Source organism: Methylosinus sporium, assembly GCF_003113265.1.
Classification (GTDB): Bacteria; Pseudomonadota; Alphaproteobacteria; order Rhizobiales; family Beijerinckiaceae; genus Methylosinus; species Methylosinus sporium.
Genome location: NZ_PUIV01000002.1, coordinates 57114 through 113868 on the forward strand (window position 1 = coordinate 57114; position 56755 = coordinate 113868).

Genomic DNA, 56755 nt, shown 5'->3' on the forward strand with positions numbered 1-56755 from the left:
TCGCCGCGCTCTTCGCCGCCTCCACGCGATGGCTGACGCGCAATATCGGAAGGAGCTCGAGATGAGAATTGCGTCACTCGCCGTCGCCGCTCTCGGCCTCGCCGTCGCTCTCGGCCTCGCCGTCGCTCTCGCGCCGGCGGTCACGCGCGCCGAGCCGATCGCGGAAATCTCCGCCGCGATCGGCGTTCCGCTCTCGCTCGACGCGCATAAGATCAAGCTCGGCGGCGCGCTGAAATCGCCCGAGGCGTGGATGGCGTATAAAAAGCGCTTCATCGCCGAGCAGGGCCGCGTCATCGACACGGCCAATGACCATGTGAGCCACAGCGAGGGGCAGGGCTACGCCATGCTGCTCGCCGTCGCCGCCAATGATCGCGCCACATTCGATCGCCTGTGGGGCTGGACGCGCGCCAATCTCATGGTGCGCAACGACGAACTCGTCGCCTGGCGCTTCGATCCGCAGCATCGTCCCGCCGTCGGCGACATGAACAACGCGTCGGACGGCGATCTCCTGATCGCCTGGGCGCTCGCGGAGGCGGCGGAATATTGGGACGATTTGCCGCTGCGCATGGCGGCGCGGCGCATCGCCGTCGAGCTGTCGCGCAAAGTGGTGCTGTTCAAGACCAAGATGGGCGCGCTGCTGCTGCCGGCGGTCGCCGGCTTCAACGCCTCGGATCGCTCCGACGGGCCTGTGGTCAATCTCTCCTATTATGTTTTCCCGGCCTTGGCGCGGCTCGACAGCGTCGCGCCGGAGGTCGATTGGGCGGGCCTCACGCAGACCGGTCTCGATCTGCTCGAGGCGTCGCGGCCGACGCCGCAGACTCTGCCCGCCGATTGGATCGCGCTCGAGGGCTGGCGCGCGCGGCCGGCGGAAGGCTTCGCGCCGGAGTTCGCCTATAACGCCGTGCGCATTCCGCTCTATCTCGCCTGGGCCGGCGTCGGCGAGCGCGCCCATTATGCGCCCTTTCTCGCCTGGGCGCAGCGCGCCAAGGAGGCGCCGCCGATCGTCGACGTCGCCTCCGGCAAGGATGTCGGCCAGTTCGGCGGCGGCGGCATAGCGTCGATCGCCGCGCTCGTCTCCTGCGTCGTCGACGGCGGCAAGCTGCCCGCCGATTTCGCCGCGCCGAGAGCCAATGAAGACTATTACCCCGCCACTCTGCATCTGCTGGCGCTGCTCGCTGCGCAAATGAGGTATTCGTCGTGTCTCGCCAATTGAGAGCCCTCCTTCTCACGGCCTGCGCCGCCACTTCGTCGGCGGCCCCTTCGGCGCTCCACGCCGAGGGCGCCGCTCGGCAATCCATCGTCGTCGCATCGGCCGCGGCCGGCGCGACATCCGAGCGCGAAAAGCCCGACGATCTCGCATTGCGCTATTACGCTTCGCTCGATCAGCGCGCCCGCGTGCGCGCCGAATTCTCGCGGCTGCGTCGGCTCTATCCTAATTTCGAGCCGCCGGCCGATCTCTATGGCCCGCGTCGCGGCGACGTCGACGAGGCGGGTCTGTGGGAGCTGTTCGCTGCCGACAAGCTCGACGAATTGCACGAGATCATCCGAGCGCGCCGCAAGGACATGCCCGGCTGGCGCCCTTCCGCCGATCTCATGCGCAAGCTCGAGCAGAAGGAGCAGCGCAACAAAATATTCGCCTTCTGGCGCGAGGGGCGCTGGCTCGACATCGCCTCCTTCGCGCGCGACAGCCGCTTTTTCGCCGCCAACGCCGATGTCGAATCGCAATGGACGATCGCCGAAGCCTTCGCCCGCACAGGTCAGATCAGCGAGGCGATCGATGTGTATAAATCGATCTTCGCCTCCAATGAGGACAAGCATATTCGGCTCGCGACCATGCAGAAGGCGATGGCCGCGCTGCATATGGGCGATGTCGAGGCTCTGCTCGTCGAAGCGCGCAAGAGCTCCAAAGAGCCGGAGGACGAATTCGCCCCGGTGGCGATCGACATCACCCGCGCGCGCATCGTCGCCGTGCTGCGCGACGAGCGCAAGGACGAGATTTCGCCGCAGGAGCTGCAACGCTTCGAGAGCTTCGCCAAGCTGACGCGCGAGCCGCAGCAGCTCGGCCTCGTCGCCTGGCTGCAATATAAGCGCCGCGATTTCCGCGCCGCGCTCGAATCCTTCAAAGCGGCGATCGAGCATGGCGGCGACGCCATGATCGCGCATGGGCTCGCCCATACGCTGCGCGCGCTCGATCTGCGCCGCGAGGCGGAGGAGGTGGCCTATGCCTGGCGCGCGCCGCTGGTGAACAATGGCATTCTCTTTCTCGATCTTCTGGAGCGCGATCTCACCCAGGAGACGCCGCCCTATCTCGAGCCGGCGCGCCTCGCCCGCTATGCGGCGGTGACGATCGAATCGGCCTCCGGCGAAGGCGCGCAGGGCCTCGGCTGGTACGCCTATAATTCCTGCCAGTTCGACGTCGCGCGCTTCTGGTTCGAGCGCGCGGTCGCCTGGTTTCCGAAAGAGGCGACCGTCTATGGCTATGTGCTGACGTTGAAGCGTCTGCGCCAGGACAAGGAGGCGCTCGAGCTCATCAATCGCTATGACGGGCTGTTCCCCAAGCTCGTCGAGCTGCTGTTCCCAGATGATTATTATCATCCGCCTTTCCCCTGCGATTCGCGCATCGCCGCCAAGGCGCATGGGCCGGCGGTGAAGATGGCCGGCTATGTCGTGCCGGGGCCGGCCGGCCCGGCGCTCGCCGCCGAGCGCGATCGCCTGCGCGTCGAGGCCGACAAGAAAGAGGCGACGACGCCCGACGCCGCCAAGGTGGCGGCGCAGGCGCAGCAGCGCGAGCGCGTGCTGAAAGCCGTGCGCGGCAAGTTCCCCATCGCCGTCGCGGCGGAGAATCCGCTGCGCTTCCAGCCGCTGGCGCAGGCGCGCTCGGCCGCGGGCTCGCCGGCGCCTGTCGGCCTGAGGGCGGAGCCGCAGCCGGGCAAGGCGCCGCTTGTGGCGCGGCGCGTTCCAGGGGTCGGGCCCATGCCCTCCGAGCGCTATGGCTTTTTGCTCTCGCCGAGCTGGAACGCCGTCGATCTCGCCACTTGGCCGCCGGCCTCCGAGCAAGTGGCCCCCGTCGGCACGCAATGGGCCAATCAGGAGGCCGATCCGGCCTGGATCGGCCAGCAGAAGGCGGATGCCGGCGCCAAGCTGACGGCCGGCGCGGCCGAGCACGTCGCCACCGCAATGGCGCCGCGCACCCGCTACGGCGCCGCGCCGCCGCCGCCGAACCTCGCCGCCGTCCTCTCGCTGCCGACGTCCAAGCAGAGCCAGACTCGTTGATCCTTTCGGAGATTTCGTCATGAGACAATTTTTCAGACATTCGCCGCCGCTCTTTCTGCTCGCCCTCGGCCTTTCCGCCTGCTCGCCGACGCGCGGCATTCTGGCCGTCGATCCGACGCCCACCGGAGCCACCGCCGGCGCGCCGCCGGCGCGGGGCGTCGAGGCGCGCAGCGGCGCCGCCGCCATTCTGGCGCTGCCGGCCGAGGCGCGCGTGCGCGGCGGCCTCGAGGAGCGCCGCTACGCCAATGGCTGGCGCCAGAGCGTCGCGCTCGACCGCGCCGTGATGGGCAAGGGCTGGAACGAGATGACCGTCGACATTCGCACGGCGCCGGCCGGCGGCGGCCGCGAGGGCGAGATTCCCATGGGCAAGCCCACGGAGGAGGGCGTGCGCCAAGAGCTGTCGCTGCGCTTTCCGACGACGCGAATGCGCATCGTCGCCAAGCCGTTGCGCAATGATCTCGGACCCTTCGGCCTCGCCGTCGGGCCGGGGCCGGAAGGAACGCGCTGCGCCTTCGCCTGGCAATGGGTCGACGATCTGCGCGCTGTCGCCCGGCCCGAAGCCACGGCGACGACGATCGTCCGCGGCGATGAGATTCCCGCTTCGATCCGGCTGCGTCTGTGCCGCAAGGGCGTCACCGAACGGCAATTCGCCGATTGGTTCTCGCGGCTGCGCGCCGCCGAGGCCGCCACTGTCGAGCGAGTGGTCGAGGCCGCCCGCAGCGGCGGCGACGCGCCTTTCCCGGCTCCGGCGGTCGGCGACCGGCTCGCGTCGCCGACGACGGTGGCGAGCATCGCGCGTCCGGCGAAGCGGCCGCCCGTCCTGAAGGCGCGGTCGAGGCCGACGCTTCGCGAGACGATCCATGAGGAGACGACGACCCAAGTGCGCCGCTACAGTACGCCGCCGAAGCCGGTCGAAATCCGGGCCGCTTCGTCGGGCTTCGATCCCGGCCTGCCGCCGCAGGCTTTCGCCGGGCCGCCCAAATCTGGGGCGCGGTGAGCCCAGGACCCCGCTCCGGCGTGCTCGCGCCAGGGAGGGCTGCGCCGGCCATCGCTTGAGAGTGGAGCGTGAACGCCCCTTTCGGCGTTCACCGGGCGATCCGTCCCCGAGGCCGGTCGCCCGACACCCGAGGTCTTGACACTCTTCTCCCGGCCGTCGATGCTGCCGAACAAATTGTTCGGCATATCGAACAGGAGAGAAGAATTTGGCCAATGCGCTTCCCGCCATAGAGACGTTGTCCTCTTCGGACCCGCTCAATGGGCGCATCGTCGAGTTCCCGCCGGACCGGCCGCTCGTCACCGACGGCGGCGGCTGCGTCACGCCTTTGACGATCGCCTATCAGGCCTATGGCGAATTGAACGCAGAGCGTTCCAACGCCATTTTACTGTGCCATGCGCTGACCGGCGACCAGCACGCCGCCAATGTGCATCCGCTGACCGGCAAGCCGGGCTGGTGGGATGTGATGGTCGGCCCCGGCAAGCCTTTCGACACGGAGCGTTTTTTCATCGTCAGCTCCAATGTCGTCGGCGGTTGTCTCGGCTCTTCCGGGCCGTCCTCGATCAATCCCGCGACCGGCCGGCCCTATGGGCTCGATTTTCCGGTCGTCACCATTCGCGACATGGTGCGCGCCCAGGCGATGCTGATCGACCATTTGGGGATAGACCAGCTCTTTTGCGTCGCCGGCGGCTCCATGGGCGGAATGCAGGTGCTGCAATGGGCCGCGAGCTATCCCGAGCGCGTCTTCTCGGCCATGCCGATCGCGACGGCGCCCAAGCACTCGTCGCAGAATATCGCGTTTCACGAGGTCGGCCGGCAGGCGGTGATGGCCGATCCCGATTGGCGCGGCGGGCGTTATCTCGAGCAGGGCGTGCGGCCGGAGAAAGGCCTCGCCGTGGCGCGCATGGCGGCGCATATCACCTATCTCTCGGAGCCGGCGCTGCAACGCAAGTTCGGCCGCAAGCTGCAGGACCGCGCGGCGCCGACATTCTCCTTCGACGCGGATTTCCAGATCGAGAATTATCTGCGTTATCAGGGCATGGCCTTCGTCGATCGCTTCGACGCCAATTCCTATCTCTATGTCACGCGCGCCTGCGATTATTTCGATCTCGCGGCCGATTACGGCGGCTCGCTGGCGCAGGCGTTCAAGGGCACGAGGACGCGCTTTTGCGTCGTCTCCTTCAACACCGATTGGCTCTATCCGACCTCCGCCTCGCGCGCCATCGTCCATGCGCTCAACGCGGGCGGCGCCTCGGTCTCTTTCGTCGAGATCGACAGCGACAAAGGGCATGACGCCTTTCTCGTCTATGAGCCGGATTTCATTGCGACGACGCGCGGTTTCCTGGAGGCCGCCGCAGCGGCGCGCGGCCTGCCGCGGGCCGAGGAGGCTTAGCCGATGAACGCCCCCATTTTTCCGAAGAGCGCGCAGCAGCGCCCGGTTCGTCTCGATCTCGCCGCGGTCGCGGCGATGGTCGCGCCGGGCAGCCGCGTGCTCGATGTCGGCTGCGGCGACGGTGCGCTGCTGCAATTGCTGGCCGACACCAAGCAAGTGGACGGGCGCGGCGTGGAATTGTCGCAGCGCGGCGTCAATGATTGCGTGGCCAAAGGCTTGTCGGTGATTCAAGGCGACGCCGACACGGATCTGCGCGATTATCCGACCGACGGATTCGATTATGTGATTCTCTCGCAGACGCTGCAGGCGACGCATCATCCGCGTCAGGTGCTGGTCGAAATGCTGCGCATCGGCCGGCGCGCGATCGTGTCCTTCCCCAATTTCGGCCAATGGAAAGTGCGGCTGTCGCTATTGGCCAAAGGCCGGATGCCGCAGACCTCGACGCTGTCGCACGCCTGGTACGACACGCCGAACATACATCTTTGCACGATAAGAGATTTCGTCGATCTCGTCGAAGCGCTCGGCGCGCATATAGAGCGCGGCGTCGCGCTCGATCACGCCGGCGCGCCGATCCGCGTGAACGCGCCTTGGTGGGTGTGGAATCTGTTCGGCGCGCAGGCGATCTTCCTGCTCGAACGCGATGCGCCGAAAAAAATATCATGATTAGCTGCTGAAAATACTTAGGCGATTGAATTTCGCGGCGCTCCGCCGCTGCGCAATATTGCCGAGACAAAGCGCGCGCGATTGGCCGCACAGCGCCGCGCGATTTGCGAAAACGCTAGAAATTCAAAGCAGATCGCCGTTTTTATGCGGCGGGCGTCGGTCTGCGGCGCGCGCCGCGTGCGACCTCCTGTCCAGAACGACCGCTTTCCCGAGGGGAAGCTTCACGATAGATTGCTCGCAATGACCGACGGACAAGCGCCGATTTGCGCTGAACATCGTCGGCGACCGCGGGAGCGCGCTGATGCTGGAGCCGCCGTCTCTACGAGACGTGCCGATGTTTGCGACTGTCGACGCACAGTCGATGCAGCGGCTCACGCGCGACGCCAAATTAGAACAATTCGAAGACGGACAGACGATTTTTCGTCAAGGCGACCATGCGCTTCATGTGGCGATCGTGCTCGACGGATTCGTGAAGCTGACGCGCACCGCCGCCTGCGGCGACGAGACTCTCATCAATATCTGCAATGTCGGCGAGAGTCTCTATGAGGCGTTGACGCCGGACGGCGAAAGCTATCGCGTCGGCGCGGAAGCGATCGGCCAGGCCCATCTCATGAAGCTCTCGGCGCCGCGCTTTCGTTTCATGCTGCGCGAATCTCCCGCGCTCGCATCGGCGGTGATCGAAGAAGCGGCGCGCAAATTGAGCGGCCTCATCGGCGAGATCGAATCGCTCAAAGGGCAGACCGCCGAGCAGAGACTGGCGCGTTTTCTCTTGTCGCTATGTCCGCCGAACGCCGAAAGCTGCAGCGTGCGCTTGCCTTATGACAAGCGCCTCATCGCCGCGCGGCTCGGCGTCAAGCAGGAGACGCTGTCGCGCGCTTTCGCCAAGCTGCGTGAGATCGGCGTCCGCACGGAGACGCGCGATGTGTCGATCGAGAATGTCGCGCGCCTCTCCAGCGAATGTTGTGGCGGCGAGCGCGAGCCTTGCCTGCCCTCCGAGCGGCGCGATCTGATCGAGAGCCGCGGCGCGCTCGCCTGACTTCTGTTGCGTCCTCGCCTTGATTTCGGCGGGGCGCGCGATGATCCTCCACCACTCGCGCGCGACGCGCCGAGACGGAGGAATTGCGCATGAAACGGATTTTCTCGACGGCCCTTTTTGTTCTCGCGGCCAATGGCGCGGCGTTCGCCGGCGCCGCCACGACGGATGGAGCCGGCGCCTTGTCGCTCGCCGCGCTCGTCGGCAAATATGCGCCGGGCGTCACGCCGAAGGAGAAGACTGCGCTGGCGGCGCTCGCCGACGGCCATGCGAAAATCGCTTTTCCCAAGGGCAAGACCATAGAGGTCGCCGTCGACGCGATCAGCTGCCGCGCGAGCAATGTGGACATCACGCAGCACGCGTGCGAATTGACCTTCGGCGACAAGAAGGTCCAGGTCGCCGGCCGCCTCGCGCATGAAATCTTCGCGACGCTGCTCGAGGTCGGCGCGCCGCCCGAAGGCGCCGCCGGAACGATTTATGCTGCGGTCTCCGCGCTCGACTGCACGATCGACCCGGACGAGATCGCGCAAAAGGCCGGCGGCGGGGCCCAATGCAAATATGAGCCGCCCAAAATGTGAGCCGCCCGAGCGGCGGTGAAGGAGGTCATGTGAGCCAGCCGGAAACGACTGTCCCGAAAACGACTGTCTATGTATGCACTGTCTGCCGAGCCAAGGACGATCCTGAGGCGCGTCCGGGCAAGGCGCTGCTCGAGGCTTTCGACGCGCGCCTGTCCGCGGAGGATCGCGCGATCGTGACGGCCGAGCCGGTGGAGTGCCTCGGCGTCTGCTCGCGCCCCTGCACGGTCGCCATGGCCGCCCGCGGCAAATGGACCTATGTGCTGGGCGATTTCGACACTGCTGCCGATGTGGACGATCTCATCGAATCGGCGCGCCGCTATACGGCTTCGGAAACCGGCCTCGTGCCGAAGAAAGATCGGCCGGAGGCGATGCGGAAGGGCGTGATCTCGCGCACGCCGCCGGCGCCGAGGGGGTGAGCGAGTAGCGAAATAGCGAGCAGCGAATTAGTTTATGCTGCTCGCTACTCTCTATTCGCTCTCTGCTACTCGGCCTTTTTCGCCCGCTCGATCGCCTCGTTGATGATCTTTCGGGCCGCGTCCGCGTCGCCCCAGCCGGCCGCCTCGACCCATTTGCCGGGCTCGAGGTCCTTATAATGGGCGAAGAAATGCTCGATCTGCCGCGTCGTGATGTCGGGCAGGTCTGTGTAGTTCTCCACTTTGTCGTAGCGCTTGGTCAACTTGGGCGCGGGGACCGCGATGATCTTCTCGTCGCCGCCGGCCTCGTCGCGCATGTAGAGCACGCCGATCGGCCGCACCGCGATCAGCGCGCCGGGCGCGATCGGCCGCGTGTTGGCGACCAGCACGTCGCAGGGGTCGCCGTCTTCCGACAGAGTGTGCGGAATGAAGCCGTAATTGCCGGGATAGCGCATCGACGTATAGAGGAAACGGTCGACGACGAGCGTTCCAGAGGCTTTGTCGAGCTCATATTTGATCGGCTCGCCGCCGAGCGGCACTTCGATCACGACATTGACTTCGAATGGAGGATTCGCGCCGATTTCAATGGCGTCGAGACGCATCTAGCAGCTCCTGGAGGTGGGGATAAGTCAGCGGACGGGCGCGGAGACGAATCCGAAGGCGACGCGCGCCAGCATGTCGTCGCCGAAGCGCTCCTCCGCGCGGCGGACGGTGAGGCCGCCGAGCCGCCGATAAAAGGCGAGAGCCTTGTCGTTATCGGCCAAGGCCCAGACGATGGTGGAGAGATAGCCATGCGCGGCGAGCTCCTGCCGCGCGGCGTTGAACAGGCGACGGCCGAAGCCGAGGCCCTGATATTCGGGCAGAAGATAGATCTCGAAGATCTCGCCCGAATAGGGCATGGAGGGCACGCGATTGCGCCCATAGGTGACATAGCCGACGACGTCCTGGTCGAATTCGAGCACCAGAATGCCGCTGCCCCGCACGATCGCCCGCGCCCACCATTGCGGCCCGCGACGGGCGATCATGCGCTCGAGCTCCCCGCCCGGGATGACGCCGCGATAGGCGTCCCGCCAGGAGGCGTCGTGCACATGCGTGATCGCCTCGGCGTCGCCGGGTCCAGCATGGCGAATGAGGGTGGCGGTCTCGACCATGGTTCCGATGTTAGGTCCCGAGGGCCTGTTTGGGCAAGAGCCGGGCGCCGACAAAGCGAACAAAAATAAAAGATCGCGGCGCCGAAACGACCGAATCGGCGCCCCGTCCCTCGCCGCTCAGGACAGCAGGCCGGTGGCGGCTCCGGCGAGCAGAACCACGCCGATGAAGGCCCGGTAGGCGACGAAGGGCCATGTGGAGAAACGCTCCAGAAAGCGCATCAGCCCCCATATCGCCGCGAAGGCCGAAATGGAGGCAACGACGAGGCCGACCGCCAGCACCGACCAGCCATGGGCGTCGAGATGGGCCTTGTGCAGCTCGTAGAGCTCCTTGAGGCCCGCCAAAGTGATGGCCGGCAGGCCGAGCAGGAAGGAGAATTGCGCCGCCTGCTCGCGCTTGAGGTCCAGGAACAGGGCCGCGGTCAAGGTCGAGCCGGAGCGCGAGACGCCCGGCACCAGCGCGCCCACCTGGGCGAAGCCGACGACCAGCGCATCTTTGAGGCTCACATGGTCCAGCGTGCGGGAGTGGTTGCAATAGAGCTCGGCGATGGCGAGCAGGGCGGCCATGACGATGCAGGAGATGCCGATGACCGGCAGCGAGCGCAGCGGCGAGCCGCAAGTGTTGAGAACGCCCGACAAAGCGACGCCGGCGAGGCCGATGGGGATCGTCGCGAGGGCGATCCAGACGACGAAGCGGAAGCTCCAGTCGCTGAAATCGCGCCGCAGCGCAGCGCGAACGGAGCCGAAGGCCAGCGCGCGAATATCCTGCCAGAAATAGCTGACCACGGCGGCGAGCGCGGCGAGCTGCATGGCGGCCGAGAAGGCCGAGCCCGGATCCTTCCAGCCGAGCAGGGCGGGCACGATGCGCATATGCGCGGTGGAGGAGATCGGGAGCAGCTCGGTAATGCCCTGCACGACGCCGAGCGCCGCCACTTTCGCATAGCCGAGCTCGACGAAGCCGGTGTCGAGACCCGAAGTGCAAGCCAAGGCCATGAAACGTTCTCCGAAACGGGGCCGGCGGCCGCGCCTTCGAGGCGAATCGACTCCGCGCGGCGGTTGCGGTCTTGTCTCAGACAGATGGTTAAGGATTGCTCACGGCTCCGCCGTCAGGCGGCGCCGTAATAGTCGCGATACCAGTCGACAAAGGCCGAAACCCCTTCCTCCACCGAGGTTTGCGGCCGATAGCCGGTGAGCTGCTCGAGCAGCGAGCAATCGGCGAAAGTGCGGGGGACGTCGCCCTTCTGCATCTCGAGGTAGTTGCGGATCGCGGTCTTGCCCAATTTGCGCTCGATCGCCTCGATGAAATCGAGCAGGCCGATCGGCTCGCCGCGCCCGATGTTGACGACGCGGAAAGGCGCGACCGGCGAGACGGACGCGTCGGCGCCGATCGCCGGCGCCCGGTCGACGAGGCGCGTGATCGCCTCGACGAGGTCGCCGACATAGGTGAAGTCGCGCTGCATCTCGCCGCGATTGTAGATGTCGATCGGCCGGCCCTTCTCTATGGCGTCGACGAATTTGAACAGCGCCATATCCGGCCGGCCCCAGGGGCCGTAGACGGTGAAGAAGCGGAACATCGTCGTCGGAATCGCCCACAGATGCGCATAGGAATGCGCCATGGCCTCATTGGCCTTTTTCGTGGCGGCGTAGAGAGTGAGGGGAAAATCGGCGCGCTCGCTCTCCAGAAAGGGCACATCCTGATTGCCGCCATAGACGGAGCTGGTGGACGCCATCAGCAGATGCGCGACGCCCCGCATCCGCGCGACCTCGAGAATATTGAAGCCGCCGACGAGATTGGCGTCGACATAGGCGCGCGGATTCTCGAGGCTGTAGCGAACGCCGGCCTGCGCGGCGAGATGAACGATGACCTCGGGTTCCGCCGCCGTGACGGCGCGGGTCAGCGCCTCCATATCCTCGAGCATGGCGATATGGGGCCGAAAGCCGGGGGAACGCGCCAGCGCGGCGTGGCGCGCCTCTTTCAGCGTCACATCGTAATAAGGGGTCATCCCGTCGAAGCCGTCGACGCTGTGGCCGCGCTCGAGCAGTTTCCTTGCGAGATGGAAGCCGATGAATCCGGCTGTGCCGGTCACGAAGACGCGCATGAGGCCGCTCTCGTTGGAGACGGGCAAGCTCTGACGGAAAAGCCCCGTCGCTGTCAACTTCCGGCCCCCTACGGAGCTTCCGCGGCGGCGGCGGCCCTGCCCAAAATGCCGGTTTTCACTTCCGCCCAAAAGGCGCTAAACATCGCGCCCAGTTTCTTTCTCCAGCAGGACCGGATCACCCATGGCGCGGCAGTTCATCTATCATATGCAAGGTCTCACCAAGACCTATCCGGGCGGCAAGAAGGTCCTCGACAACGTCAATCTCTCCTTCTACCCGGACGCCAAGATCGGCGTGCTCGGCGTCAACGGCGCCGGCAAATCGACTCTGCTGCGCATCATGGCCGGCACGGACAAGGAGTTCACCGGCGAGGGCTTCGTCGCCGAGGGGGCGCGCGTGGGCTATTTGCCACAGGAGCCGCAGCTCGATCCAGAGCTCGACGTGCGCGGCAATGTGATGCTGGGCGTCGCCGAGAAGAAGGCCGTTCTCGATCGCTACAATGATCTCGCGGTGAATTATTCCGACGAGACGGCGGACGAGATGACCCGTCTGCAGGACGAGATCGAGGCCAAGGGCCTCTGGGATCTGGACAGCCAGGTCGATCAGGCGATGGAGGCATTGGGCTGCCCGCCCGACGACGCCGACGTCGCCAAGCTCTCTGGCGGCGAGCGGCGCCGCGTGGCGCTCTGCCGCCTGCTGCTCGAGCAGCCGGAAATGCTGCTGCTCGACGAGCCCACGAACCATCTCGACGCCGAGACGGTGAACTGGCTCGAGGGCCATTTGCGCAATTATCCGGGCGCGATATTGATCGTTACCCATGATCGCTACTTCCTCGACAATGTCACGGGTTGGATTCTCGAGCTCGATCGCGGCCGCGGCATTCCCTATGAGGGCAATTACACCAGCTGGCTGAAGCAGAAGCAGAAGCGCCTCGCGCAGGAGAGCAGCGAGGACAAGGCCCGCCAGCGCGCGCTCGAGGCGGAGAGCGAGTGGATCTCCTCCTCGCCGAAGGCCCGCCAGGCCAAATCCAAGGCGCGCATCCAGCGCTATGAGGAATTGGTCGCCAAGCAGAACGAGAAGGCGCCGACGACGGCGCAGATCGTCATTCCGGTGGCTGAGCGCCTCGGCGCCAATGTCATCGATATCGAGCATGTGTCCAAGGCCTTCGGCGATCGCCTGCTCATCGACGATCTCTCCTTCAAGCTGCCGCCCGGCGGCATCGTCGGCGTGATCGGCCCCAACGGCGCCGGCAAGACGACTTTGTTCCGCATGATCACCGGCCAGGAAAAGCCGGACAATGGCGCCGTCGCCGTCGGCGAGAGCGTGCAGCTCGGCTATGTCGATCAGTCGCGCGACGCGCTCGACGACAAGAAGACCGTGTGGGAAGAGATTTCCGGCGGCAATGACATCATCTATCTCGGCAAGCGCGAGATCAATTCGCGCGCCTATTGCGGCGCCTTCAACTTCAAGGGAACCGACCAGCAGAAGAAGGTCGGAATGCTCTCGGGCGGTGAGCGCAACCGCGTGCATCTCGCCAAAATCTTGAAGCAGGGCGCCAATGTTCTGCTGCTCGACGAGCCGACCAATGATCTCGACGTCGACACGCTTCGCGCGCTGGAAGAGGCGCTGGTGGATTACGCCGGCTGCGCGGTCATCATCTCGCATGACCGCTTCTTCCTCGACCGCATCGCGACGCATATGCTCGCCTTCGAGGGCGATTCGCACGTCGAATGGTTCGAGGGCAATTTCGCCGATTACGAAGAAGACAAGAAGCGCCGCCTGGGGCTCGACAGCGTCATCCCGCATCGGCTGAAATACAAGAAATTCTCGCGGTGAGCGGGGCGCTGCGCCCGCCGCGTTTTTCGTGGCGGGCGCGATGTCTTTTCGGCGCCGCTCCGTGACGGAGAGCCTGTTCCATACCCGAGTCCGTGATGGATCATGGAACCCAAATCATATCCGGGAACGCTATCCATCCCTTCACGCTCATGCATTGATTGAACGGCAAGCTCGTGCGCGGAAGCCAGCTCCGCAGTCGATCGTCGTCGAGGACGCTCATATCGGATAGCCGGTCTGGGTCGTTCTTTTCCACGCATTCTCGTAGAGCCTGGCGAAGATCGTCGACGCCGAGACGGCGAGTGATTGGAGGGACCGGACCCGGCAGCAGCTCATTTCCGGGTGACGTCGATTGCCACCAATGATAGCCGCCGCAGCCTTCGAGTAGAAGCGCGGCGCAAAGCAATAGTGCAAATCGCATTCTTCCAAACATCTCGAGACGCCTCTAGCGAAAAACCGTTAGAGCGAAAGTGTAGCTGAATTAGGATCGCGTCAGATCGAGCCGGCGGCTCACTCACTTCAAGCCGGCTCTCGCCCCTTCGCGCGCGTCGGCGCCGCCTCCGCCGGCCCCTCCACGACGGCCCGGCAAATCTCCACGATCTCGCGGCGCAGCCAGGCGTGCGCCGGCTCGCGGTCCTGCAGCGAGCGCCAGACCATCAACAGGTCATAGGTCGGAAAATCGATCGGTATCTCCAAAATCTTCAGCGGCGCGAGACGCACGAAATGCTCGGCGATGCGCAGCGGCAGCGAGAAGACGAGATCGGTGCTGGCCACGATCCAGGGCGCCGACAGAAAATTCGGCACGACGAGCGAGACCGTTCGCGCGAGACCGCGCTGCTCGAGCCAATCGTCTATGATCCCCGTGCCCGCCTCGCGGCGCGACATCAGCATATGTTTCGCCGCGACGAATTGCTCGAGCGTCGGCTCGGCGGTCGGAAAATCCGGATGGTCGCGCCGCGCCAGCGCGACGATGCGATCCGTGTAGAGCCGCTCGCGCCGCACATAGGGCGTCGAATCCAAAATCACGTCGAAGCCGATGACGAGATCGACCTCGCCGGCGTCCGCCGCCTCGCGTAGCGATCCCGACGTCTGCACGAGATGGATTTCCACATTGGGCGCCTGCCGGCTCACCGACCGCATCAGCGGCGGCAACAGGCAGAATTCGACGTAATCATTCGTCGCTATGGTGAAGCGCCGCTGCGTCGTCGCCGGCGAGAACTCCTTCGAGCCGCGGATCACCTGCTCGACCTCGTTCAATATGGAAGCGACCGGCTCGACCAGGGCGAGCGCGCGCTGCGTCGGCTTCATCCCTTGCGGCGTCTTCACCAGCACCGGATCGTCGAGCTGCTGGCGCAGGCGCTGCAGCACATGGCTCATCGCCGACTGGGTGATGAACATCTTCTGCGCCGCGCGCGAGACATTGCGCTCCTCCATCAGAAAGTTGAAGGCGACGAGAAGATTGAGATCGAAGTTTCGCAGCTCGGTCATGCGCCCGCCATTGGTCCCCGCGCAAAACGAGGATCGCTCGTGAAGATGACGCCAGAACGGCGCCGCCGACGCCACTGAAAATTTTCGATAGCACGATGAAAACAATGCATTTTACCAAAGAGAGAGGCGGACCTTACCTCTCCTTGCGGCCGTGCGGAAGCGGGCGCGGACGCAAGACGAAAAAAGGAGAGAGAAATGAGCCTCACGACGGAGACCGCCGGCAAGGCCGGCGTCGCGGACGACACGGATGTGATCGTCGATTTGAAGCTGTTCTGGATCGGCGCCGCGGCCCTTTGCACTTTCTATCTGATGGTGCGCATTTATGAGCAGATTTTCGGCTGGCGCGCCGGCCTCGATTCTTTCGCGCCGGAGTTCCAGACCTATTGGCTGACGATATTGTGGACCGAAATTCCGCTGGAGCTGGTCGCCGGCCTCGGCCTCGCCGGCTATTTGTGGAAGACGCGCACGCGCGACATGTCCAAGGTGACGCCGCGCCAAGAGCTGCGCGCGCTCGTCGACAATATGAAATGGCTGACGATCTACGCCATCGCCATCTATTGGGGCGCGAGCTTCTTCACCGAGCAGGACGGCACCTGGCATATGACGGTGATCCGCGACACGGATTTCACCCCGTCGCATATCATCGAATTCTACATGAGCTATCCGATCTACTCGATCATGGCGGTAGGCGCCTTCTTCCACGCCAAGACGCGCATCCCCTATTTCTCCAAGGGCTATTCGCTGGCCTATCTGATCGTCGCCGTCGGCCCCTTCATGATCATCCCCAATGTCGGCCTCAATGAATGGGGCCACACGTTCTGGTTCATGGAGGAGCTGTTCGTCGCGCCGCTGCATTGGGGCTTCGTCTTCTTCGGCTGGATGGCGCTCGGCGTGTTCGGCGTGGTTCTTCAGCTCTTGATGCGCGTCAAAGCGCTGCTCGGCGAGGATGGCGTGAAGGCCGTCATCGGCTGACCTCGCGGTCTCGCGCCCGCCATCCCCCTGGCGGCGGGCGCGGGACGGCTTTTCCGCATCGCCGCTCCGCGCCATCTCGCAACCGCGAAAAGGAGTCTGCGCAAGAATTGGACAATTGCGAAAAAACCCTGGTTTTCCGGGGGATTCGCGGCTGCGACTGCGGCTTGACACGAAATGGCGCTGCCCATATGTTGCGCGCGGCTCGAACGACTTGGCCGCCCGGCCGATATCGCGTCGCGTCGAAATCCCTTCCGTCGCCCCTGTCCGGGCGTTTCTTCGGCGATCATCTATGCTGCTCGCGCGTGCTCTGAAGCTTTTGCGCGAGGAGGAGAGCCGATGACGATGGACAAGAACGAGAGCGACCGAGACCTGCGCGCGCGGCTGGAGCGACTCCAGGCCGAGCTCGTCGGCAAGGAAGCGGAGCGACGCGCCGAGACAGGCGGCGGATTGCCGGTCGGCGGGTCGTTCGGAAAGGCGCTGAGCGCGGGCTTCACCGTGCTGTCCGAATTTGTCGCGGCGATTCTCGTCGGCGCGCTGATCGGATGGCAGGCGGATCGCTGGTTCGGCTCCGGGCCGTGGCTGCTGATCCTGTTTCTGGGGCTCGGCGTCGCCGCGGGCTTCTACAATGTGTTTCGCTTCGTCGCGCCGAAAGACGCGCGAGGCGGCGGATGAAACAGGCGGCCCGACTTCCTCGGCGCCGCGGAGATGAAGGGCCGGGCGTCGTCCGGATCGAGCGATGAATCCTACCGAGCAGTTCGAGCTCCAGCGTATTGCGCCTTACTTCATCAATGGCGTCGACGTCTCCTTCACCAACGCCTCGCTCTACATGCTGCTCGCCGCTTCGGCGGCCATCATTCTCACCATATTCGCGACGTCCAAGCGCGCGCTGGTGCCGGGCCGCGGACAGGCGCTCGCCGAGGTTCTCTACGAATTCGTGGCCAATACGGTGCGCTCCACGGCGGGCAAGGAAGGGATGCGCTTCTTCCCCTTCGTCTTCACGCTGTTCACCTTCATTCTGATGTCGAATCTGATCGGCCTCGTCCCCTACACCTATTCGCTGTCGAGCCAGATCGTCCTCACCTTCGCCTTCGCGGCCTTCGTTCTCATTCTGGTGATCCTCTACGGGCTCTACCGCCACGGTTTCGGCTTTCTGCGGCTGTTCGTGCCGCATGGCGTTCCCGCGCCGGTGCTGGTCATTCTGATCCCGATCGAGATCATCTCCTTCCTGTCGCGGCCGGTCTCGCTCTCGGTTCGTCTCTTCGCCAATATTCTCGCCGGCCATATCACGCTCGCCGTCTTCGGCGGTCTCGCCGTGATGCTGCTGGGCGCCGGCTCCTGGGCCGCGCTCGCGCCGGTTCCCGTGCTCGGCGTCGTCGTGCTCTACGCCCTGGAGCTGCTGGTCAATTGCCTCCAGGCGTTCGTCTTCACCGTCCTCACTTGCGTCTATCTCAATGACGCGATCCACCCGGGCCACTGATAAATATTCGAACAATAAATGGTCGCCCGCCCAAAAAGAGCAGGAGTTAACAATGGCTGATGTTTCCGTCTACGGCCCGATCGGCGCTGGTCTCGCCGCCATCGGAACGGGCGCCGCCGCGATCGGCGTCGCGATCATCTTCGGCAACTATCTCAATGGCGCGCTGCGCAATCCGTCGGCCGCGGCCGCTCAGTTCACCAACGCCATCATCGGCGCGGCGCTGGCCGAAGGTCTCGGCATCTTCGCGTTTCTGATCGCGATCCTGCTCTATCTCAAGGCCTGAGGCCGAATGAACGAAGGCTCGGGACGCGTCCCGAGCCTTTGTCGTCTCCCACGCAGACAAGAGGCTGGAAGCCGTCATGGCGAATATCGTTCTCGCCGCCGAAGAGGCGGCGCCGCATGGAGCCCGTGAGCCGAGCGCGACGCAAACGAGCGTCGAGCATCACGGTGGAGGCGAGTTTCCGCCGTTCCAGACGGAGAATTTCGTTCCGCAGCTCGTCTGGCTGGCGCTGACGTTCGGCGTTCTCTACATTCTCATGTCGCGCATCGCATTGCCGCGTATCGGCTCCATCCTGCACGACCGCGAGAGCCGCATCGAGAGCGATCTCTTCGCCTCGCGCGAGCTCCAGGCGAAGGCGCAGGAAGCCGCCGCCGCGCATGACGAGACATTGCGCGTCACCAAGGCGCAGGCGCAGGACATCGGCCGCGCCGCCCAGCAGCAGTCTGCGTCCGAGACCGCCTCGCGCCGCGCCAGCGAAGAGGCCGCCTTCGCCGAGAAGGTCGCCGCCGCGGAGGCGCAGATTCTCGCCGCCAAATCAGAGGCGTTGTCCAATGTCGAGGCGATCGCCACCGAAGCCGCCGGCGCGATCCTCGAGAAGTTGACGGGCGCCCGCGTCGCCGCCGAGACGCTGCAAGGCGAATTTCGTAACATCAAGGCGAGCTGAGAGGTCGAGCCATGCATTTCGACGCGGAAGTTTTCGTCGCCATCGGCTTCGGCATTTTCGTCTGCGTGCTCCTCTATGTGGGAGCGCATAAGAAGCTCGCGGCCGCGCTCGATTCGCGCGTGATTCGGATCAAGAGCGAGCTAGCCGAAGCCGAGCGCTTGCGCAGCGAGGCGGAGAGCCTGCTCGCCTCCTTCGAGAAGAAGCGCGAGGACGCCGAGGAAGAGGCCAAGGCGATCGTCGCTCAGGCCAAGAGCGAGGCCGAATTGCTGGCGAGCGAAGCGCGCCAGCGCCTCGAAGAGTATATTGCCCGCCGCACCAAGCAGGTCGAGGACAAGATTGCGCAGGCCGAGGCTCAGGCCGCCGCCGAGGTGCGCGCCAGCGCCGCCGACGCTGCGGTGAAGGTAGCCGAGGCGGTGCTGCGCAAGGGCGTCGCCGGCGCTGATTTCGTCTCCGCCGGCATTGCGGATGTGAAGTCGCTGGCGCACTGACGCGCAGCGGCGCCGCTCTCCCGATCAAAAAGGCCCGAAGTCGTGAGACTTCGGGCCTTTTTCTATTCCAGAATTCTATTCCGGGCTCTTGCTTTCGACCGCCCTTCCGACGCCGAACCGGCGTCCCCATCGGCAGGAAACGCTCTCTCTGCAGAAACGAATGCAGGCCTTTTCGGCGCGCCTTCTGCTTCGCCGATCAGGCGGCGCGCGCGAGCTCCCGCGCCCGCCGCGGCATCGCGACGGCGTCCCGCGCGCCCGCGCCGGAAACGCGGCCCTCGGCGCCCTCGAGCGCGCCTTTCGTCAGCTCCAGCCCGAGGAAGCGCTCGCGCTCCACCGGCCCGGGCAGGACGAGCTCTCGCGTGAAGCGGGCGTCGAAGCCGAAGCGCGCATAATAGGGCGCGTCGCCGACCAGCAGAACCGCGCGATGATTGCGCGCGGTCGCCCGGGCGAGGCCTTCCTCGATCATAGCGGCGCCGAGGCCGAGCGCGCGACAATCGCGCGCCACGGCCAACGGGCCCAGCAAAAGCGCGGGGCGTCCGGCGCCGGCGAATATCGGCCACATGCGCATCGTCGCGATGAGGCGGCCCTCGCCCTTGGCGACGAGCGCCAGCCCGCGCGCCGGAATGCGCCCTTCGCGCAGCCTCTCACAGGTCTTGAGAAAGCGCGCCGGGCCGAAGGCTTCGTCGAGCAGCGCTTCGCGGGCCGACACATCCTGCGGAGCCTCGTCGAGAATGTCGAAGGCCGCGCCGATATCGACCGGCGCTCCGACCCGCGCAAAGCCGTGCGAGGCGATCTGATGGTGAGGGAATTCAAAGGCCATCGGTTCCTCCCCTCGAGGACGGACGACCCTCGCGCCTGGCGCGCATCACTGCGCGCCCGCCGAACGGGACAAATTTTTGGGCGGGGGCCGCGGGCCCGAAGGCTCGCGGTCCGGAGGCGTCAGATGACGAAGGATTCGAGCGGCGGGAAGCCGTTGAAGCCGACCGACGAATAGGTCGTCGTATAGGCGCCGGTTCCCTCGATCAGCACTTTCGAGCCGATCTCCAGGCTGATGGGCAGGAGGTAGGGCTCCTTCTCATACAGCACGTCGACCGAATCGCAGCTCGGGCCGGCGATGACGCAAGGCGCGGTCGCTGAACCGTCCGCTGCGGTGCGGATCGGATAGCGGATCATCTCGTCGGTCGTCTCGGCGAGGCCATTGAACTTGCCGATGTCGAGATAGACCCAGCGAACCTCGTCCTCCTGCGACTTCTTCGACACCAGCACGACTTCGGCCTCGATCACGCCGGCGTTGCCGACCATGCCGCGGCCGGGCTCGATGATCGTCTCGGGAATGCGATTGCCGAAATGCTTCGACAGCGCCCGGAAGATCGCCTGGCCATAGGCCTTAACGGCCGGCACATTCTTGAGATAGCGGGTCGGAAATCCGCCGCCGAGATTGACCATCTGCAGCTGAATGCCCCGCTCGGCGAGATCGCGGAAGATCGACGAGGCCGACTTCAGCGCGCCATCCCACATGTTCGGATTGCCCTGCTGCGAGCCGACATGGAAGGAGACGCCATAGGCCGAAAGTCCGAGGCGATGAGCGTGCTCGAGGACGCGCGGCGCCATATCCGGCGTGCAGCCGAATTTGCGCGACAGCGGCCATTCGGCGCCGGTTCCGTCGCAGAGAATGCGGCAGAAAACCTTGGAGCCCGGGGCGGCGCGGGCGATCTTCTCGACCTCCGCCTCGCAATCGACCGCGAAGAGGCGCACGCCCAGCGCATAGGCGCGGGCGATGTCACGCTCCTTCTTGATCGTGTTGCCGAAGCTGATGCGATCCGGCGTCGCGCCAGCGGCCATGGCCTGCTCGATCTCGACGACCGAAGCCGTGTCGAAGCAGGAGCCGAGCGAGGCGAGAAGGGAGAGCACCTCCGGCGCCGGATTGGCCTTCACCGCGTAGAATACGCGCGTGTCCGGCAGCGCCTTGGCGAAGCTCGTGTAATTGTCGCGCACGACCTCGAGGTCGACGACGAGGCAGGGGCCGACATCGCGTCCGGCGCGACGACGGGCCTCCAAAAATTCGCGAATACGATCCGTCATTTGCGGCATCCCCAACGAAGTCGCGGCATAAAGAGCCGCGGAGTGGCCAAGGGCTTCGATCGGATGCACGCCGCCGTTTGCGCAGCACGCTGTGGAGGCGCGCTGAACATCGAGACGACTGCGTTCCATGACCGTCACGGCCTCGCTCGCGGCGAGGCGCAGGACGGTCGGGTGATGCGCCGTCGGCTAGACGAAGCACGGACGCGAATGCCCGGACGGACATCGAATCCGGTACGAATAGCCATCGCTTGGAAGGGGATTTTTCCCTTTCCGCACGCCCGGCAAGAAAGACAAGCCTCTTCGGTACGCCGACCTTTGGAGGGTCGACAGAGACGAAAAAGCCCGGTCCGTCGTTGCTTTAAGTCGCGATCCCTCGCTCAGGCGAGGTTCGCCGGTTTCGCCTCCGGCTGCCGGTTTTATTCCGACGGTTGACCGGCCTCTTGTCCGGATCCCCGCCGACCGACACACGACCACAGGCACGTGCGAAATTGGGCAAAGACGTAAATACGCGCTTTCACCGGCTCTGCAAGAGCTTTTTCGCGCCGAGACGAAATTTGTCCGCCTTCGGCCAATTTTACGCCTCTGACCGGGATTAGTCGGAGCGTCTTGCGGCCCGGCGCAAAGCCGGATAGGCAGAAGCTCGGACGGGGCCGAGCGGCGGGCCGCGCTCGTGAGGACGGGGCGGCGTCTCGAAGAACGCCCGATTCGTTCATGATGCGAAGACGGGCTCCCGCTCGTCGCTTTTTTCCGGAAACCGACTGAAATGATCGATATCACACGCCGCCGGCTTCTCGGCGCGATGGTCGCGGCGGGCGCTCAGGCCGCGCCGCTGGGGCGCGCGGTCGCACAATCCGTCCCCAATGGGCAACAGCCGCGTTTTGGTCTCGAGGATGTGACGCGCCGCGCCCGCGAACTCGCGGGCGCGCCCTTCGAGGCGGCGCCGCCGCAGCTGCCCGACGAATTGGCGAAGCTCGACTTCGACTCCTTCCGCGATCTGCGCTTCCGTCCGGAAAAAGCGCTGTTCTCCAATATTCCCGGCTCTTTCCGGCTGCACACCTTCCATCTCGGCTTTCTCTACAAGCGCCCGGTGACGGTGAACACGATCAGGGACGGCATTCCGACGCCTATCCCTTATTCGGCGTCGCTGTTCGACTACGGCCGCAACAAATTCGAGAAGACTCTGCCGATCAACATCGGCTTCGCCGGCTTCCGCCTGCATTTTCCGCTCAATGATCCGCATGTTCACGACGAGGTGATCTCCTTCCTCGGCGCGAGCTATTTTCGCTTTCTCGGTCGCGGCCAGCGCTACGGGCTTTCGGCGCGCGGGCTCTGCGTCGACTGCGGCGACAATACGGAGGTCTTCCCCTTCTTCCGCGAATTCTGGATCGAGACCCCGCAGCCGGGAAGCAATCGCATCACCATTTACGCGCTGCTCGACGGCGAGGCGGCGACCGGCGCCTATCGCTTCGATCTCGCGACGGGCCAGGACAGCACGATCGACGTGCAGGCGACGATCTTCCCGCGCCGCAAGGGGAAGTTCGGCCTCGCGCCGCTCACTTCAATGTATCTCACCGGCGAGAACGACCGCCGTATGCGCGACGGCTTCCGCACCGAGCTGCATGATTCGGACGGGCTGCTCGTCCATGGCGACTCGAAGGAATGGCTCTGGCGCCCGCTCGCCAATGCGCCGATCGCGCGGCTGACCACTTTCTCCGATCCAAATATTCGCGGCTTCGGGCTGATGCAGCGCGACCGCAATTTCGAGGCCTATCAGGACATCGACCTCGCCTATGAGCGCCGGCCGAGCTATTTCATCGAGCCGCAAGGCGCCTGGGGCGAGGGCGCCGTCGAGCTGCTGGAGCTTCCGACGCTCGACGAGACCAACGACAATATCGTCGCCGCCTTCGTCGGCGCGCAGCCGCTCGAGATCGGCAAGCCCTTCTCCTACGCCTATCGCATCACCTCGCTGCTCGATCAGCCGCGTCTGTCGCCCAATGGCCGCGCGGTGAATACTTTCGACACGCCGGCGCGAGCGCTCGGCTCGGGCGAGTCGACGGCGCCCGGCGCGCATCGCTTCCTCGTCGATTTCGCCGGCGGCGATCTCGCGTATTACGTCAATGATCCCTCGCAGGTGGAGGTGGTCGCCTCGGCCGCGAACGGCTCCGTCATTCGCTCGAGCGTCGCCGCCAATCCGCATATAGACGGGATACGCGTGATGTTCGACGTGGCGGCGAAATCGGGACAGACGGCGGATGTCCGCGTCTTCCTCAAGGCCGGTCCGCTCACGTTGACGGAGACGTGGACGTATCCGTGGACGCCGTGAGGAGCCGATGGAGGCCGGCGAATAGCGAGCAGGCGGCTCGCCGCCTGCTCGCTATTCGGGTCACACCCCCAAGCTCAGCTGCGAATCGACGGCTTCGCCCGCCGGCGCCAGCGACGAGAGCGTGACGCCGAGCAGGCGCACGCCCTTCGGCGAGGGAAACAGCGGATGCAGCAGCGCCCGCGCCGCCGCCTCCAGCGCGGCGCGCGAGGCGATCGGCGCCACGCTGGTGCTGCGCCGCGTGATCTGCTGAAAATCCGCATATTTGACTTTGACCGTAACCGTGCGTCCCGTGATTCGCGCGCCCTCGCAATGGGCGGCGACGCGCGTGACGATGGGCGCGAGAGCGGCGACGGCCTCGTCCAAAGCGAAGAGGTCCTGCGCGAAGGTCACTTCGGCGCCGATCGATTTTCGAATGCGGTCCGGTCGCACCTCGCGATCGTCGACGCCGCGCGCGATGCCGTAATAATAGCCGCCCGCTTTGCCGAAATGCATTTGCAGGAAAGGCAGCGTCTTGGCGCGCAGATCGAGGCCCGTCTCTATGCCGAGCGCATTCATTTTCTTCGTCGTCGCCGGCCCGACGCCGTGGAACTTGCCGATCGGCAGGGCGGCGACGAAATCGGCGCCCTTGTCCGGCGGGATGACGAAGAGACCATTCGGCTTGTTCTGGTCGGAAGCGAGCTTGGCGAGAAATTTGTTGTAGGAGACGCCGGCCGAGGCGGTGAGCCGCGTCTCCTCGCGAATGCGCGCTCTGATCTCTTCTGCGATACGAGTTGCGGAGGCGATGCGCTTGCGATTGTCGGTGACGTCGAGATAGGCCTCGTCCAGCGAGAGCGGCTCGACCAAGGGCGTATAGTCGAGAAAGATCGCGCGAATGCGGCGCGAGACCTCGCGATAGACGTCGAAGCGCGGCGGCGCGAAAACGAGATCGGGACAGCGCCTCATCGCAGTGACCGAGGGCATGGCCGAGCGCACGCCGAAAGCGCGCGCCTCATAGCTCGCCGCCGCCACGACGCCGCGCGCGCGCGGCGAGCCGACGGCGACGGGTCTTCCGCGCAATTGCGGATTATCGCGCTGTTCGACCGACGCATAGAAAGCGTCCATGTCGACATGAATGATCTTGCGTTGTGACGCCATATGGACGCTTTGTGAGCGAAACGCCGAGCGAGCCGCTGCGGGAGCGCGAAAAATCTCACGTCGGCGCGCGGGATTCAACCCGAGGGCGTCGCTGGCGACGCGGCCGCTCTTTCGAAAGGCGAGCTCGAGCGTCGCGCCGCCGCCCCTTGGAACCCCGGCCGCGCGCGACAGATGAAGGACGTCAGCCCCGACGTCGCGGCGCAGTCATGATCCGATTGGAGCATGTCAGTAAATGTTTCGGCGGCGCGCGCGTCGTCGACGACGTCACGCTGACGATAGAGCCCGCGCGCGCCACGGCGCTGATCGGCCCCTCCGGCTCCGGCAAATCCACGCTTCTTTCCATGATCGTCGGGCTCACGACGCCCGATGACGGCGAGATCGAGGTGGCGCGCCATCTGCTGACGCCGCTCTCGGCGGAGAAGCTCCGGCGCCTCATGGGCTATGTGATTCAGGAGGGCGGCCTTTTCCCGCATCTCACCGCGCGCCGTAACATTGAGCTGATGGCGCGCGAGACGGGCTGGCCGGCGGAGCGTCGCGCGGCGCGGCTCGAGGAGCTGCTGCAGCTCACGCGCTTTCCGGCCGAGGCGCTGGAGCGCTTTCCGGCCGAGCTCTCCGGCGGCCAGCGGCAGCGCGTGGCGCTGATGCGCGCACTGATGCTCGATCCCGAGATTTTGCTGATGGACGAGCCTCTCGGCGCGCTCGATCCGCTGATCCGCGCCGATCTTCAGGACGATCTCGCCGCGATTTTCGCGCGGCTGCGCAAGACCGTCGTCATCGTCACGCATGATCTCGCCGAGGCCGGCTTCTTCGCCGAGAGAATCGTGCTGATGAATCGCGGCCGCATCGTCCAGCAAGGACGCTTCGCCGATTTCGTCGAGCGGCCGGCGGAGGAATTCGTGACGCGCTTCGTGCGCGCCGGCGTGCGGCGGCTGTCCGATCTGCCGCTTCCGCCCGGGGGCGCGCGATGAGGCGCGCTCTCGCAATGCTGCTCGCGCTTCTTCTGCTCGGCGCCTGCGCGCGCGAGGGAGACGCTGTGCGCATCGGCTCGAAGACCTTCACCGAATCCGTCATTCTCTCGAACATTGTCGCCGATCTCGCCGCCGCCTCGGGCGCGCGCGTCATTCGCCGTCCGGCGCTCGGCGGCACGCGGCTCGTCTGGAATGCGCTGCTCTCCGGCGAGATCGACGCCTATCCCGAATATACGGGCACGCTGCGGCAGGAGATTCTCGCCGAGCTGCGGCTCGCCAATGATCGCCAGCTCGCCGACGCGCTCGGCGAGCTCGGCCTGCGCATGAGCCTGCCGCTCGGCTTCGGCAATGGCTATGCGCTGGGAATGCGGCGCGACAAGGCCGAGGCGCTGGGCGTTCGCGATATCTCCGATCTCGCGCGGCATCCTTCGCTCGTCTTCGGCTTGAGCGAGGAATTGCTCGCCCGCGCCGATGGCTGGCCGGCGCTGCGCGCCGCCTATGGGCTCGCCGCGGAGGATGTGCGCGGGCTCGATCACGACATCGCCTATAAGGGTCTCATCGAGGGCGCGATCGATGTCGTCGATCTCTACGCCACCGATCCGCAGATCGCCGATCGGCGCATTCTCGTGCTCATCGACGACCGCAAGCTCTTCGCGGAAAATCGCGCCGTCCTGCTCTATCGCGCCGATCTCGAGCAGCGCGCGCCGCGGGCGGTCATGTCCATGCTGCGGCTCGAGGGCCGCATCGACGCGCCGGCGATGATCGCGATGAATGTCGCGGTGAGGACGGGACTTCGCACAGAACGCGAGGCGGCGGCGAATTTCGTCGCTGCGCAATTCGGCGTCGAGGCGCCGGCGCCTTCGCAGAGCCTCGTCGAGCGCCTGTGGCGACGCACGCGCGAGCATCTCTTTCTCGTCGGCGTCTCGCTCGCGGCGGCGATCCTCGTCGCTGTGCCGCTCGGCGTCGCGGCGGCGAAGCGCCCGCGCCTCGGCCATGCGATTCTCGGCCTCGCCAGCGTGCTGCAGACGATTCCCTCGTTAGCTCTGCTCGTCTTCATGATTCCGCTGCTCGGCATCGGCGCGCCGCCTGCCATCGTCGCGCTCTTCCTCTATAGCCTGCTGCCGATCGTGCGGAATGTCGCGACCGGCCTCACGACGATTCCGCGCGCGATCGAAAATTCGGCGATCGCCATCGGCCTTTCGCCCTGGCGGCGCTTGCTTCTCGTCGAATTGCCGATGGCTTCGCCGGCGATACTCGCGGGGCTGAAGACGGCGGCGGTCATCAATGTCGGCACGGCGACTTTGGGCGCGCTCATCGGCGCCGGCGGCTATGGCCAGGCGATCTTCACCGGCGTGCGGCTGGACAATTTCGCGCTGATCCTCGAGGGCGCGATTCCGGCCGCGCTGATGGCGCTCGCCGTGCAAGGGCTGTTCGATCTCGCCGAGTCGTGGATCGTGCCGAGAGGCTTGCGGCTGAAGGCGAGCGGATGACCTTTTCGCGCAATGTCGGCCGCGTCACTCCTTCGGGAAATCCAGCCGCATCTCGCGATAGCGCTCGGGGTCGTCGGCCCAGTTCTCGCGCACCTTCACGAACAAGAAGAGATGCACCTTCTGCTCGGCGGCCTCCGCGATCTCGCGGCGCGCGGCTTGGCCGATCGCCTTTATGGTGCGGCCGCCTTCGCCGATGACGATCTTCTTCTGCCCGTCGCGTGTGACATAGATCGTCTGCTCTATGCGCGCCGAGCCGTCCTTCTGATTTTGCCAGGAATCGGTCTCGACCGTCGATTGATAGGGCAATTCGTCGTGCAGACGCTCGAAGATTTTTTCGCGCGTGATCTCGGCGGCGAGCAGCCGCAAAGGCGCGTCGGAGAGCTGGTCTTCGGGATAGAGCCAGGGCGAGGGCTTCATCAGCGCGGCGAGCTCGGCTTTGAGATCGGCGACGCCGTCGCCGTTCAGCGCCGAGATCATATAGGTCTCGATGAAATTCGCCTTTTGCGTGAGCGCCGCCGTGAGCGCCAGCAGAGAGTCGCGCGGCACGAGATCGATCTTGTTGAGCGCGAGAATCTTGGGCGCGGAGAGCGCGGCGAGCTTGGCGACGATCTCCTCCACCTCGGGCACGAGGCCGCGGCGCGCGTCGACCAGCAGCACGATGGCGTCGGCGTCGCCGGCGCCGGAGATGGCGCTCGCCACCATGGCGCGGTCCAGCCGACGCTTGGGCGCGAATATGCCGGGCGTGTCCACGAGGATGATCTGCGCCTCGCCCTCCAGCGCAATGCCGCGCACGAGGGCGCGCGTCGTCTGCGCCTTGCGGGAGACGATGGAGACTTTCGCGCCGACGAGCTGATTGAGCAGCGTCGATTTGCCGGCGTTGGGCGCGCCGACCAAGGCGACGAAGCCACAGCTTGTTTCGGTCACGAGAATGCGCCTTTCGATGTTGGCGTGAAGCCCTGGTTCAAGTCAGCGCCCTCACCTCGAGGAGCCGGCGTCTCGAAGGGTCGCGACGCCGCGCGCTGGAGCATCCTTCGAGGCTTTTTGCGTTCCGCAAAAAGCACCTCGGGATGAGGGGATTGTGTTTTCGTGGTCGCGGAGCTGTTTCTCACGCGTCCTCCCGCTCGATCCCCTCGCGGTCGAGAAAGGCTTGGGCGGCGGATTGCTCCGCGGCGCGCTTGGAGGCGCCGGCGCCGCGCGCGGCCTCGAAACCCTCCACCTCCACCGCCACCTCGAAGAAGGGCGCGTGATCCGGCCCGCTGCGCGCGGCCAGCAGATAGCGCGGCGTGGCGAGACGTCGGGCCTGCGCCCATTCCTGCAGCGCGGTCTTGGCGTCGCGCAGCCGGCGCCCCGGCGCGCGCATACGTTCGGCGAAAGCGGCGCGCACCACGGCCTCCGCCGCCTGCGGGCCGCCGTCGAGATAGACCGCGCCGATGATCGCCTCGCACATATCGCCCAATATGGCGCGTTTCTTCCGCCCGCCCGTTTGCGCCTCGCCGTCGCCGAGCCGCATGAAGGGGCCGACGCCCCAGCGCTCGGCGACTTCGGCGCAGGATTCCTTGCGCACGAGATCGGCGAGCCGCCGCGACAATTCGCCCTCGCTCTCCTGCGGGAAATGCTCATAGAGCATATGGGCGACGACGACGCCGAGCACGCGATCGCCGAGAAATTCCAGCCGCTCGTAAGATTCCGGTCGCGCGGCGGAGGCGCTGACATGGGTCAGCGCATGTTCCAGCAGGCCGCGATTGGCGAAGCCATGGCCGACATTCGCCTCGAGAACGGCGAGGTCCTCTCGACTGCGAGCACCCATTTGCGTCTGCTTTTTGCCGAGCGGCGTCAATGCGCCGGCTTGAACAGGCGATCCCATCTGACCGTCCATGGCCAGCGCCAGAAGGCCAGAGCATATTCGTCCTTCTGCACCGAGAAGAAGATGATCTCGGCGCGGCCCACCAGATTTTCGAAGGGCACATAGCCGACGCCGCCTTCTGCCGGCGCGAAGCGCGAATCGGTGGAATTGTCGCGATTGTCGCCCATCATGAAATAATTGTTCGGCGGCACCACGAAGAGTTCGGTGTTGTCCTTATAGCCGTGATCGCCGTCGATCTCGATGATCGTATGGGCGACGCCGCCGGGCAAGGTCTCGATATAGGTCGGGACCTCGGTCTCGCGGCCGTCGCGGCTCTCGTGCTTTTCCCGGGGCTTGGCCTCGCGCGGCACGATCTCGCCATTGAGATAGAGGCGGCCGTCGATCATCTGGACGCGGTCGCCGGGCAGACCGATCACGCGCTTGATGTAATCGGTCTCATTGTCGCGCGGCAGCTTGAACACGACGACGTCGCCGCGCTTGGGCTGCGAGCCGAGCACGCGGCCGGAGAAGAGATCGAGCCGCCAATCGAGATAAGGCACGGAGGGCAGCGAGTAGTTCGAATAGCCATAGGCGTATTTCGAGACGAAGACATAATCGCCGATCAGCAGCGTCGGGATCATCGAGCCCGAGGGAATGTTGAAGGGCTGAAACAGCAGCGTGCGAATGACGAGCGCTATGACCAGCGCCTGGACGATCACCTTGATCGTCTCGAGCAATCCACCTTCGTCGCGCCGTTCGGCGACCGAGACGTTCCTGCTCAAACTGCGTCACTCCCTTTTGGCCGAAGCCGCTTTCGGTCGTCCGTTTCGATTCGTGAGCGAGCCTGAAGGCTCGCGGTCCGGGGCGCGATGGACCGCGAGCCTTCAGGCTCGCTCGCATCGCTCGTCTATCACGTCAGCGCCTCTATGAGAACCTGGGCCTGCGCGAGCGGATATTCGTCGGTCAATGTGAGGTGAATGGCGATCCGCGCGCCCTGCGGCGCGATCTCGGCCAGACGCTCGGCGGCGGCGCCGGTCAGCTCGACCGTCGGCTTGCCGGAGGGCAGATTGACGACCCCCATGGTTTTCCAGGTAATTCCGTCGCTTATGCCGGTGCCGAGCGCCTTGGCGCAGGCCTCCTTGGCGGCGAAGCGCTTGGCGTAGGAGGCCGCGCGGGCGGCGCGTCCTTCCGATTTCTCGCGTTCGACATCGGTGAAGCAGCGGCGGATGAAGCGCTCGCCATAGCGCTCGAGCGCCTGCTCTATGCGGCGAATGTCGCAGAGATCGCTGCCGAAGCCGATGATCATGAATGCCTACTTTGAACTCGCTCGGATCATTTTGAAGTGTCTGAGCGCTGCTTCGATGTGCGGCCGAAACGCCGAGGGACACGGATGGACCCGAGCGGCTCGATCAAAACGGTTGGGAGCCTGCCCTCGCGTAAGTCCGAGTGACGCTTTTACATCAGCGATATAACAGGTCTTTGGAACTCGTCCGTAAGTCTCCTTCACGCGCTCGGCAATTGCTTGGTATGTGGCCATGCTTTCCTCCAAAAATGACTGCCTATAATCCCCGGTTCAAATTACGCCCGCGCCTTCGTCGATCGCCCGGCGCATGGCGCGGATCGATTCGGCGAGGCTGACGAAGACCGCCTCGCCGACGAGGAAATGGCCGATGTTCAGCTCGACGATCTGCGGCAGCGCCGCGATGCGCCGCGCCGTCGCATAGTCCAGCCCATGGCCGGCGTGGCACTCGAGCCCGCGCACCGTCGTATGGGCCGCGGCCGCCACGATGCGGGCGAACTCGCGCTCGGCTGCCTCGAGCTCCCCCACCTCTACCGCATGGCACCAGGCGCCCGTATGCAGCTCGACGACCGGCGCCTTGATCGAAGCCGCGGCGTCGATCGCCTCCGCGCTCGGCTCGATGAAGAGCGAGACGCGAATGCCGGCGCGATTCAGCTCGTCGACGAAGGGGACGAGATGGTCATGGCCGCCGATGACGTCGAGCCCGCCCTCGGTGGTGCGCTCGGTGCGGCGCTCTGGCACCAGGCAGACGGCGTGCGGCTTGGTCTGGAGCGCAATGTCGAGCATCTGCTCGGTCGCGGCCATTTCGAAATTGAGCGGCTTGGAGATTTCCGCCTTCAGCCGCGCCATGTCGGCGTCGCGAATATGGCGGCGATCCTCGCGCAAATGCGCGGTGACGCCGTCGGCGCCGGCCTCGATCGCCAGCAGAGCGGCGCGCACAGGGTCCGGCGAGAGGCCGCCGCGGGCGTTGCGAATGGTGGCGACGTGATCGACATTCACGCCGAGACGTATGCGGCGAGCAGTCATGTTTCCTCACCCGATGACGCGCTCGACCTTGCTGACCAGAGCGCTGGCCCGCAGCCGGGCGATGATGTCGTTCAAATGTTTCAAATCGGCGACTTCGAGATCGAATCGCATCTCACGGAAGTCTGGAGAATGAATGGCGAAGGCGACATTGTCGATATTGGCTCCCGTTTCGCCGATCAGCGTCGCCAGCCCGCCCAGCGTTCCCGGCTCGTTGATCGCCGTCACCACGAGCCGGGCCGGGAAGAGCTCCCGATTTTCCGGGTCGATGTCCCAGCGCACGTCGAGCCAGCGGTCCGGCTGATCGTCGAAGGCGGTCAGCGCCGGCGATTGGATGGGATAGATGGTGATGCCTTCGCCCGGCGTCAGTATGCCGACGATGCGGTCGCCCGGCACGGCGCCGCCCTCGGGCGCGAAGCGCACCGGAACGTCGCCGCGCAGGCCGCGGATCGGAATGGCGCTGGCCTGATCGGAGGCGCCCGGCGCCTTGAACACCACATTGACATTGGACTTCATGCCGAACCAGCCGGGCTCGCCCGGCTCGAGGCGCATCTGCGGGGCGGGTTTGCGCTCCTCGCTGAAATCCGGATAGACGGATTTCACCACATCGCCGGAATAGATCTCGCCGCGGCCGACGGCGGCGAAAGCGTCCTCCAGCGAGGCGCGGGCGAGCCGCGGCAGCGCGGCCTTGAGCTTCTCGTCCGAGACCGGACGCCCGGCGCGCTCGAAGGCGCGAGTGACGATCTGGCGCCCGAGCCCGGCATATTGCATCCGCACGGCCTCGCGCGTCGCGCGGCGGATGGCGGAGCGCGCCTTGCCGGTGACGACGAGCGACTCCCAGGCCGCCGGCGGCACATGGCTCTCGGCGCGAATGATCTCCACCTCGTCGCCATTCTGCAATTGCGACAGCACCGGCGCAATGCGTCCGTTGATCTTGGCGCCGACGGCGGAATCGCCGACGCGCGTATGCACGGCATAGGCGAAATCGATCGGCGTCGCGCCGCGCGGCAGCGCGATCAGCCCGCCCTTGGGCGTGAAGCAGAACACCTGGTCCTGAAACAATTCGAGCCGGGTATGCTCGAGAAACTCCTCCGGACTGTCGCCATGGGCGAGCAGCTCCAGCGTGTCCTGCAGCCATTTGAAGGCGCGGCTCTCCTTGGCCAGCTCCTCCTTGCCCTCGTCGCTGGAGGAATCCTTGTAGAGCGCATGGGCGGCGATGCCGAAACGCGCGATCTCATGCATGGTCGCGGTGCGGATCTGCAGCTCGACGCGCTGATGGCCGGGGCCGATCACAGTGGTGTGAATGGAGCGATAGTCGTTCTGCTTGGGCGTCGAAATATAATCCTTGAACCGCCCCGGCACGCTCGGCCATTTGGTGTGCACTATGCCGAGCGCGCGATAGCAATCCTCGACATCGTCGACGATGATGCGAAAGCCGAAAATATCGGAGAGCTGCTCGAAGGCGATCGACTTGCGCTCCATCTTGCGCCAGACGGAATAGGGCGTCTTCTGCCGCCCGGTGACGGCCGCGTGAATTCCGCGCGTGGCGAACTCCTGCGTCAGCTCCTTCTCGATCTTTTTGATGATGCGGCCATTTTTGGCGCGCAGATCGTGCAGGCGGGATTCGATCGCCTGATAGGCCTCCGGCGTCAAATGGCGGAAGGCGAGGCCTTCCAGCTCCTCGCGCAGGCGCTGCATACCCATGCGGCCGGCGAGCGGCGCATAAATGTCCAGCGTTTCCTGCGCGATGCGCGCGCGCTTTTCCGGCGGCACGAAATGCAGCGTGCGCATATTGTGCAGCCGGTCCGCGAGCTTGACCAGAAGCACGCGCACATCCTCGGCGACGGCGAGCAGGAGCTTGCGGAAATTCTCGCCCTGCGCGGCTTTTTTGGAGACGAGGTCGAGCTTTTCGATCTTGGTCAGCCCATCGACGAGCTTGCCGATCTGCGGGCCGAATAGACGGTTGATCTCGTCGAGCGTCGAGCTCGTGTCCTCCACCGTATCGTGCAGCACGGCGGCGACGATGGTGGCGTCGTCGAGCTTGAGGTCGGTGAGGATCGCCGCCACTTCGAGCGGATGCGAGAAATAAGGGTCGCCGGAGGCGCGCGTCTGCTGGCCATGCGCCTTCATGGCGTAGACATAGGCGCGATTGAGCAGATCCTCGTCGACCTGCGGATTATATTTTCGAACTCGCTCGACGAGCTCGTATTGGCGCATCATAGGCGTCGACCGGCGATCGGGTTGCGCGGATCGTCGGGAGGCGTCGCGGAGCTCACGGGGGAAGATCGGACGGGAGACGGCGCGAGCGCCCGAAACCGGCCGACGGCCGCATTCGAGTTCGATTGTAGAACAGCTCGTCGCCAGTCCCTAGCGTTTTCGGCGGGCGAGGGCGGGGCAATCGGATGAACGCCGAAAGGCGCGCGTCACCCTCCCCATCTCCCCGGCAAAGACTTAGGGTTTCATCCCCTCCCGAGCGCCTTTTCGGGAGCCCCCGCGACGTCATTGCCGGGCTCGCGGCGCGGAATGTGCGAGTTCGATCGCCGATCGGAAAAACGCCCTTTGGCGGGCGATTACTCGCCTTCGTCCTCGACCTCGGCCGGAGGCACGAGACCCTCGAGGCCGCGGAGAAGATCCTCCTCCGTCATACGGTCGAACTGCGCATCGCCGCCGCCGTCGGAATCCGGCACCGTGGCCAAAGACGGCACGGTCTCGGTCTCGGGCTCGTCGACCTCGACATGGCGTTGTAACGAATGGATGAAATCTTCCTTGAGATCATCCGGCGAAAGCGCGGTCTCGGCGATTTCGCGAAGCGCGACGACAGGGTTTTTGTCCTTGTCGCGCTCGACCAGGATCGACTGGCCCGAGGAGATCAGCCGCGCGCGATGCGCCGCGAGCAGGACCAGATCGAAGCGGTTCTCGATTTTGTCGATGCAGTCTTCGACGGTGACGCGCGCCATGACTTCTCGGACTCCTCTAGCGTTCGATCGGTCGGCCTGCTACACTAATTTTTCGGCTCTGGCAATGCGTGGCGTCGCCCCGGGTCTCCTCCCCCTATGGTCGCCGATGTCTATTGCTGTAGTATTTCTCTGCGGAATTTTTGCCTTCCCCTCTTGACGGCCGCCGATACATGGTCGATTTACGACCATAACGAAGGGCGTGACTGTAATGTGACCGATCCTGTACGCAAAAGGCGCGAGTTGCGGCGGCACGCTCGAGGAGCGTGAGGCGGGGGGAGCGACAGCGCTGGATTTGCGTCACTTTAAGAGTCGCGTCACTGTAGAGATGCGTGCTGCCAGTAGGGTCGACAGCGCGCGCGGCAAGCGGCGGCCCCTCGATACTGGACCCATAAGCGAGACCAACAACGATGGCAGACCCGGAACGAATTGCCTTATTCATTGATGGCGCCAACCTCTATGCGACAGCCAAATCGCTCGGATTCGATATCGACTACAAGCGGCTGCTGCGGGAGTTCCAGGGCAAGGGCCGGCTGATTCGCGCCTTCTACTACACGGCGCTGATCGAGGATCAGGAATATTCGTCGATCCGCCCGCTGATCGATTGGCTCGACTACAACGGCTACGCCGTCGTCACCAAGCCGACCAAGGAATTCGTCGATTCGCTCGGCCGCCGCAAGGTGAAGGGCAATATGGACATAGAGCTCGCCGTCGACGCGATGGAGATGGCCGAGCACATCGACCATATGGTGCTGTTCTCCGGCGACGGCGATTTCCGTTCGCTGGTCGAGGCGGTGCAGCGCAAAGGCGTGCGCGTTTCGGTGATCTCGACGATCACCACGCAGCCGCCGATGATCGCCGACGAGCTTCGCCGCCAGGCCGACGAATTCGTCGATCTTATCCATCTCGTCGGCAAGATCGGCCGCGATCCGGGTGAGCGCGCCGAGCGTATGCAGCGTTTCCAGGAGCGCCGGCCACAGCCGGTGACGCCGGGCGGCGCCCCCGACGACGATCACGACGCCTGATCGGCCTCGAAAATCGAATTCACGCGCGGACGAGCCGGGCCCTGATTGCCCGCTCTGTCCGCGCTTGGTCGCGTACAGGCTCGAGCTGCGGGAGCGCCATCCCGATTGGCATAATGCGCCGGTCGCCGAATTCGGGCCGCGAGACGCGCGAATGCTGGTGGTCGGCCTCGCGCCGGGGCGCATGGGCGCCAATCGCACCGGCCGCCCTTTCACCGGCGACGACGCCGGTCGTCTCCTCTATGCGACGCTCGCGGAATTCGGCTTCTGCAGCGGAGTCTATGACGCCCGCGCGGATGACGGCGTCGCGCTCGTCGATTGCCGAATCACCAATGTCCTGCGTTGCGTTCCGCCCGGCAACAAGCCGCTTCCTTCCGAGCTGTCCGCCTGTCGACCCTTTCTATTCGCGACATTTCGCCGGCTGAAACGGGTGCGGCTCATTGTCGCGCTCGGCCGCGTGGCGCATGAGGGCGTGCTGCGCGCCTTCGCGCTGAAGCCGGCCGATTTTCCTTTCGCCCATGGTCGCGAACATAAGATCACAGCGAATACTCGAAAACGATCGATTATTCTTATCGACAGCTATCATTGCTCGCGTCTCAACACCAATACGGGCGCGCTGACGCCGCAGATGTTCAGCGTGATCTTCGCGCGCGCTCGGGGAGTTTTGGACGAATTGCGCTGAGTCCTTCAGCCGCGGTCGCGCAGCAGCCGGCTCTTCTCGCGGCCCCAGTCGCGCTTCTTCTCGACCTCGCGCTTGTCGTGCAGCTTCTTGCCGCGGCCCAGCGCGATCTGCAGCTTGGCGCGGCCGCGCTCGTTGAAATAGAGCTTCATCGGCACGATGGTCATGCCCTCGCGCTCGACGCCCTGCGCCAGCTTGGCGATCTCGCGCTGCTTCAGCAGCAGCTTGCGCAGCCTTTTGGGCTCGTGATTGAAGCGATTGCCGGAGAGATATTCGGGAATAGTGGCGTTGACGAGCCAGACCTCGCCCTTGCGATCGACATGGGCGTAGCTCTCGGCGATGGTCGCCTTGCCGGTGCGCAAAGACTTCACCTCTGTGCCCATCAGCGACAGGCCGGCCTCGAAGGTCTCACCGATCTCATAATCGAAGCGCGCGCGCCGATTGTCGGCGACGACTTTGAAATTGGGCTTTTCCTTCTCGGCCACTTGTTTCGCTTCCCGCGGCTGTCCGCTCAGGCGTCCAGCACGCCGGCGACGACCATCGCGTCGCGAATGGCCTTTTTCGTCGGCTCTGAGGAGGGGACCAGCGGCAGCCGCACCTCTTCGTTCCCGCGGCCGAGCAGAGAGAGGGCGTATTTGGCCCCGGTCACGCCGGCCTCGAGGAAGACCGCCTGCTGCAGGGCGGTCAGGCGGTCCTGCAGCGCGAGAGCGGTTTTGAAATCGCCGGCAAGCGCCGCATTCTGCAGATCGGCGCAGAGCTTCGGCGCGATATTGGAGACCACGGAGATGACGCCGATCGCGCCCACGGCGACGCTCGCCAGAGCGAGAATGTCGTCGCCGGAGAACTGCACGAAGTCCGGCCCGCAGGCGGCGCGCTGCTGGAGAATGCGGCCGACATTGCCGGTCGCGTCCTTGACGCCGGCGATGTTCTCGAGCTCGGCGAGCCGGGCCATTGTGGCGACGCCGATATCGACCACGGAGCGCGGCGGGATGTTGTAGACGATGATCGGAATGGAGATCGCGTTCGCCACCGCCGCGAAGTGCTGGTAGAGGCCTTCCTGATTCGGCTTGTTGTAATAAGGCGTGACGACCAGCACGCCATCGGCGCCGGCTTCCTGCGCATGGCGGGCGAGCTCGATCGCCTCGCGCGTATTGTTGGAGCCCGCGCCGGCGATGACCGGGACGCGGCCGGCGGCCTGGCGGATCACGGTTTCGACGACGGCGCGATGTTCTTCATGGCTCAAAGTCGGGCTCTCGCCCGTCGTACCCACCGGAACCAGACCATGCGTCCCGCTCTCGATCTGCCAGTCGACAAGCGCGCGCAGGGCTGCGTGATCGACCGCGCCATCGGCGAAAGGCGTGACCAGAGCGGTGTAGGATCCTCGGAACACTGGCTTGTCGTTCATCTGCCGTCGCTTTCGCTGCGCCACGCGGGCGCCGTATTCGCCGCGCTTACTGATTGGGACTGGTACGGAGAAATTTTTCGGCTTTCCCGTGCGGCGCCGTTCCGCTCGGGCAGTCTGCGACTGTCATAGCGTCTGGGCGTTTAGGTGAAAAGGGTCCGCGGGCCCCTCCTCACGTTAATCGGCGATCAGCTCGAGCGGTCGGTCGACGCGGAGCGGAAAATTCGAAAATCCCGCGGCTTATCGATTTAGTTGACAGTTCCGCAACGAAATGGCCGCAGGCTGGCCAGGATCGAGTGTTCGGAGGTCGAGTGATCGGAGCGTGAGGCCGATGACGAATCGCCACAGGGGCGCAGCTCGCCTCGTTCTTATAGCGGCCGCCCTGGGCGCGGCGGCGGCCTTTTATCCGGCCATGCAGCGCTCCGACCGCCGCGGTGACGATCCGCCATCCCAGGCCGCCGCCTCGCCGGAGCCTTGGGCGCCGCGCAATTCTGCGCGCGAGGCGATGCATGATTTTCTCGGCGAGGGCGCGGCCGCTCCGGCCGACGCGCGCGCGGCGAGCGTCCTGCGCCGGCCGCCGGAGGGCGACGGCGCCTCTAAGCTGCTCTCCTACGCGCCGGCCGACGGCGGGCTCGATTTCGACGCCCGCGCGCCGCAGCCGCCGGAGGCCGCGGTTCTTCTCGGCCCGGATCAAGAAGCCTTCGGCCGCGCGCTCGCCGCCTACAAGGCCAATGATTTTTCCGGCGGCGATCAGGCGCTCGCGAGCGTCGAGTCGCCGCTCGCCCGCGCCGTCGCGCAATGGGCGGGCTTGCGGCTGCATCCGCGCGAGGCCGGATTCGCGCGCCTGTCGAAATTCCTCGCCGAGCATCCCGAATGGCCGGCTTCGGCCTGGCTGCGCCAGCGCGTCGAGGAGGCGCTCTATGGCGACAAGCATCAAGATCGGCTGATCCTCGATTATTTCGCCGAGCGCCCGCCCAAGACGCCGGCCGGACGGCTGGCGCTCGCCCGCGTCATGGCCCGCCGCGGCGAGCCGCTGGAGGTCGCGGCGCTGATCAAGCCCATGTGGCGGGAGGATGATTTCAACGAGGCGCTGGAAACGGCGGCGCGCAAGGAATTCGCCGATTATCTCGACGTCGCCGACCATAAATATCGCGCCGACCGGCTGCTCTACGCCGAGAAGACCGGGCCGGCGCTGCGCATCGCCGCCCATGCCGGCAAGGATGCGCTCGATCTCGCCCGCGCCCGCGCGCTGGCGATCAATGAGAGCGCCTCGGAAAAAACCTTTTCCGCCCTGCCGGCCGAGGCGCAGAAGGACCCCGGAATCCTCTTCGCGCGCATTCACATGCTGCGCCATCAAAAGAAGCTCGCCGAGGCGGCGGCGCTGCTGCGCACGGCGCCGCGCGATCCGCGCCTCATCGTCGATGGCGACGCCTGGTGGGTGGAGCGCCGGCTCATCTCGCGCAAGCTCATGGATCTCGGGCAATTCCCGCAAGCCTATGAGCTCTGCGCGCAGCATTCGGCGCGTTCGCTCTCCTATCGCGTCGAGGCGGAGTTTCACGCCGGCTGGATCGCCTTGCGCTTTTTGAAGGATCCGGCCAAGGCGCAGCGGCATTTCGAGGAGATCGCCCGCATCGCCGAGACGCCGATTCAAAAATCGCGCGGCGCCTATTGGCTCGCCCGCGCCAAAGAGGTCGATGGCGCGGCCGAGGCGGCGCGGGCTTCTTATGAGACCGCCGCGCTGCAATCGACGACATTCTATGGCCAGCTCGCCCACGCCCGGCTCGGCGGCCATGATTCGCCCTTGCGTCCGACGCCGGAGCCCGCCCGCGGCGACGCCCGCGACGAAGCGGTGCGCGCAGTGGAGCTGCTCTTTGCCGCCGGCGAGAAGGAGATCGCCGCGCAGCTCGCCGCCGACGCCGCCAAATCATTGGTGGGAGAGGCGCAGCTCTCGGCGCTGGCCGATGTGGCGCAACGCCGCCGCGAGGCCAAAATCTCCCTCACCCTCGGCAAGCTCGCCTCCTATCGCGGCATAGCGATAGACGACGCCGCCTTCCCTTCTTTCGGCATCCCCAGTTTCGCGGCGCTGCCGGGCTCGGCCTCGCGGGCCATCGTCTACGCCATCGCCCGGCAAGAGAGCGCCTTCGATCCCAAGGCCGTCTCCAGCGCCGGCGCCATGGGGCTGATGCAGATGATCGCCTCCACCGCGCGTCACACCGCGCAGCAGACGGGGGTCGGTTTCGATCTGAAGCGCATGATCGACGAGCCCGCCTTCAACGCGCGGCTCGGCGCGGCGCATCTCGGCATGCTGCTCGACGAGCACAAGGGCTCCTACATCCTCGCCTTCGCCGCCTATAACGCCGGCGGCAAGAGGGTGAAGGAGTGGATCGACGCCTATGGCGATCCGCGCAAGAACGAGGTTGATCCCATCGATTGGGTGGAGCGCATTCCGATCAGCGAGACGCGCAATTACGTTCAGCGGGTGATCGAGAATCTGACCGTCTATCGCGCCCGCTTCGGCGACCGCGACACACGCGCGCCGCAGGGCGATCTGTGGCGCAAGCAGGCGGCGAATTGAGGGGAGCAGATTTCTCTGCTCCTTTCATTGGCGCGGGCGCGGCCAGCCCCTATATCGAGGTCGCCGAATAATGTGTTTTCGAGCGAAGTGGGAACCGGTTCGCGTGGAGAAAACACGACAGAATAAAGGAATCGAGCGTTTTTCCGGTTCGATCTGAGCCGGAAAAACGCGAGTGGAGCGCACCGTGTCGCAGAAGCACGATATCGACAAGCCCGCCGAGATCGAGATCCTCCCGCCCGAGAGCGAGAGCCGTCCCCGCTACCGTTCGCGCACGCGCATATGGATCGGCGGGACCGAGGGCGTGAAGGTCATCAAGGTCGGGCCGGTGGGCGCCGCTCTGCTGACGCTCGCCAGCGCGGTGATTCTCGCAATGGGGCTCATCTTCTTCGCCAGCGCTTTTCTCGTGCTGCTGCCCATTGCGCTGGTCGTCGGGGCGATCGCCTATCTCACCGGCGCCGGCGGCAATCCCTTCCGCCGCGGCCACTGAGACCAGATTCCGGCTTTGCGGAGCGGGCCGGCGCTGGTAGATAGGGCCATGGTCCTGCGCCGCAGCATACGAATTATTGGCCCGGCCCGCGCTCGAGCGTGATCCAAGCTCGCGCGGCGACCGGGTTCTCGCGCCATTCGCGGCGCCCTTCCGCTTGTTTTCCCTCCCCTTTCGCGCGCCGCCCCGGCTCGGGGCGCAGCCCGCGAGCGCAGCGGTTTCCGATAAGATGAACGAGAAGACCAAAGACAAGGCCCAAGACGACAAAGGCCCCGATTTCTCCAAGAGCCTCTATCTCCCGCAGACGGATTTCCCCATGCGCGCCGGCCTGCCGCAGCGCGAGCCGGAAATCCTCGCGCGCTGGGAGAAGATCGGTCTCTACGCCAAGCTGCGCGAGACGGCCAAGGGACGGCCGAAATTCGTGCTGCATGACGGCCCGCCCTACGCCAATGGCAATATCCATATCGGCCATGCGCTGAACAAGATCCTCAAGGATCTCGTCACCCGCAGCCGTCAGATGGCCGGCAAGGACAGCAATTATGTCCCTGGCTGGGACTGCCATGGCCTGCCGATCGAATGGAAGATCGAGGAGGAGAACTACCGCTCCAAGGGCAAGAAGAAGCCCGACTTCGCCGATCCGGCGGCGATCGTCGCCTTCCGCCAGGAGTGCCGCGCCTATGCGGGGCATTGGCTCTCGGTGCAGCGCGAGGAGTTCAAGCGCCTCGGCGTGACGGGCGATTGGGCCAATCCCTACGCCACGATGAATTTTCCGGCCGAGGCGCATATCGCCCGCGAGTTGATGAAATTCGCCGAGAATGGATTGCTCTATCGCGGGTCCAAGCCGGTGATGTGGAGCGTGGTCGAGAAGACCGCGCTCGCGGAAGCGGAGGTGGAATATGAGGACCATGTCAGCGACACGGTGCATGTCGCCTTTCCGGTGAAGGATGGGCCGGGCGCCGTCGTCATCTGGACGACGACCCCCTGGACGCTGCCGGGTAATCGCGCGATCTCTTATTCGCACAAGATCGCCTATGGCCTCTATCGCGTGACCGCGGCGCCCGAGAATAATTGGGCGAAAGTCGGCGCGACTTATGTGCTCGCCGACAAGCTTGCCGAAGATGTGTTCAAAGCGGCGAAGGTGGACGCTTTCGAGCGTTTGCGCGACGTGCCGGCGCAAGAGCTTTCGAGCTTTGTCGCGGCGCATCCGCTCGCGCATTTGGGATATGATTTCAAAGTGCCGCTGCTCGACGGCGATCACGTCACCGACGACACCGGAACGGGCTTCGTTCATACCGCGCCCGGCCATGGCCGCGAGGACTTCGACATTTGGATGGCGAGCGGGCGTATGCTCGCCGAGCGCGGCATCGATGCGCGCATTCCCTATACGGTCGATGCCGATAGCTTCTATACCGATGAAGCGCCGGGCTTTCCCGGCAAGCGTGTGCTCACCGAGAAGGGCGACAAGGGCGACGCCAATGAGGCGGTGATCCAGGCGCTGGTCGCGGCGGGAAATCTCGTCGCGCGCGGACGGCTGAAGCATCAATATCCGCATTCATGGCGGTCGAAGAAGCCGGTCATCTTCCGCAACACGCCGCAATGGTTCATCGCGCTCGACAAGAAATTCGCGCAGGACGCTGGCGCCGTCGCGAAGGGCGAGGGCGCGCCCGGCGACAATGCGCCCACGCTGCGCGATATTGCGCTCGATGAAATCTCGCGCACGCAATGGGTTCCCGCTGCGGGCGAGAATCGCATTCGCGGCATGATCGCCAATCGGCCGGATTGGGTGGTCTCGCGCCAGCGCGCCTGGGGCGTGCCGATCGCCGTCTTCGTGAAGAAGGGCGGCCACGACATTCTCGTGGACTCGCGCGTGAACGCCCGCATCGTGGACGCCTTCGAGAAGGAGGGCGCCGACGCCTGGTACGAGGAGGGCGCGGCGAAGCGCTTCCTTTCGCCCGACTACGACCCCGAAGATTACGAGAAGATCGACGATGTTCTCGACGTCTGGTTCGACTCGGGCTCGACGCATTCCTTCACGCTCGAAGACCCGGTGCATTTCCCTGGCCTCGCCGGGATCAAACGCAAGCGCGACGGCGGCGCCGACGAGGTGCTCTATCTCGAGGGCTCGGATCAGCATCGCGGCTGGTTCCATTCCTCGCTGCTGGAATCCTGCGGCACGCGCGGCCGCGCGCCCTATGACATCGTGCTGACGCATGGCTTCACGCTCGACGAGCAGGGCCATAAAATGTCGAAGTCGAAGGGCAATGTCGTCGCGCCGCAAAAGGTCATCGCCGACGCCGGCGCCGATATATTGCGCCTGTGGGTGGCGAGCGTCGATTACAGCGATGATCAGCGCATCGGGCCGGAAATCCTCAAGAGCGTCACCGATAATTACCGCAAGCTGCGCAACACCATCCGCTGGATGCTGGGCACGCTCGCGCATTATCGCGCGGAGGAGCGCGTCGCCTATGCCGATCTGCCGGAGCTCGAGCGGCTCGTGCTGCATCGTCTGTCGGAACTCGGCGAGGAGGTCGCTGCGGCCTATGCGGAGTTCGATTACAAGAAGGTCGTCGCGCTGCTGACGCCCTTCCTGACCAGCGATCTCTCGGCCTTCTATTTCGACATTCGCAAGGACGCGCTCTATTGCGATCCGCCGTCGAGCGTGAAGCGCAAGGCGGCGCTGACCGTAGTGGAGGAAGTGTTTCGCGCGGTGACTTTGTGGCTCGCGCCCATCCTCGCCTTCACGGCGGAGGAATCGTGGCTGTCGCGCTACGCCGACGCGGTCTCCGTGCATCTTGAGACCTTCCCCGATCTGCCCGCCGTCTGGCGCGACGAAGCGCTCGCCGCGAAATGGGAGAAGCTGCGCGCCATCCGCTCCGTCGTCACTGGCGCGCTGGAGATCGAGCGCGCGCAAAAGCGCATCGGCTCCTCGCTGGAGGCGGCGCCGCTCGTCCATGTGACCGACGCCGATCTGCGCGCGGCGCTCACGGGTGTGGACTTCGCGGAAATCTGCATCGTGTCGGATATAACGATCGATGCGGGCGAGGGGCCGGCCGAGGCTTTCCGCCTGCCCGAGGTCGCGGGCGTGGCTGTGGTTCCGCGGCGGGCGGAGGGCGTCAAATGCGCCCGGTCCTGGAAATATTTCGACCCCGCGACGGCCGAGCCCGACTTCCCTGGCGTCACGCCCCGCGACGCGCAGGCGCTGCGGGAGCTGACGGCGGCGGGCAAATGGCCGGCGTAAGGGTTTCTTCGTCCCTGGCCGCTAGCCTCTATCTACGTGCGCGCCCCTTCTCCCACTCGTGGGAGAAGGGGCGCGCAAATCGACTCGGCCAGGGAGAGACGAAGTGAGGGTTCCTGTCGCTTTCCTCGCCGAGAGGATCGCTGATTTGTCAGTTGGCCTCTTCCTGCTCGCGGGTCTCGCGGCGCCCGCTTCCGCCGCCCCGATCTGCCGCCTCATCGTCGAGGCGGAGACCGGCGCTACGCTCGTGCGGGAAGGCGCCGAATGCGAGCGGCGCAACAGCCCGGCCTCGACTTTCAAGATACCGCTCGCGCTCATCGGTTATGAGGCCGGCCTTCTCATCGACGCGCATTCACCTGCGTTGCCTTACAAAGAAAAATACGCAGCTTGGCGCGAGAGCTGGAAAACGACGATCGACCCGACGAGCTGGCTGAGCGAATCCGTCGTCTGGTATTCCCAGGAACTCGCCGAGCGGCTCGGAGCCGCAGGTTTCAGTGAGGCCATCGAGAGACTCGGGTATGGCAATCGCGACGTCTCCGGCGATCCTGGTCGCAACAACGGCCTCACTCATGCCTGGCTCAGCTCGTCTCTGGCGATCTCGCCTGATGAGCAGGTCGCTTTTCTACGCAGGCTGCTCGACTATCGCCTTCCGTTTTCGAGACGCGCGATCGACCAGACGGTCGCGATCATTCCGAGCTTTCGGCTCGCCGACGGCGGGCTCGCGCGCGGCAAGACTGGAACCGGAACACCCACGGGTCCGCACGGCCCGAGCGCCGATCGCCAATTCGGCTGGTTCGTCGGCTGGGCGGAGAAAGGAGGCCGCAAAATCCTCTTTGCCGAGCTCATCGATGAGGTGGCGAAGAGCGAAGAGCCGGCTGGTTTTCGCGCGCGGGCCGATATGCTCGACTTTTTGCCGCGATTCTTGGAGACGCGATCCCTCGGAGCGACGAAGTGAAGGTTCTCGCCGCCTTCCTCGCCAACACCATCGCAAACTTCCTCATCGGCCTGCTCGTCGCCAAATTCCTCGGGCCGGAGGAATATGGCCGTTTCGCGCTCGCCTTCGCGATCGGCGTCGTCATTCAGACCGGCGCCTTCGACTGGATGCGCCTCTCGGCGACGCGCTTTTATTCGACGCGCGTGCGCGAGGCGGAGCCGGCCATACGTGCCACGCTGGATTTCGCCTATCTCGCGACCACGGCGGCGCTCATCCTCTGCGGCGGCCTCTTCCTCTTCATCGCGCCGCCCTTCGCGCTCGGCGACATTCTCATCGCTCTGGCCTTGGCGACGGCGGCGATCAATGGGCTCTTCGATTATTCCACCGCTCTGCTGCGCGCGCGCTTCGAGGACAAGAGCTATAGCCGCGTCGTTCTCGCCAAGAATATTCTCGCGCTCGCCCTCACTGGCGGCGGCGCGTTCCTCTTCCATTCGGCCGGAATGGCGATCGCCGGCAGCCTCGCCAGCCTCTTCGGCGCCGTGCTCACCGCGCGCGCCTCGCTGAAGGACCCCGGCGCCTCGCCGCGCGGCGCGCGCATGGCGACGGCGCGCACGCTCATCGCCTATAGCGCGCCCATCGTCGCGGCGAACATGCTCTATCAATCGGTGCCGCTGGCGGCGCGGGCGCTCGTCACCGCCTATTACGGCTTCGCCGAGACGGGGCAATTCTCGCTGGCCTATGATCTCGGCATTCGCGCCATTTTCGCCATGGGCTCGGCGCTGGATGTGCTGCTGTTCCAGATCGCCGTCGCCGCCCATGAGCGGCACGGCGCCGAGAAGGGCAAGGAGCAGATCGCCCGCAATATGACGATCGTCGCGGCCTTTCTGCTGCCCGCCTGCGCCGGCATCTGGCTCACAATGCCCTCGATCGAGGCGCTGATCGTGCCGCCGCAATTTCGCGGGCCGTTCGGCCATTATCTCGATTTGCTGCTGCCCGGCCTCTTCGCCATGGGGCTCATTCAATTCGCGGTCAATCCGGTGTTTCAGATCGAGAAGAAGACGGCGCCGCTCATCGGCGCGGCCTTTGTCGCGGTGGTCTCGGGTCTCGTCCTCGCCTTTCTCATCCCGCGCGGCGCGGACGCCTCCAGCCTGGCGCTCGCCCAATGCGGCGCCTATGTGGCGGCGCTCGTCACGCTGGTTCTCTTCGCGGCGCGCACCTCGCCGCAATGGCCGCGCGGACGCGACCTGTTCGGCGCGCTGGCGGCGACCGGGGGGATGGTTGCGGCGCTGCATCCGCTCGCCGGCCTCAAGCCCGGCATTCTCACTCTGCTCCTGCAGGTCGGGGTCGGCGGCTTCGTCTATTGCGGCGCAGTGCTGGCGCTCGACATAGCCGGGCTGCGCGGCCTCGCGCTCTCCCGCATCGGCCCCATATTGGCCAGAGCTCGGGCCGCGCTATAAATTGGGTCGAGGCCGAGCGGCATCGCTCGGAATCAGTGGCGGCGCAGCTGGGGGAGAATAGTCGAGATGGTGCTGCCGCTACACGACGACGCGCCGCTCCATTATGTGCGGCGGCCTTATGTCAATTGGACGCTGATGGCGATCAACATCGCCGTCTTCGTCGCCGTGTTCAGCGAATCTTTCGGCGATCCACTCACTGTGGTGCGCGGTTTCGGCCTCATACCGGCGGTGCTGTTCGGCCGCGCCGAGCTCGCCCCCTGGATCGTCACGCCGGGACCCGAGTGGACGCTGCTGACCAGCCTCTTTTTCCATTCCGGCCTGGGCCATCTCGCGGGAAACATGATCTTTCTCTATGTCTTCGGCGATAATGTCGAGGACGCCATGGGGTCCGCCGGCTATCTCGTCTTCTATATTCTGTGCGGCGTCTCCGCCGCCATGCTGTTCGCAGTGGGCGCGCCGCTCACCATCACGCCGCTCGTCGGCGCCTCCGGGGCGATCTCCGGCGTTTGCGCCGCCTTCATCCTGCTCTATCCGCGCTCGACCATTTTCGGCCTCGTCGCCGGGATCATTCCGATCCATGCGCCCGCCTCGCTGTTCGTCGGCACATGGATTCTCTTTCAGCTCTTCAATGCGCTGACCGACGATCAGGGCAATGTCGGCTGGTGGGCGCATATCGGCGGCATATTGGCCGGGCTCGTTCTGACGCCGCTGTTCAAGCGGCGCGGCGTGCAATGGTTCGGTCCGCGCAGATTCGAGGGGCCCTGGGGATGAAAAGCGCGGCGCCGAGAGTTTGACAGGGCAGCGAGCCGAGGCTACCAGAGCGTCTTCCGAGCTTTCCGCGCGCGCCTCGCGCCGCGCGGGGCTAATTCGTTCTCGACGCGGCGCTCGAAAAAGCCGATCGGGGCCTTTCGGCCACAGAGCGCGATTTTTCGAAACAATCGAGACGAAGGTCAATCTCGCCGGGAGTTGCGCGATGAAGGTTCTCGTGCCCGTCAAACGGGTGGTCGACTACAATGTGAAGATCAGGGTCAAGCCGGACGGTTCGGGCGTCGACGTCGCCAATGTGAAATTTTCGATGAATCCTTTCGACGAGATCGCCGTCGAGGAGGCCATTCGCCTGAAAGAGGCCGGCAAGGCGACGGAAGTCGTGCTCGTCACCATCGGCCCGGCCAAGGCGGACGAGACCTTGCGGTCCGGCATGGCCATCGGCGCCGACCGCGGCATTCACGTCAAGACCGACGAGCTGGTCGAGCCGCTCGCGGTGGCCAAGATTCTCGCCAAGATCGTCGCCGAGGAGGCTCCCGGCCTCGTCATTCTCGGCAAGCAGGCGATCGACGACGACAGCAACCAGACCGGCCAGATGCTCGCCGCTCTGCTCGGCTGGGGCCAGGGCACTTTCGCCTCCAAGGTGGAGATCACTGAGGGCTCCGTGGATGTGACGCGCGAGGTCGATGGCGGCCTGCAGACGGTGACGCTGAAGCTGCCGGCGGTGGTGACGACGGATCTGCGCCTCAACGAGCCGCGCTACGCCAGCCTGCCGAACATCATCAAGGCGAAGAAGAAAGAGGTCGCGGCCAAGACCCCGGCCGATTACGGCGTCGACATCACGCCGCGCCTCGAGGTGCTGAAGACGGCCGAGCCGCCGGCCCGCAAGGCCGGCATCAAGGTCGGCTCCGTCCCCGAATTGCTGGAAAAGCTCAAGACTGCGGGAGTTCTGTAAATGACGGCGCTCATCGTCGCGGAAGTCACAGAGTCCGCGCTCGCCCCCTCCACCGCCAAGGCGCTGACGGCGGCGCTGCAGATCGGCGGCGGCGTCCATATTCTCGTCGCGGGCAAGAATGTCGGCCCGGCGGCCGAGGCCGCGGCCAAGCTCTCGGGCGTCGAGAAAGTGCTCGTCGCCGACGGCGCGGCCTATGGCCATCATCTGGCCGAGCCGCTGGCGGCGCTGATCGTCGGCCTCGCCGGCGGTTATGACGCCATTCTCGCGCCTTCGACCTCCAGCTCGAAGAATGTGCTGCCGCGCGTCGCCGCTCTGCTCGACGTGGCGCAGGTATCGGACATCATCAAGGTCGTCTCCGCCGACACGTTCGAACGGCCGATCTACGCCGGCAACGCCATTCAGACCGTGCGGTCCAAGGACGCCAAAAAGGTCATCACCGTGCGCACCGCCTCCTTCACGGCGACGGGCGAGGGCGGCTCGGCGGCGATCGAGGCGATCGGCGCGGGCTCCGATCCTTCGGTGTCGAGCTTCAAGAGCGAGGCGCTGGCCAAGTCCGAGCGGCCGGAGCTGACGGCGGCCAAGATCATCGTCTCGGGCGGCCGCGGTCTCGCGAGCTCGGAGAATTTCAAGGAATATATCGAGCCTGTGGCGACCCGCCTCGGCGCGGCCATCGGCGCCTCGCGCGCGGCGGTCGACGCCGGCTATGCCCCCAATGATCTGCAGGTCGGCCAGACCGGCAAGGTGGTGGCGCCGGACCTCTATGTCGCCATCGGCATCTCTGGCGCGATCCAGCATCTCGCCGGCATGAAGGACTCCAAGGTCATCGTTGCGATCAACAAGGACGAGGAGGCGCCGATCTTCCAGGTGGCCGACTATGGCCTCGTGGCGGATCTCTTCCCGACCTTGAAGGAGCTCGACGCCGAGCTGGCCAAGGCCGGCCGCTGAGGGGGTTGGGGCTCTTTTCCCGCTCGCGCGCGCAGCGAGCGGCGGAAACCGGTGGGGGCGACGTCGCAAATATCTGGCGCCGCTCTCGATTCCCGGTCGGGCCGGCGGCCCGCCGGGATTGACGCCCTCCCAGGTCAGGGTGATGAAGCCGCTTGTTTCGCTGCGGTGCAAACGCCGGTTTTCACAAAGGCCGAACGCGCGCTATACTGAATTGGAAGCGTCCCGCTTCTCGCTGGTGGTGTTCGAAAGATGGGCTCTGAAATTCGCAAGATCGGCATTGTCGGCGCCGGGCAGATGGGCAAGGGCATCGCTCAGGTCTGCGCGGTCGCGGGTTTCGACGTGGCGCTCAACGACCTCTCCGAGAGCCGCATCGACGCTGGCCTGGACGATATAGCCTCGCATCTCGCCAAGGCGGTGGAGCGCGGCCAGATCGACGAGGACGCCCGCAAGGCCGCCGTCGCCCGCATCCATCCGGCCAAGGATTACGCGGCTTTTTCGGACAGCGACCTCGTGATCGAGGCCGCCACCGAGAATGAGGAGGTCAAGCGCGGCATCCTCACCGAGCTCGGCCCCAAGCTGCGGCCGGGCGCCTTCATCGGCACCAACACCTCCTCCATCTCCATCACCCGCCTCGCCGCGGTGACGGGACGGCCGGAACAGTTCATCGGCATTCATTTCATGAATCCGGTGCCGAAGATGCAGCTCGTCGAGGTGATTCGCGGCATCGCCACCGAGGATAAGACCTTCGAGGCGGCCAAGCAGTTCATCGGCGAGCTCGGCAAGACGGTGACGGTGTCGGAGGATTTTCCGGCCTTCATCGTCAATCGCATCCTGCTGCCGATGATAAACGAGGCGATCTACACGCTCTATGAGGGCGTCGGCTCGGTGGAGGCGATCGACACGGCGATGAAGCTCGGTGCCAATCATCCGATGGGCCCGCTGCAGCTCGCCGATTTCATCGGGCTCGACGTCTGCCTCTCGGTGATGCAGGTGCTGCACGAGGGGCTCGCCGATTCGAAATACCGCCCCTGCCCGCTGCTGGTGAAATATGTCGAGGCCGGCTGGCTCGGCCGCAAGACGCAGCGCGGCTTCTACGATTACCGCAGCGGCACGCCCGTCCCGACCCGCTGAGGCGGATTCCGGCTCATTCGGAGAAGCGAGCCCGAAGGCTCGCTCAAAAACCCTTCACTTTCGATGAAGCGGACGAGCGCGGCCGTCGCCGCGCGCCGGTCGACGACGACGCGCGGAGCCAGAGCGCGGCAATCGACCGCGGTTGCCGACGCCGCGCCGCCTTCCCAAATGGAGTCTCGTGGGCGTTCAACGAAAGACGAAAAACATGACCAATATTGCCGTTCACAATGGGGCCTGGGTTCTCGTCGGCGACGGCCGCAGGGCCTTGTTTCTGCAAAATCACGGCGATCCCGATCTGCTCGACCTGCGCGTCATGGAGGCGCGGGTGGATGAAAATCCGCCGACCCGCGAGCAGGGCAGCGATGCGCCGGGCCGCGCCTATGGCACGGCGGGCGCGCCGCGCAGCGCCGTCGAGAACGCCGATTGGCACGAGCTGGAGAAAGAGCATTTCGCTCGCGCGATCGCCGAGCGGATCAACACCGCCGCCGAGGCCGGCGAATTGAGCGAGATCGTCATCATCGCCCCGCCGCGCGTGCTCGGCGATCTGCGGCAGGAGTTGAGTCACAAGGCCAAGAGCAAAGTGAAGGGCGAGCTGGACAAGGATTTGACCCGCCATCCTCTGCCCGAGATCGAGAAGGCCCTGGCGCGCGAATTCCGCGCGGAAGGATGAGGCCGCCTTCGCCCCGCTCCTCGCTCATGCGGCGAGGGAGCGGGGATTCTCAATAAGGCCCCAGCGGAAAATATTTCAGATAGAGCTCGGCGTAGACGCCCTTCTGGGCGACGCGCGCGAGCGCGTAATCCAAGGCGCGGCGCAGCGCTATATTGTTCTTTTTCACGGCGACGCCGACGCCGTCGCCGAAAAAATTCGGATCGGAATAAGGCCCGTCCTTGAACATGCAGCAATCGGCGGCGTCGGCGCCGTTCAGCCAAAAGGCCAGCGATATGGCGTCGCCGAACATCGCATGGGCGCGGCCCTCCTTCAGCGCCGTGCGCGCCTGCTGCGCGGTGGGATAGGTCGCCAGCGTCGATTTGGGAAAGAATTTGCGCAGATAGGCCTCATGCGCGCTGTCGGCGGCGACCGCTATGGTGCGATCGGCGAGCGCTTCCGGCGCGGCGCCGGGAAGCGTCGAATCCGTGCGCGTCACGAAGCGGCCCGGCGTCGTGTAATAGGGCGCGGTGAAATCCATTTTCTTGCGCGTCTCGGCGGTGATGGCGAAGGAGGCGATGGCGGCGTCGCCGGCGTTCTCGTCGAGCGCTGCGGCCAGCGTGTCCCAGCGGCGGCGCTGAATGGTGCAGGGAAGCTCCAACTCCTCGCAAATGGCGCGCGCCAGATCGACATTGAAGCCGGCGATCGTTCCGTCCGGCAGAGCGAAATCGAAAGGCGGAAAATCATCCTCGGTGAGAAAGCGGATCTGCTTGATCGCGGAGAGGTCGGGTTTTTCTATTTTCCGCGACGGGTCCCAGAAGGAAGGAGCGGCCGCATTGGTCGTCTCCGCAGCGCGCGACGAAGCGCCCGCTAGTAATAAAATGACGAGCGCCGAGCGAAAGCTTGTCAAAATCGAGCTTCTGCGCCAAGCTTCCGCCACTGTTCTTTTCTCGCAGATCATTCGAGGCCTCGCAGCCGCACGGCGCGGCGGGAGCCCGCGCGTCGCGGAGATTAGCGTATGAGCGTGAATCCGGTCGATAGGGTTTCGCCGTATCCGCCGATTCCGCATCGCGACGACAGCGCCGGATTTGCGCGCCGGCGTGAGGCCGCGAGCGAATCCGCGCTCGCCCGCCAACGCGCGCGCCCAGCGCCGGAGACGCCGACGCCCGGCGCGGGCCGGCCGCTCCCCGCCGAGATCGCCTTTCTCGCCGCACATGGCGCGCCACTGGTTCTGCTGCAATATGGCGCGACCATCGCCCGCCGTCAGGGCGTCACGGCCGATGTCGCGCTGATCGCCGATGGGCTGATTCCCGAAGAGCGCTTCTATCGCATTCTGGCGACCGAGCTCAGCGTTCCCTATCTCGATCCTCCGCCCGCGCTCGAGCCCTCGGACAGCATCGAGCTGGATGTCGCGCGCGGCTACGCCCGTCTCGCCGAGGAGCCGAGGGGCCTGCGCTTTCTGTTCGCGCCGCGCGGCGACCAGATATCCCGGCTCGTCGGCGTGACGCGGTCCTCGGCCGGGCGGCCGCTCTTCGCGCTCACGCGCCCCTTCGTGTTCGAGGAGGCGTTGCGCCGCTGCTCGGCGCGCAAGCTCGCCGAGGCCGCCGCCTATTCGGTGGAGCGCGTCACGCCGGAGCTCGCCGCGCGGCGGGCGCTCCACGGCCGCGCGCCGCTCGGCTTCGCGCTCGGCAATCTCGCTCTGATCGCAGCTTGGCTCGCGCCGGCGCCGGCGATCGCCTCGAGCGTCGCGGCGCTGCTCGCTGCGCTGTTCCTCGCCAATATCGGCCTGCGTCTTCATGTCTGCGCGATGCGCGGCCGCGGGCGCGAGACGGCGCCCGCGCTGGAGGAGCGCGATCTCCCAGTCTATTCCATCGTCGTGGCGCTCTATGACGAGGCCGGCGTCGTTCCGCAATTGACCGAGGCGCTCCGCGCGATCGACTATCCGCCCGCCAAGCTCGACGTGAAATTCGTCGTCGAATGCGACGATCTCGAAACCACCGCGGCCCTGCGCGCCGCGCGTCTGCGGCCCGGCTGGGAGATTATCGTCGCGCCGCCCGGCGCGCCGCGCACCAAGCCGCGCGCGCTCAATATGGCGGTCCCCTTTTTGCGCGGCTCGCTGGTCGCCGTTTTCGACGCCGAGGATCTGCCCGATCGCCGCCAGCTGCGCGACGCCGCCGCGCTCTTCGCCGCGGCCGATGAAAATCTCGCCTGCCTGCAGGCCAGCCTCTTCATCCACAATCATCGGCGCAATTGGATGACGGCCATGTTCGGCATCGATTACGCCGTCTTGTTCGAGGTGATCGACAAGGGCGCCTCGGCGGCCGGCCTGCCCTTTTTCCTCGGCGGCTCCTCCAATCATTTTCGCCTTTCCGCGCTGCGCGCCGTCGGCGCCTGGGATGCGTTCAACGTGACGGAGGACGCCGATCTCGGCCTGCGGCTGCTGCGGCGCGGCTATGCGATCCGCACCTTCGCCTCGCGCACGCATGAGCAGGCGCCGATGCGCTTTTCGGCTCTGGTGGCGCAGCGCAGCCGCTGGATGAAAGGCTGGATGCAGACCGCCCTCGTCCATTGCCGCGAGCCTTCCGCCTATTTCGCCGATCTCGGCGTCCTGCGCGGCGCGGCGGCGCTGGTCCTGCTGGCGGGCGGCTTCGTCGCGCCGCTCCATGCGCCGTTTTTTTTGTCCTTTCTCGCCTATGACGCAGCCTTCGGCGCGCTGCTGGCGCCGTCGACGCTCGGCGACGGCCTCGCCAGCGGCCTTTATTGCGTCGTCGCCTGCGGCGGGCTCGCGGCGAGTGTTTGGCCGCGGCTCGTCGCCATGGGCGAGGCCGACATTCTCTGGCTCTGGCCGGCGCTGTTGCGCTGGCCGCTGTGGGGTCTGATGCTGTCCTTCGCCGCCTGGCGCGCCTTGCGCGAGCTGTGCGTCCGGCCCTTCTATTGGGACAAGACCGCGCATTTTGCCGTTTCCCGGAGCGCGGAGCCGATGAGACCGAAGCCGTTGAGACTGGAACCGACGAGACCATGATCAGACGCGCGCGCGCCAAAGACGCTTCGGCCGCGACATTCGACCCGGCCGCGGCGCAGGAGGATTCATCTTCCACGATCGCCAAACATTCGCTGGTCATCGCCGGCCACAGCACCAGCGTCTCGCTCGAGCGCGTGTTCTGGGAGGCGTTGAAGCGGGCGGCGGAGGAGGACGGCTGCTCGCTCGCCGGCCTCGTCGCGCGTGTGGACGCCGCCCGCGGCCGCGCCAATCTCTCCTCGGCGCTGCGCGTCTACGCAATGGAGCGGGCGCTCGGCCGCGGCTGACGCGCCGGTCCGATCACGACGCCGACGCAGTCCGCGCGCGGCGAGCGGCGGGAAGCGCCCGCGCCGCCAGCAGAGCGATTGTGGCGGCGGCGTAGAGCAGAGGCTCCGCCGGCCAGGATTTCACGATCAGCAGAAAATGCGCCGCCGCCAATATGGCCGCGACATAGACGAGCCGGTGCAGCCGCGCCCAGGCCGCGGCCCCGAGCCGGCGGATCGCGGCGTTGTTGGAGGTCGCGGCGAGCGGGACGAGGATGACGAAAGCCGCCATGCCGATCGTCACATAGGGCCGCTTCAAAATATCGCGGCCGATGGCGGTCCAGTCGAAGCCATGGTCCAGCGCGACATAGGCGGAAAGATGCAGCGCCGCATAATAAAAGGCGAGCAGCCCCAGCGCGCGGCGATAGCGCAAGAGATCGACGCCCGCACGGCGCAGCGGCGAGATCAGCAGGCACAGCAGCAGAAAGCGCAAGGACCACAGCCCGAGCTCCTGCTCCAGGGCCTTGATCGGCTCCGGCCCCAGCCGGTCCTGAAGGCCGAGATAAAAGGTCCAGGCCGCCGGGACCAGGCCCGCGACATAGACGACGAGCTTTGGGATGCGGAGAGCGGCGCGCATTTAAAAATACCGCTCGAGGTCCATGCCGCTATAGAGCGAGGCGACCTGATCGGCATAGCCATTGTACATCAGCGTCGGCCGCCTTTTGGCGAAGAGTCCGCCCTCGCCGATCCGCCGCTCTGTGGCCTGGCTCCAGCGCGGATGGTCGACGTTCGGATTGACGTTGGAATAGAAGCCGTATTCGCGTGGATTTTGAATGTTCCAGGACGTCTTGGGCTGCGTCTCGGTGAGCGAGATGCGCACGATGGATTTGATGCCCTTGAAGCCATATTTCCACGGAACCACCAGCCGCAGCGGCGCGCCATTCTGATTGGGCAGCGTCTCGCCATAGAGGCCGGTGGCGAGAATTGTGAGCGGATGCAGCGCCTCGTCGAGCCGCAGCCCCTCGACATAGGGCCAGGGCAGAAGCTGCAGCAGGCCCTTCTGGCCGGGCATTTCCTCCGGCCGCACCAGAGTCTCGAAGGCCACATATTTGGCGGAGCCCAGAGGCTCTACGCGCTTCAATATCTCCGAGAGGGGCGCGCCGATCCAGGGAATGACCATGGACCAGCCCTCGACGCAGCGCATTCGATAGACGCGCTCCTCGAGCGCGAGCGGTTTTATGAGGTCCTCGAGCCGATAATCCGCGGGCTTTGCGACGAGTCCGTCGATCCGCACCGTCCAGGGCTCGGTGGTCAGCGTATGAGCGTTGTCGGCCGGATCGCTCTTGCGGCCGCCGAACTCATAGAAATTATTATAGGCCAGCACATCCGCCCGCGGCGTCTTGGGCTCGTTGGTCGAGAAAGCGCTGCGCGCGGCGGCGAGCGCCGCCGCCTGCGCCGCGCCCGCGAAAGCGAGGCCCGCGCCGAAGCCGGCGAGAAACTCGCGCCGCCGCAGATAGAGGGAGCGCGGCGTGATCTCGGATGGGGCGATGTCGGGCGAATGGCGAATCAGCATTTGCGCCTCGGGCAAAAAGAAAGAGCGGCCGGCCCTCTCGGGTCCGCCGCTCCTATTTCGTCAGCCGGCGCGCGAGCGTTACGCCGCGCGCGTCTCGCGTCAGAGCGAGGCCGCGGGCAGCGCCTCGAGCCGCGCAATTCCGGCGCGCACCGCGGACTGCACCTTCTCGAAGGCGCGGACCTCGATTTGCCGCACGCGCTCGCGGGAGACGCCGAACTCCTCCGACAAATCCTCGAGCGTGACGGGATCGTCGGAGAGGCGGCGCGCCTCGAAGATGCGGCGCTCGCGCGGATTGAGAACCGTCAGCGCGCCGCGCAATGCGTCGAGCCGATTATTGCTCTCCTCCTGACGCAGGAGCACATGCTCTTGATCGGCGGACGAATCGTCGACGAGCCAGTCCTGCCACTCGCCTTCGCCTTCCTCGCGCAGCGGCGCATTGAGCGAGGCGTCGCCGGCCATACGGCGGTTCATCTCGATTACGTCCTGCTTGGAGACGCCGAGGCGGGTGGCGATCGTCTCGACATGCTCGGGCGTCAGATCGCCGTCCTCGAAGGCCGAAATCTTGCTCTTGGCCTTGCGGAGATTGAAGAACAGCTTCTTCTGGCTCGCGGTGGTGCCCATTTTCACGAGCGACCAGGAGCGCAGGATATATTCCTGGATCGAGGCGCGGATCCACCACATGGCGTAGGTGGCCAGCCGAAAGCCGCGGTCCGGCTCGAAGCGCTTGACCGCCTGCATCAGGCCGACATTGCCCTCGGACACGATCTCGCCGATCGGCAGGCCATAGCCGCGATAGCCCATGGCGATCTTGGCGACGAGCCGCAGATGGGAGGTGACGAGCTTTTGCGCGGCTTGCGGGTCCTCGTGCTCGCGCCAGCGCTTTGCGAGCATATATTCTTCCTGCGGCTCCAGCATGGGGAACCGGCGGATCTCGGCGAGGTATCGCGCGAGGCCGCTTTCACCGGAGACGATGGGCAGGGCGTTCGCCATTTTCACCTCCTGACGGGCCCCCGATATGCGGCGAGCCCGTAATGCGCGACCGCGAGCGCCGGCCGCAACGCCTCAATATAGACCGATCCGAGCATGGCCGAAAGATGGCTGTTCGCTAAGCGCCGAATGGCCGTCGGGTTAAATTTCTGTAATGTGCGTAGGGGCGGAGAATTCGCGCTCAACTAGCGCGCCGCGGCGCGAGGTCACGCCCTCGGAGCGCCGATCTTTTCTTCGAACGCGCTCACGCATCTTCCCCGGGTGGATCGCCGCAGCCTTCCAAATTGCTCGCGCTGGTCACATCGTCGCGCCGAGGCGTCACATCGGGCAGGGAAGACTTTGAAAAGTCGCGATGGAGATAGGGCCGGACGGCGACATAGGTCGCGACCGAGATCACGATGATTCCGGCGCCGACGCCCATGAGAATCGACAGCACACCAGACATGGCGCCTCTCGCGAATCGAATTAGGTCGCGAGCATAGGACGACACGGTGAAACAATCGCTCCATCGCACATCGACGCGAATTGTGAGCCTGAGGCTCGCGGTCCGGTGGAGAGCGGCCTGAAACGCGAGCCTTCGGGCTCGCAGCGCGCGGATTCGATTATTTCGCTGTGTCGCGTGAGAGATCGCGAGAAAGTCGAACGAGGCGATCAGACCGTGACGACGATCTTGCCGATCTGCTCGTTCGATTCGAGAAAGCGATGCGCTTCGACGATCTGCTCGAACGGGAAGCTGCGTGCGATGATCGGCGAAAGGCGCCCCGACTCCAAT

The 56755-nt window shown here is 65.5% G+C and carries 56 protein-coding genes (2 of these 56 only partly in view); 33 read left to right on the top strand and 23 right to left on the bottom strand.

All coding sequences use genetic code 11. The features are described from left to right. The 9 genes from C5689_RS02385 to C5689_RS02425 form a co-directional block, all read left to right on the top strand. Positions 1 to 65, top strand: the 3' portion of a protein-coding gene (locus C5689_RS02385; protein WP_108915821.1) for a cellulose biosynthesis cyclic di-GMP-binding regulatory protein BcsB. 2566 nt of this gene lie to the left of the window's left edge; 65 of the gene's 2631 nt are visible here — the last part of the coding sequence; its start codon lies off the left edge, out of view; its stop codon occupies positions 63 to 65. After that, positions 62 to 1213 carry a family 8 glycosyl hydrolase gene (locus tag C5689_RS02390; RefSeq protein ID WP_244594549.1) on the top strand — a complete coding sequence of 384 codons (1152 nt, stop codon included), beginning with the start codon at positions 62 to 64 and terminating at the stop codon, positions 1211 to 1213. The genes C5689_RS02385 and C5689_RS02390 overlap by 4 nt, the downstream gene beginning before the upstream one ends. After that, a complete protein-coding gene (locus C5689_RS02395; RefSeq protein ID WP_146188305.1) occupies positions 1198 to 3273 on the top strand; it encodes a hypothetical protein in 2076 nt (691 codons plus the stop codon). Before C5689_RS02390 ends, C5689_RS02395 begins: the two co-directional genes overlap by 16 nt. 19 nt (positions 3274 to 3292) lie before the next feature. Continuing rightward, positions 3293 to 4270, top strand: coding sequence for a cellulose biosynthesis protein BcsN (bcsN, locus tag C5689_RS02400; RefSeq protein WP_108915683.1), 978 nt, complete (start codon positions 3293 to 3295; stop codon positions 4268 to 4270). A gap of 226 nt (positions 4271 to 4496) precedes the next feature. Further along, positions 4497 to 5660: a homoserine O-acetyltransferase MetX gene (metX, locus tag C5689_RS02405; protein WP_370464660.1), complete on the top strand. Its 1164-nt coding sequence runs from the start codon at positions 4497 to 4499 to the stop codon at positions 5658 to 5660. Positions 5661 to 5663: 3 nt separating this feature from the next. Further along, the gene (gene metW, locus C5689_RS02410) at positions 5664 to 6323 is read left to right on the top strand and encodes a methionine biosynthesis protein MetW (RefSeq protein ID WP_108915685.1); all 660 of its coding nucleotides are present in this window, start codon (positions 5664 to 5666) and stop codon (positions 6321 to 6323) included. 334 nt (positions 6324 to 6657) lie between these two features. Continuing rightward, positions 6658 to 7359 (top strand): Crp/Fnr family transcriptional regulator, encoded by a 702-nt coding sequence (locus tag C5689_RS02415; RefSeq protein WP_108915686.1) that lies wholly within the window; start codon positions 6658 to 6660, stop codon positions 7357 to 7359. A gap of 89 nt (positions 7360 to 7448) precedes the next feature. After that, entirely contained in the window at positions 7449 to 7934 is a 486-nt protein-coding gene (locus C5689_RS02420; protein WP_108915687.1) for a hypothetical protein, read from the top strand. Between the two features lie 29 nt (positions 7935 to 7963). Beyond that, positions 7964 to 8350: a DUF1636 family protein gene (locus tag C5689_RS02425; RefSeq protein ID WP_108915688.1), complete on the top strand. Its 387-nt coding sequence runs from the start codon at positions 7964 to 7966 to the stop codon at positions 8348 to 8350. 65 nt (positions 8351 to 8415) lie between these two features. On the opposite strand, the gene ppa is transcribed toward C5689_RS02425, so the two are convergent. The 4 genes from ppa to C5689_RS02445 all read right to left on the bottom strand — a co-directional run bounded on the left by ppa (position 8416) and on the right by C5689_RS02445 (position 11594). After that, positions 8416 to 8949, bottom strand: a complete 534-nt coding sequence (ppa, locus tag C5689_RS02430) for an inorganic diphosphatase (RefSeq protein WP_108915689.1) — start codon at positions 8947 to 8949, stop codon at positions 8416 to 8418. Between the two features lie 27 nt (positions 8950 to 8976). Then, positions 8977 to 9498: a GNAT family N-acetyltransferase gene (locus tag C5689_RS02435; RefSeq protein WP_036293876.1), complete on the bottom strand. Its 522-nt coding sequence runs from the start codon at positions 9496 to 9498 to the stop codon at positions 8977 to 8979. 117 nt (positions 9499 to 9615) lie between these two features. Then, positions 9616 to 10488 (bottom strand): undecaprenyl-diphosphatase UppP, encoded by an 873-nt coding sequence (gene uppP / locus C5689_RS02440; RefSeq protein WP_108915690.1) that lies wholly within the window; start codon positions 10486 to 10488, stop codon positions 9616 to 9618. A 113-nt stretch (positions 10489 to 10601) separates the two neighbouring features. Then, on the bottom strand, positions 10602 to 11594 hold the full coding sequence (locus C5689_RS02445) for an NAD-dependent epimerase/dehydratase family protein (protein WP_108915822.1): 993 nt from the start codon (positions 11592 to 11594) through the stop codon (positions 10602 to 10604). A 181-nt stretch (positions 11595 to 11775) separates the two neighbouring features. Between C5689_RS02445 and ettA the strand changes: the two genes are divergently transcribed. After that, complete coding sequence (ettA, locus tag C5689_RS02450) at positions 11776 to 13428, top strand: energy-dependent translational throttle protein EttA (protein WP_108915691.1); 1653 nt, start codon at positions 11776 to 11778, stop codon at positions 13426 to 13428. A 516-nt stretch (positions 13429 to 13944) separates the two neighbouring features. Here the strand turns inward: ettA and C5689_RS02455 are convergent. After that, positions 13945 to 14913, bottom strand: a complete 969-nt coding sequence (locus tag C5689_RS02455; RefSeq protein ID WP_108915692.1) for a LysR family transcriptional regulator — start codon at positions 14911 to 14913, stop codon at positions 13945 to 13947. A gap of 195 nt (positions 14914 to 15108) precedes the next feature. Here C5689_RS02455 and amoC point away from each other — a divergent pair, with 195 nt between their 5' ends. The 6 genes from amoC to C5689_RS02485 all read left to right on the top strand — a co-directional run bounded on the left by amoC (position 15109) and on the right by C5689_RS02485 (position 18794). Further along, a complete protein-coding gene (gene amoC, locus C5689_RS02460) occupies positions 15109 to 15885 on the top strand; it encodes a bacterial ammonia monooxygenase, subunit AmoC (RefSeq protein WP_108915693.1) in 777 nt (258 codons plus the stop codon). 336 nt (positions 15886 to 16221) lie between these two features. After that, entirely contained in the window at positions 16222 to 16557 is a 336-nt protein-coding gene (locus C5689_RS02465) for an AtpZ/AtpI family protein (protein ID WP_108915694.1), read from the top strand. A gap of 64 nt (positions 16558 to 16621) precedes the next feature. Further along, the gene (locus C5689_RS02470; protein WP_108915695.1) at positions 16622 to 17362 is read left to right on the top strand and encodes a F0F1 ATP synthase subunit A; all 741 of its coding nucleotides are present in this window, start codon (positions 16622 to 16624) and stop codon (positions 17360 to 17362) included. 52 nt (positions 17363 to 17414) lie between these two features. Then, positions 17415 to 17645, top strand: coding sequence for a F0F1 ATP synthase subunit C (locus C5689_RS02475; protein WP_018267102.1), 231 nt, complete (start codon positions 17415 to 17417; stop codon positions 17643 to 17645). Positions 17646 to 17721: 76 nt separating this feature from the next. Beyond that, positions 17722 to 18306, top strand: a complete 585-nt coding sequence (locus C5689_RS02480; protein ID WP_108915696.1) for a F0F1 ATP synthase subunit B family protein — start codon at positions 17722 to 17724, stop codon at positions 18304 to 18306. Between the two features lie 11 nt (positions 18307 to 18317). Beyond that, the gene (locus C5689_RS02485; protein WP_108915697.1) at positions 18318 to 18794 is read left to right on the top strand and encodes a F0F1 ATP synthase subunit B family protein; all 477 of its coding nucleotides are present in this window, start codon (positions 18318 to 18320) and stop codon (positions 18792 to 18794) included. 196 nt (positions 18795 to 18990) lie between these two features. Here the strand turns inward: C5689_RS02485 and C5689_RS02490 are convergent, their stop codons facing one another. Next, complete coding sequence (locus tag C5689_RS02490; protein WP_108915698.1) at positions 18991 to 19614, bottom strand: GNAT family N-acetyltransferase; 624 nt, start codon at positions 19612 to 19614, stop codon at positions 18991 to 18993. Positions 19615 to 19733: 119 nt separating this feature from the next. Next, a complete protein-coding gene (locus C5689_RS02495; protein ID WP_108915823.1) occupies positions 19734 to 20876 on the bottom strand; it encodes a type III PLP-dependent enzyme in 1143 nt (380 codons plus the stop codon). Positions 20877 to 21639: 763 nt separating this feature from the next. On the opposite strand from C5689_RS02495, the gene C5689_RS02500 reads away from it, so the two are divergent. After that, positions 21640 to 23199: an OpgD/OpgG family glucan biosynthesis protein gene (locus tag C5689_RS02500; RefSeq protein ID WP_108915699.1), complete on the top strand. Its 1560-nt coding sequence runs from the start codon at positions 21640 to 21642 to the stop codon at positions 23197 to 23199. Positions 23200 to 23259: 60 nt separating this feature from the next. Here C5689_RS02500 and dinB read toward each other — a convergent pair whose 3' ends face one another. Continuing rightward, positions 23260 to 24333, bottom strand: coding sequence for a DNA polymerase IV (gene dinB, locus C5689_RS02505; protein ID WP_108915700.1), 1074 nt, complete (start codon positions 24331 to 24333; stop codon positions 23260 to 23262). A gap of 206 nt (positions 24334 to 24539) precedes the next feature. On the opposite strand from dinB, the gene C5689_RS02510 reads away from it, so the two are divergent. Next, positions 24540 to 25301, top strand: a complete 762-nt coding sequence (locus tag C5689_RS02510; RefSeq protein WP_108915701.1) for an ATP-binding cassette domain-containing protein — start codon at positions 24540 to 24542, stop codon at positions 25299 to 25301. Positions 25302 to 25315: 14 nt separating this feature from the next. Next, entirely contained in the window at positions 25316 to 26791 is a 1476-nt protein-coding gene (locus C5689_RS02515) for a glycine betaine ABC transporter substrate-binding protein (RefSeq protein ID WP_108915702.1), read from the top strand. Positions 26792 to 26815: 24 nt separating this feature from the next. On the opposite strand, the gene era is transcribed toward C5689_RS02515, so the two are convergent. The 7 genes from era to rpoZ form a co-directional block, all read right to left on the bottom strand. Further along, complete coding sequence (gene era / locus C5689_RS02520; RefSeq protein WP_108915703.1) at positions 26816 to 27715, bottom strand: GTPase Era; 900 nt, start codon at positions 27713 to 27715, stop codon at positions 26816 to 26818. A 181-nt stretch (positions 27716 to 27896) separates the two neighbouring features. Next, on the bottom strand, positions 27897 to 28598 hold the full coding sequence (gene rnc, locus C5689_RS02525; protein WP_108915824.1) for a ribonuclease III: 702 nt from the start codon (positions 28596 to 28598) through the stop codon (positions 27897 to 27899). A gap of 26 nt (positions 28599 to 28624) precedes the next feature. Further along, a complete protein-coding gene (gene lepB / locus C5689_RS02530) occupies positions 28625 to 29416 on the bottom strand; it encodes a signal peptidase I (RefSeq protein WP_108915704.1) in 792 nt (263 codons plus the stop codon). A 128-nt stretch (positions 29417 to 29544) separates the two neighbouring features. After that, positions 29545 to 29940 (bottom strand): holo-ACP synthase, encoded by a 396-nt coding sequence (gene acpS / locus C5689_RS02535; protein ID WP_108915705.1) that lies wholly within the window; start codon positions 29938 to 29940, stop codon positions 29545 to 29547. Positions 29941 to 30207: 267 nt separating this feature from the next. After that, a complete protein-coding gene (locus C5689_RS02545) occupies positions 30208 to 30960 on the bottom strand; it encodes a pyridoxine 5'-phosphate synthase (protein ID WP_108915706.1) in 753 nt (250 codons plus the stop codon). A 6-nt stretch (positions 30961 to 30966) separates the two neighbouring features. Then, positions 30967 to 33177: a RelA/SpoT family protein gene (locus tag C5689_RS02550; protein WP_108915707.1), complete on the bottom strand. Its 2211-nt coding sequence runs from the start codon at positions 33175 to 33177 to the stop codon at positions 30967 to 30969. Positions 33178 to 33527: 350 nt separating this feature from the next. Beyond that, on the bottom strand, positions 33528 to 33914 hold the full coding sequence (rpoZ, locus tag C5689_RS02555) for a DNA-directed RNA polymerase subunit omega (RefSeq protein ID WP_108915708.1): 387 nt from the start codon (positions 33912 to 33914) through the stop codon (positions 33528 to 33530). A gap of 407 nt (positions 33915 to 34321) precedes the next feature. Here rpoZ and C5689_RS02560 point away from each other — a divergent pair, with 407 nt between their 5' ends. Beyond that, on the top strand, positions 34322 to 34936 hold the full coding sequence (locus tag C5689_RS02560; protein ID WP_108915709.1) for a LabA-like NYN domain-containing protein: 615 nt from the start codon (positions 34322 to 34324) through the stop codon (positions 34934 to 34936). 64 nt (positions 34937 to 35000) lie between these two features. Continuing rightward, the gene (locus C5689_RS02565) at positions 35001 to 35615 is read left to right on the top strand and encodes a uracil-DNA glycosylase (protein WP_244594551.1); all 615 of its coding nucleotides are present in this window, start codon (positions 35001 to 35003) and stop codon (positions 35613 to 35615) included. A gap of 5 nt (positions 35616 to 35620) precedes the next feature. Here C5689_RS02565 and smpB read toward each other — a convergent pair whose 3' ends face one another. Then, on the bottom strand, positions 35621 to 36097 hold the full coding sequence (gene smpB, locus C5689_RS02570; protein ID WP_108915711.1) for an SsrA-binding protein SmpB: 477 nt from the start codon (positions 36095 to 36097) through the stop codon (positions 35621 to 35623). Positions 36098 to 36123: 26 nt separating this feature from the next. Continuing rightward, the gene (gene dapA / locus C5689_RS02575; RefSeq protein WP_108915712.1) at positions 36124 to 37017 is read right to left on the bottom strand and encodes a 4-hydroxy-tetrahydrodipicolinate synthase; all 894 of its coding nucleotides are present in this window, start codon (positions 37015 to 37017) and stop codon (positions 36124 to 36126) included. A 328-nt stretch (positions 37018 to 37345) separates the two neighbouring features. Here dapA and C5689_RS02580 point away from each other — a divergent pair, with 328 nt between their 5' ends. From C5689_RS02580 to C5689_RS02625, 10 genes are all read left to right on the top strand, one after another. Next, positions 37346 to 39589 (top strand): lytic transglycosylase domain-containing protein, encoded by a 2244-nt coding sequence (locus C5689_RS02580; protein WP_108915713.1) that lies wholly within the window; start codon positions 37346 to 37348, stop codon positions 39587 to 39589. Positions 39590 to 39773: 184 nt separating this feature from the next. Next, positions 39774 to 40076, top strand: a complete 303-nt coding sequence (locus C5689_RS02585; RefSeq protein WP_108915826.1) for a hypothetical protein — start codon at positions 39774 to 39776, stop codon at positions 40074 to 40076. Positions 40077 to 40302: 226 nt separating this feature from the next. Then, positions 40303 to 43311, top strand: coding sequence for an isoleucine--tRNA ligase (gene ileS / locus C5689_RS02590; protein WP_108915827.1), 3009 nt, complete (start codon positions 40303 to 40305; stop codon positions 43309 to 43311). A gap of 145 nt (positions 43312 to 43456) precedes the next feature. Next, positions 43457 to 44263: a class D beta-lactamase gene (gene blaOXA, locus C5689_RS02595; protein WP_108915828.1), complete on the top strand. Its 807-nt coding sequence runs from the start codon at positions 43457 to 43459 to the stop codon at positions 44261 to 44263. Next, positions 44260 to 45699 (top strand): lipopolysaccharide biosynthesis protein, encoded by a 1440-nt coding sequence (locus C5689_RS02600; RefSeq protein ID WP_108915714.1) that lies wholly within the window; start codon positions 44260 to 44262, stop codon positions 45697 to 45699. Before blaOXA ends, C5689_RS02600 begins: the two co-directional genes overlap by 4 nt. Positions 45700 to 45765: 66 nt before the next feature. Further along, a complete protein-coding gene (locus C5689_RS02605; protein WP_108915715.1) occupies positions 45766 to 46470 on the top strand; it encodes a rhomboid family intramembrane serine protease in 705 nt (234 codons plus the stop codon). A gap of 202 nt (positions 46471 to 46672) precedes the next feature. Continuing rightward, entirely contained in the window at positions 46673 to 47419 is a 747-nt protein-coding gene (locus C5689_RS02610; RefSeq protein WP_108915716.1) for an electron transfer flavoprotein subunit beta/FixA family protein, read from the top strand. Continuing rightward, positions 47420 to 48364, top strand: coding sequence for an electron transfer flavoprotein subunit alpha/FixB family protein (locus C5689_RS02615; protein WP_108915717.1), 945 nt, complete (start codon positions 47420 to 47422; stop codon positions 48362 to 48364). A 249-nt stretch (positions 48365 to 48613) separates the two neighbouring features. Beyond that, the gene (locus C5689_RS02620) at positions 48614 to 49495 is read left to right on the top strand and encodes a 3-hydroxybutyryl-CoA dehydrogenase (protein ID WP_108915718.1); all 882 of its coding nucleotides are present in this window, start codon (positions 48614 to 48616) and stop codon (positions 49493 to 49495) included. Between the two features lie 205 nt (positions 49496 to 49700). After that, entirely contained in the window at positions 49701 to 50165 is a 465-nt protein-coding gene (locus tag C5689_RS02625) for a baeRF12 domain-containing protein (RefSeq protein ID WP_108915829.1), read from the top strand. Positions 50166 to 50214: 49 nt separating this feature from the next. Here the strand turns inward: C5689_RS02625 and C5689_RS02630 are convergent, their stop codons facing one another. After that, complete coding sequence (locus tag C5689_RS02630; RefSeq protein WP_108915719.1) at positions 50215 to 51102, bottom strand: transporter substrate-binding domain-containing protein; 888 nt, start codon at positions 51100 to 51102, stop codon at positions 50215 to 50217. 57 nt (positions 51103 to 51159) lie between these two features. Here C5689_RS02630 and C5689_RS02635 point away from each other — a divergent pair, with 57 nt between their 5' ends. After that, positions 51160 to 53163 carry a glycosyltransferase family 2 protein gene (locus C5689_RS02635; protein WP_108915720.1) on the top strand — a complete coding sequence of 668 codons (2004 nt, stop codon included), beginning with the start codon at positions 51160 to 51162 and terminating at the stop codon, positions 53161 to 53163. Next, positions 53160 to 53447 (top strand): ribbon-helix-helix domain-containing protein, encoded by a 288-nt coding sequence (locus tag C5689_RS02640; RefSeq protein WP_108915721.1) that lies wholly within the window; start codon positions 53160 to 53162, stop codon positions 53445 to 53447. Before C5689_RS02635 ends, C5689_RS02640 begins: the two co-directional genes overlap by 4 nt. Positions 53448 to 53460: 13 nt before the next feature. Here C5689_RS02640 and msrQ read toward each other — a convergent pair whose 3' ends face one another. The 5 genes from msrQ to C5689_RS02665 all read right to left on the bottom strand — a co-directional run. Next, on the bottom strand, positions 53461 to 54060 hold the full coding sequence (gene msrQ / locus C5689_RS02645; RefSeq protein WP_108915722.1) for a protein-methionine-sulfoxide reductase heme-binding subunit MsrQ: 600 nt from the start codon (positions 54058 to 54060) through the stop codon (positions 53461 to 53463). Beyond that, positions 54061 to 54996, bottom strand: coding sequence for a protein-methionine-sulfoxide reductase catalytic subunit MsrP (msrP, locus tag C5689_RS02650; protein WP_108915723.1), 936 nt, complete (start codon positions 54994 to 54996; stop codon positions 54061 to 54063). It lies immediately after the preceding gene. A 99-nt stretch (positions 54997 to 55095) separates the two neighbouring features. Beyond that, on the bottom strand, positions 55096 to 55986 hold the full coding sequence (gene rpoH / locus C5689_RS02655) for an RNA polymerase sigma factor RpoH (RefSeq protein ID WP_108915724.1): 891 nt from the start codon (positions 55984 to 55986) through the stop codon (positions 55096 to 55098). 241 nt (positions 55987 to 56227) lie between these two features. After that, positions 56228 to 56428, bottom strand: a complete 201-nt coding sequence (locus C5689_RS02660; protein WP_146188306.1) for a hypothetical protein — start codon at positions 56426 to 56428, stop codon at positions 56228 to 56230. A 206-nt stretch (positions 56429 to 56634) separates the two neighbouring features. Further along, a protein-coding gene (locus tag C5689_RS02665; protein WP_108915726.1) for a zinc-dependent alcohol dehydrogenase family protein crosses the window boundary here: on the bottom strand, positions 56635 to 56755 show its 3' portion. The gene runs 869 nt beyond the window's last position; the window shows 121 of its 990 coding nt (coding positions 870-990); its start codon lies beyond the right edge, outside the window — the gene reads right to left on this strand; the stop codon is at positions 56635 to 56637.

Coding starts and splice junctions, on each gene's coding strand:
- C5689_RS02435 (WP_036293876.1), bottom strand. CDS start 9,498: ATGGTCGAGACCGCCACCCTCATTCGCCATGCTGGACCCGGCGACGCC.
- C5689_RS02495 (WP_108915823.1), bottom strand. CDS start 20,876: ATGACGGATCGTATTCGCGAATTTTTGGAGGCCCGTCGTCGCGCCGGA.
- C5689_RS02550 (WP_108915707.1), bottom strand. CDS start 33,177: ATGATGCGCCAATACGAGCTCGTCGAGCGAGTTCGAAAATATAATCCG.
- uppP (WP_108915690.1), bottom strand. CDS start 10,488: ATGGCCTTGGCTTGCACTTCGGGTCTCGACACCGGCTTCGTCGAGCTC.
- C5689_RS02510 (WP_108915701.1), top strand. CDS start 24,540: ATGATCCGATTGGAGCATGTCAGTAAATGTTTCGGCGGCGCGCGCGTC.
- bcsN (WP_108915683.1), top strand. CDS start 3,293: ATGAGACAATTTTTCAGACATTCGCCGCCGCTCTTTCTGCTCGCCCTC.
- C5689_RS02640 (WP_108915721.1), top strand. CDS start 53,160: ATGATCAGACGCGCGCGCGCCAAAGACGCTTCGGCCGCGACATTCGAC.
- acpS (WP_108915705.1), bottom strand. CDS start 29,940: ATGATCATCGGCTTCGGCAGCGATCTCTGCGACATTCGCCGCATAGAG.
- C5689_RS02445 (WP_108915822.1), bottom strand. CDS start 11,594: ATGCGCGTCTTCGTGACCGGCACAGCCGGATTCATCGGCTTCCATCTC.
- rnc (WP_108915824.1), bottom strand. CDS start 28,598: ATGGGTGCTCGCAGTCGAGAGGACCTCGCCGTTCTCGAGGCGAATGTC.
- C5689_RS02605 (WP_108915715.1), top strand. CDS start 45,766: ATGGTGCTGCCGCTACACGACGACGCGCCGCTCCATTATGTGCGGCGG.
- rpoH (WP_108915724.1), bottom strand. CDS start 55,986: ATGGCGAACGCCCTGCCCATCGTCTCCGGTGAAAGCGGCCTCGCGCGA.
- C5689_RS02545 (WP_108915706.1), bottom strand. CDS start 30,960: ATGACTGCTCGCCGCATACGTCTCGGCGTGAATGTCGATCACGTCGCC.
- C5689_RS02560 (WP_108915709.1), top strand. CDS start 34,322: ATGGCAGACCCGGAACGAATTGCCTTATTCATTGATGGCGCCAACCTC.
- C5689_RS02390 (WP_244594549.1), top strand. CDS start 62: ATGAGAATTGCGTCACTCGCCGTCGCCGCTCTCGGCCTCGCCGTCGCT.
- C5689_RS02490 (WP_108915698.1), bottom strand. CDS start 19,614: ATGGCCTTTGAATTCCCTCACCATCAGATCGCCTCGCACGGCTTTGCG.
- C5689_RS02455 (WP_108915692.1), bottom strand. CDS start 14,913: ATGACCGAGCTGCGAAACTTCGATCTCAATCTTCTCGTCGCCTTCAAC.
- C5689_RS02475 (WP_018267102.1), top strand. CDS start 17,415: ATGGCTGATGTTTCCGTCTACGGCCCGATCGGCGCTGGTCTCGCCGCC.
- ileS (WP_108915827.1), top strand. CDS start 40,303: ATGAACGAGAAGACCAAAGACAAGGCCCAAGACGACAAAGGCCCCGAT.
- C5689_RS02615 (WP_108915717.1), top strand. CDS start 47,420: ATGACGGCGCTCATCGTCGCGGAAGTCACAGAGTCCGCGCTCGCCCCC.
- C5689_RS02480 (WP_108915696.1), top strand. CDS start 17,722: ATGGCGAATATCGTTCTCGCCGCCGAAGAGGCGGCGCCGCATGGAGCC.
- C5689_RS02635 (WP_108915720.1), top strand. CDS start 51,160: ATGAGCGTGAATCCGGTCGATAGGGTTTCGCCGTATCCGCCGATTCCG.
- rpoZ (WP_108915708.1), bottom strand. CDS start 33,914: ATGGCGCGCGTCACCGTCGAAGACTGCATCGACAAAATCGAGAACCGC.
- C5689_RS02470 (WP_108915695.1), top strand. CDS start 16,622: ATGAATCCTACCGAGCAGTTCGAGCTCCAGCGTATTGCGCCTTACTTC.
- C5689_RS02625 (WP_108915829.1), top strand. CDS start 49,701: ATGACCAATATTGCCGTTCACAATGGGGCCTGGGTTCTCGTCGGCGAC.
- msrQ (WP_108915722.1), bottom strand. CDS start 54,060: ATGCGCGCCGCTCTCCGCATCCCAAAGCTCGTCGTCTATGTCGCGGGC.
- amoC (WP_108915693.1), top strand. CDS start 15,109: ATGAGCCTCACGACGGAGACCGCCGGCAAGGCCGGCGTCGCGGACGAC.
- ppa (WP_108915689.1), bottom strand. CDS start 8,949: ATGCGTCTCGACGCCATTGAAATCGGCGCGAATCCTCCATTCGAAGTC.
- dapA (WP_108915712.1), bottom strand. CDS start 37,017: ATGAACGACAAGCCAGTGTTCCGAGGATCCTACACCGCTCTGGTCACG.
- dinB (WP_108915700.1), bottom strand. CDS start 24,333: ATGGCGTCACAACGCAAGATCATTCATGTCGACATGGACGCTTTCTAT.
- C5689_RS02420 (WP_108915687.1), top strand. CDS start 7,449: ATGAAACGGATTTTCTCGACGGCCCTTTTTGTTCTCGCGGCCAATGGC.
- C5689_RS02465 (WP_108915694.1), top strand. CDS start 16,222: ATGACGATGGACAAGAACGAGAGCGACCGAGACCTGCGCGCGCGGCTG.
- C5689_RS02415 (WP_108915686.1), top strand. CDS start 6,658: ATGTTTGCGACTGTCGACGCACAGTCGATGCAGCGGCTCACGCGCGAC.
- C5689_RS02515 (WP_108915702.1), top strand. CDS start 25,316: ATGCTGCTCGCGCTTCTTCTGCTCGGCGCCTGCGCGCGCGAGGGAGAC.
- C5689_RS02630 (WP_108915719.1), bottom strand. CDS start 51,102: ATGATCTGCGAGAAAAGAACAGTGGCGGAAGCTTGGCGCAGAAGCTCG.
- msrP (WP_108915723.1), bottom strand. CDS start 54,996: ATGCTGATTCGCCATTCGCCCGACATCGCCCCATCCGAGATCACGCCG.
- C5689_RS02485 (WP_108915697.1), top strand. CDS start 18,318: ATGCATTTCGACGCGGAAGTTTTCGTCGCCATCGGCTTCGGCATTTTC.
- C5689_RS02620 (WP_108915718.1), top strand. CDS start 48,614: ATGGGCTCTGAAATTCGCAAGATCGGCATTGTCGGCGCCGGGCAGATG.
- C5689_RS02500 (WP_108915699.1), top strand. CDS start 21,640: ATGATCGATATCACACGCCGCCGGCTTCTCGGCGCGATGGTCGCGGCG.
- metW (WP_108915685.1), top strand. CDS start 5,664: ATGAACGCCCCCATTTTTCCGAAGAGCGCGCAGCAGCGCCCGGTTCGT.
- C5689_RS02610 (WP_108915716.1), top strand. CDS start 46,673: ATGAAGGTTCTCGTGCCCGTCAAACGGGTGGTCGACTACAATGTGAAG.
- ettA (WP_108915691.1), top strand. CDS start 11,776: ATGGCGCGGCAGTTCATCTATCATATGCAAGGTCTCACCAAGACCTAT.
- C5689_RS02580 (WP_108915713.1), top strand. CDS start 37,346: ATGACGAATCGCCACAGGGGCGCAGCTCGCCTCGTTCTTATAGCGGCC.
- C5689_RS02660 (WP_146188306.1), bottom strand. CDS start 56,428: ATGTCTGGTGTGCTGTCGATTCTCATGGGCGTCGGCGCCGGAATCATC.